Raw genomic sequence first — 56,308 nt, forward strand, 5'->3', positions numbered from 1 at the left:
GCCGTCGAGGGCTTGAACCCTCAGCGACACAGGTCTTACTTTAGCGGACTTCACGGGGTTCCCGTGACGACCTTGGAGGTGGAGACGGGATTTGAACCCGTGTACGCGGCTTTGCAGGCCGCTGCCTCGCCTCTCGGCCACTCCACCGAGCGGAAGACGGGAGTCGAACCCGCGACCCTCACCTTGGCAAGGTGATGCTCTACCACTGAGCCACTTCCGCGTGCGCCCGGGACGTACCCGGCCACGAAGAAACCTTAGCGCGTTCTGGGCGCGCTCGTGCGCACCAGGCGCGGCGGCGCACGTTCCGATAAGCAGCCCTACGTCGTACGCAGGCAGTCGCCGACGGAGTAACGCGTCACCCGGCGCGTCGGCCGTACGGCCAGCAGTGCTCCGAGGACGAGGACGCTGGGCACGGTCACGAGGGCGATTCCCAGGGCGATCGGCGGGGCGTACCAGAGAGGGGTGATGTCGGAGACGACGCGCCAGAGGGTACGGCCGAGGGCCAGGCCGAGCGGGACCCCGAAGAGGAGGCCGATGGCCGCGAAGGTGAGGCCCTGGGTGAGGATCGCCTGGCGGCACTGGCGCGGGGTGAGGCCGAGGGCCCGCATGACGGCGATGTCGTGGCGGCGGCGGTGTACGCCGGTGGCCAGGGTGTGGGCGTTGACGCCCAGCGCGAGGAGGGCCAGGAAGACGCCGAGGGCCAGCGGGAGGACAAGGATGTTGTCGATCTGGGCGACCTGGGCGGGGACCATCGCAGGATGGAGTTCGAGGCCGAGCCGCGCTGAGACGGCGGCCCTGTCGGTCCCTTCGCGCAGGGTCAGCAGGACCATGTGGAACTTGAAGAAGTCGTCGGGAAACAGCCGCCGGTATCCGTCGCCGGTGATCCAGCCGCCTTCGGCGTAGCGGTTGTGGGGGCCTTCGGGGACGAAGACGATCCCGGTCACGGTGAGCTTGCCGGCCGCTCTGGCTTTCAGTGGGAGGACGCTTCCGACCGAGGCGCCGGCCTTCCTGGCGGAGCCGGGGGCCAGGGCGATCTCGTCGGGGGCGGTGGGCATCCGGCCCGCCAGGGCGACGACGGGGAAGGGCCGGCTGACCGGCTCGTACGTGTAGAGGGTGACCGAGGTGGCGCCGGCGGACGCCACCCCCACCCGGGTGTCGACGGCGGCCAGCACGCCGGGATCCCGGGCTATGGCGTCCGCCGGGACGGGCGCGAGTTCCTCGCCGTCCCAGCCAGTCATGCTCATCAGCTGGAAGGTCTGCCCGAATCTAGCCGGTTCGGCGACCGCGTCCACGGCCCCGGCCCGGAAGGTCAGCGCGGCCACCACGCCGAGCACGCCGACGACGGCCCCGGCCAGCGCCGGCCGGGTGGGGACCGCGGCCAGTCCCCGGTTGCCCGGTTCGAGCGCGAATCGCACCCCGAGCCCGATCGGTACGGGCAGTCCGGCCCGCTCCACCAGCTTCACCAGCGCCGAACGCGGCGTACTGCGCCGGTCCGGGTACGGCCGGCCCACCCCGGCGACCAGGCTGGGCCGTACGGCGATGGCGGCGACGGCCGCGACCAGCAGGAGGACGGCCACGGCCACCGCGGCGAAGACCGCCAGGTCCGCGCTCACCCCGGGGTCCGGTTCGACCGTCCGCGCGCCGCCGATCGGGAACAGCGGGGAGACGGCCAGCGCGGCGGCGACGCCGACCGCTAACCCGCCCGTGGCGGCGATCCCCGGCCCGGCGGCGGCCGTCAGTACGGCCTGCCGAGGCGTCAGGCCGAGGACGCGCAGGACCGCCAGATCGTCCACCGAGTCGGAGGCGTACCTGGCGACCGCCTGGCCGATCAGCGCCAGCGCGCAGACCAGCGCGGCCAGGGCCATGCCCGCCAGGATGCCGGCCTCGAACGTGTTGGCCCGCGCCCGGTTCTCCGCCACCTCGGCCAGATCCTGGATCTCGATGTCGTCGCGGCCGGTCAGCTCCGCGAACGCCGTACGGAACTGCGGCAGGGCCGCCGGGCCGCCGGTCAGGCGGACGATGGCGTTGGCGATGCCGCCGGAGCTCTCCATCAGGGCGGTCCGGTAGCGCTGGGCGAAGGCCGTGGTCGTGACGAGTTCCGGGTAGGTGAGCAGGGCGGGCGTGCGGATGACGCCGACCACGCGCAGGGGCTGCCGCAGGCCCGCCGCGGCCCGGCCCTCCCCGAATCCGGCGACGACCGTGTCGCCGAGTTTGACGCCGTTGGCTTCCAGGAACATCTCGGTGGCCACGGCCTCGTCGGCGCGTGTGTTGTCGGGGAGGCGGCCCGCCACGACGGCCGGGCGCTCCATCGTGGTCATGAACGTGGGGTCCAGGGACGGGTAGCTCAGTGCCGCTCCCGGCAGCCCTTCCAGGGTGAGGTCGCTGAGCAGGAACGTTCCGACCGCCGCCACCCCGGGCAGGCGGCGTACCGCGTCCCAGTCGAAGCCGGGCCGGTTCGGCTGCACCATCGCGTGCGCGGGCAGCGTCGCCGCCAGCAGCCGGTCCATGGCCGAGTCGGCGCGCCGGGCCCCGGCGGCGGCCGACATGACCGTCCCGGAGCCCACCGCCACCAGGAGCCCCAGCAGCACCAGGGCCCGTATCCGGCGGCGCAGATCCAGCCGCAGCCACGCCCACAACGGAGCCAGCGTCGAGGTCACACCGCCATTCAGCCGGACGCCGGCGCCGCCGCCTAGAGGGCTATCCCTCACGTTCGAAGCGCCCTCAGGTTCGAAGCGCGTGGTGGGCTCCCGCGAGGATGGCGCCGTACTGGAGGGCCACCAGGTGCTTGATCGGGATCGTCTGGTCGGACGTCTGCGACTCCGCGTCCGCGCACCACTTCTCGTACGTCTCGCCGAGCGTGCGCGCGTGCCTGCGGATCGCCGGGGTCGCGTTGCCGATGGCGATCTCGCCGTCCAGCGCGCGCAGCAGGATGCCGCCGAACCGGAGCCGGTAGCTGTGCACGAGGTCGCGGCAGGACGAGCGCTCCGCGGCGGTGGCCGGGCGGTCGGACGCCGGGTCGGCGGCGCGCTGCTCGTCCGTGGTGGCGACGCCCGCGAGCATCGGGATGAAGAAGCGGCTGGCCCGGAAGAACGGCGACCTGGTGGCCAGGTCGGCGGAGACGCCGTCCAGGGCCTCGCTGAGCACGGTGACCGTGTCGCGGAGGTCGGCGGCCTGGGCGCGGATCAGGTCGCTGTAGACGACGTCGGTCCGCGAGGTGTCGCCCGCGGCCGGGTCCATCCAGTACGGCAGTTCGGCGGTGAGGCAGAGCGTGCCGTACCGGGAGGCGTAGGTGTCGCTGGCCGAGCCGGTGATCAGTTCGGTGGGGTCCTGGCCGAGGGCCTCGGCGTAGTCGTACGCGGTCTCCATCTGGGGGGTGAGGAAGATCGCGGGGGCGAGCTGGGTGATGGCGGGGTGCTCGGGTTCGCCGACGTGGAGGGGCAGGCCGTACCGGGCGGGGAGTTCGGTGAGGATGTCCTGCAACTCGGGCTCGGCCCGGGAGAGGTAGTAGAAGACGCCGCCGAGTTCGCCGTTGTGCAGGGTGGTCATGAACGCGGGACGGGTGGCGTCGATCAGCCGCATCAGCGCCAGGGTCTCCGGCATGACCCGGTCGAAGTAGGAGCGTTTGTAGGCGAACGGGAAGGTCCATTCGACCTGTTCGTCCCCGGCCGGGCGGTAGAAGTGGCGGCCGTAGTGCGCCTTCGTGAAGGGCCCCGCGAACCAGCCCTCGTTGAGCCGGGTGCCGTCGGGGTCCAGGCAGCCGACGATGTGCCAGGTGGCGGAGGCGCGCAGGGAGGCGTCGGCGCAGAGGCGGGCGGCCAGGTGGACGACGGTGAGGCCGCCGATCGGCTCGTTCGGGTGCGGGCCCGCGGCGACGACCACGTCGCGGGGGCCGTCGCCGACGGTCAGGCAGAGCATGGGGTCCCCGAGCCGCGATGTCCCGACCCGCCGGATCACGGCACTGTCGGGGTGGGCGGCGGCGAGGCGGCTGAGGCCCTCGTGGACCTCGTCCACGGTGGCGAAACGGTCATAGTCGGGGACGGAGTCGAGTTCGCGGGATAACACGGGATCGAGCACCACCCTAGTCTGCCGATCTGGCCCGTTCTGTCACATCGTGGGGGGATCCAAGCCGGGACCCGCAGACTTGTCGTGATGCGTTAATGGATGCCCCTTAATCCGGATAAATCCTATTAAATGGTGACAGGGTGGAGTCGGGTGGTGACCCATTCGGTACGGCCTGGGGCGGTCTGGCCGTACGCCGAAGGGTCCGACAGGACGGGCTCCGACCGGTCAACTGACCCCTACTGACGCCCATCGGTATAGTTTCGGAGTGATCCTGCCCGATTTCGGGCAGGATTCTTGGAAAACGACGGCCGCTCTCCGTAAGGTCCTGTCCTGTGCCGCATGATGACCTGATCGCGCACCTCACCCGGACCACCATGCTCGGGCCGGGCGAAGCCGCGCGGGTGGTCGCCGACGTGCTGGCGTACTTCGGCGAACCCGTCGAGGCGTACGTCCGCCGCCGGCACGCCGAGCTCAAGGCGCGCGGCCTGGCGAACGACGAGATCTTTCGCCGGATCGCCGCCGAGCTGCCGGCCCGGCGGGTCACGGCACCGGAGCTGTCCACGAGGCAGCTCCGCCGGATCATCTACGGAGGGTGAAATGTGCGGAATCGTGGCCTACGTCGGGCCGAAGGACGCTGCGCCGATCTTGCTCGAAGGGCTGCAGCGGCTTGAATACCGGGGGTACGACTCCGCCGGCGTCGCAGTCGTCGCGGCCAAAGCGCTCAAGATACGCAAGGTCAAAGGCCGGGTCGCCGACCTCGCCGCCGCCGTCCCGGCCAGGTTCAAGGGCACCCTCGGCATCGGCCACACCCGCTGGGCCACCCACGGCGTGCCCAGCGACACCAACGCGCACCCGCACCCGTCCTCCGACGAGCGCATCGCCATCGTGCACAACGGCATCATCGAGAACGCCGACGCGATCCGGCAGCGCCTGGAGGCCGAAGGCGTCACGTTCCTCAGCGAGACCGACTCCGAGGTGCTGTCCCACCTCATCGCCCGTACGGCCAAGGAGACCGAGACCCTGGAGGAGGCGGTCCGCCGCGCGCTGAAACTCGTCGTCGGCACGTACGGCATCGCGGTGATCGACGCCGAGCGGCCCGGCGAGGTCGTGGTGGCCCGCAACGGCAGCCCCATCGTGCTCGGCATCGGCGAGAAGGAGATGTTCGCGGCCTCCGACGTGGCCGCCCTGGTCCGCTACACCCGCCAGGTCGTGCACCTGGAGGACGGCGAGCTCGCGGTCCTGCGCGCCGACGGCTTCTCCACGTTCACCAGCGACGCCAGGGAGACCGCGAAGGAGCCGTTCACGGTGGACTGGGACACCGGCCACTACGACACCGGCGGCTACGAGCACTACCTGCTCAAGGAGATCTCCGAGCAGCCGGACACGGTCGGCCGCACCCTCCGCGGCCGGATCGACGACCGCTTCCACATCGCGCACCTGGGCGGCCTCAACATGGACGCCCGCGAGTCCCGCTCGTTCCGCCGGGTGAAGATCATCGGCTGCGGCTCGGCGTACTACTCCGGGCAGATCGGCGCGCAGCTCATCGAGGAGCTGGCCCGCATCCCCGCCGACGCGGAACCCGCCTCCGAGTTCCGCTACCGCAGCCCCGTCGTCGAGGCGGACACGCTCTACATCGCGATCAGCCAGTCGGGCGAGACGTATGACACGCTCGCCGCCGTACAGGAGCTGAAGCGCAAGGGCGGGCGCGTGCTCGGCATCGTCAACACGGTCGGCAGCGCGATCGCCCGCGAGTGCGACGGCGGCGTCTACCTGCACGCGGGCCCGGAGGTCTCGGTCGCCTCCACGAAGGCGTTCACCTCCACCTCGGCCGCGTTCGCCCTGCTCGCCCTCCACCTGGGCCGCGTCCGCGACCTGTCGCCCGCCGACGGCCGCCGCATCTGCGACGGCCTGCGCCGCCTCCCCGACCAGATCAAGGAGATGCTCACCCAGGAGGAGCACATCCGCGAACTGGCCATGCGCTACGCCAAGGACGCCGCCGGAATGATGTTCGTCGGCCGGGTCCGCGGTTACCCCGTCGCCCGCGAAGGCGCCCAGAAGCTCAAAGAGATCTCGTACGTGCACGCCGAGGCGTACCCCGCCAGCGAGCTCAAGCACGGCCCGCTCGCCCTCATCGGCCCCGAGATGCCCACCGTCGCGATCGTCCCCGACGACGAACTCCTCGACAAGAACCTCACCACCCTGGGCGAGATCCGCGCCCGCAGCGGCCGCATCCTCATGGTCGGCCACCGCACCACCGACCAGGCCGACGACTGCATCGTCGTCCCCAAGAACGAAACCGAACTGGACCCCATCCTCCTCACCATCCCCCTCCAGCTCTTCGCCTACCACGCCGCCGTGGCCCTCGGCCGCGACGTCGACAAACCCCGCAACCTCGCCAAGAGCGTAACCGTCGAATAACCACCCTTCCCAAGTCCGGTACGGCCTTGCCCGCCGTACCGGACAATTTCGTAACTGCATGACGGCACTCGATAACCTGTAATTAAGCCCAGGTCACGCCTTGGCCGTATTTCTGTCGGCCTTGCGGGTGTTCCGGAGGTGCCGCAGTAGGCCCTGTTCCTGGGGTGTGGTTCTGACATCGTCCGCGAAGTCCTGAAGCACCCGGAGCATGTGCGGAATGGAGACGATCTCTCGTTCCCGCAGTACGAAGGGCTCTATCGCATCCCAGACCCTGACGAATCTGGTGCTCATCGTGACGATGATCTGGTCGTCCAGGATGCCCAGGCGGAACAGGGCGGCCAGGTTCTGGTGGAAATATGCGACGTCGTAGAGGGTGTCCCGCACGTTATCCGGTAAGCCGGATATGCCGTTGCGCGGGTCATGGTCGACGTTCAGCCGGTTGCAGATGAAGTGATATCGCTGGTGGAACGCGTCCGTACGGAACTCTTCGAGGAATGCGAGATAGGCGGGCAGATGATTGGATCGCTTCATCAAGCCCGCTTGACGGAAAGCCAGGGCGGTCGAGCTGGCGAGGGCCAGAGTGGAAAGCACAAGAGCGATCATGTTGTAGATCACGGCGGCTCCTGCCCGCGATACAGATATCCAGTCGTTGAACGTTTGCTGTATCGCGCCGGTTCCGGGTTGTACGCGCCCTTCCCCGGACATCGCCCCACGCTGTCAACCCCGGCGATGCGCGACCTCGCACTGCTTCACCTGGTTGTAACTTTCAGTCGGGTTTGCGGTGTTCTAGCAGGTGGGTGGGCTGTGGGGGGCGGGGTTCGTAGGCGAGTGGCGCGGGCCGATCTAGCGTCTGCTGGGAGCGCTCCCAACGCCCCCCAGGAGGACCAGTGAAACGTCTGAAAAGCATAGGGATGGCTGTCGTCCTACTTCTCGGCACGGTCATCGCGCTGGCCGCGCCGGCGTACGCGGCCCCGGTGATCTGCGAAACGTTCGGTTCCACGAGCATCCAGTCGGGCCGGTTCATCGTCATGAACAACGTCTGGGGGGCGAGCACCCCTCAGTGCATCGACGTGAACCAGGCGGGTGGGTTCACCATCCAGTCGGCCGGCCACAACAACGCCACGAACGGCGCTCCGGCCGCGTACCCGGCGATCTACGCGGGGTGCCACTACGGTAACTGCTCGACCGGCAGCAGCCTGCCCATGCAGGCCAGCAACCCGGCGTTCAACAACATCCGCAGCAGCGTGAGCTACAGCTACCCGTCCAGCGGGACCTACAACGCCGCCTATGACCTGTGGTTCGACCCGACTCCGCGGACCAACGGGCAGAACACCGGCATCGAGGTCATGATCTGGCTGAACCGGCAGGGTTCGATCCAGCCGATCGGGTCGCAGGTGGGCACGGTCACGCTCGCGGGGACGACCTGGCAGGTCTGGTTCGGCAACCCCGGCTGGAACGTGGTCTCGTACGTGCGGACCAGCACCGGCACCAGCCTGGACTTCAACATCAACACGTTCTACACCGACGCCGTGAACCGCGGGTACGCGCAGCGCAGCTGGTACCTGACCAGCGTGCAGGCCGGTTTCGAGCCGTGGATCGGCGGCGCCGGCCTGACCGTGAACAACTTCACCTACACCACCACCGGCGGCGGCGACACCAGCCCGCCCACCACCCCCGGCAACCTGACCGCGTCGGGCACCACCGCGAACAGCACCAGCCTGTCCTGGTCGGCCTCCTCCGACAACGTGGGCGTCACCGGCTACGACATCTTCCGCAGGCAGGGCACGACCGGCACGTTCACCAACGTCGGCACCTCGACCGGCACCACGTTCGCGGCCACCGGTCTGACGGCATCGACGCAGTACCAGTTCTACGTGGTCGCCCGGGACGCGGCCGGCAACCAGTCGGCGCAGTCCAGCACGGTCTCGGTCACCACGAGCGGAGGCGGCGGCGACACCAGCCCGCCCACCGCGCCCGGCAACCTGACGGCGTCGGGCACCACCGCGAGCGGCACGAACCTGTCCTGGTCGGCCTCCTCCGACAACGTCGGCGTGACCGGCTACACGATCTTCCGCAGGCAGGGCACGACCGGCACGTTCACCAACGTCGGCACCTCGACCGGGACGACGTTCGCGGCCACCGGTCTGACGGCGTCCACGCAGTACCAGTTCTACGTGGTCGCCCGGGACGCGGCCGGCAACCAGTCGGCGCAGTCGAGCACGGTCTCGGTCACCACGAGCGGTGGCGGCACCACCGGCACCTGCACGGTCCGCTTCGACGCGTGGAACAACGGCTACGTGGCGCAGATGACCGTCAACGGCCCGCGCTCCGGCTGGACGTTCACGTTCGCGCTGCCGTCCGGGCACACGCTGACCGGTAGCTGGAACGCCCAGTGGACCACCAGCGGCTCGAACGTCACCGCCACCAACCAGTCACACAACGGGAACCTGTCCGCCGGGCAGTCCACCGGCATCGGGTTCCAGGCCACCCGGCCGAACGGCAACACCCAGCTCCCGACCATCCCCGGCTGCACGGTCGTCTGACCGTCCGGCCCCTCGGGTCCGCGCCTCGACCTCCAGGCGCGGGCCCGCAGGTTTTTCAGGGGGCCGACAGCGCGGATTCGAGCAGGGAGCGCATGTCGTCGTCGCCCAGGCCGGCCGCTCTGGCCGCCGCCACCCATGCGCCCAGGGCGGCCGTCAGCTCCGGGTCCTCCGGCGCGACCAGCGAACGCCGGACGAACGTGCCCAGGCCGGGCATCGCCTCCACCAGGCCGCGCGCCTCCAGTTCGCGGTAGGCGCGCAGCACGGTGTTCGGGTTGATGGACAGCCGCCCGACGACCTGCCTGGCGGTGGGCAACTGGTCGCCCGGCATCAGCCGGCCGAGCCGGAGCGCCCGCTCCACCTGCTGGACCAGCTGGGCGTACGTGGCCGTGCCCGACTTCCGGTCGAGCGTGAAATCGATCAAGCTGCTCACCTCCCCTAAATACCTAACTGATTCATGATTTATCGGCGCACCAACCCCACTTATGTCACGTTCTGTCCAGAGTTGTACGCTTAGCGTTATAACGGGGGAAGGGGTGTGGCTTGCGACGACGCCGGTTTCTCGCGTGGGGGGCTGGGATGGCCGTCATCGCCGTCGGCTGCGGGCCCGGGCAGGGCGGCATGCTGGCGGGGCACATGCTGCTGCTGGTCCCGGCCCCCGCGGGCGACCCCTTCCCGCGCACCTTCAAGAACGTCGCCGAGGCCCGCGGCCTGCTCTCCGAGATCACCGTCACCCCGTACGGGGCGGGCGCGCGGGCGATCGCCGAGTTCGCCCGGCTCCGGCGGCCCGACCGGCTGCTGGTGGCCGGTCCCGCGCTGGTCGCGGCGGCGGCGACCGGCGACGCGGACTCGCTGATCGCCAGCACCACGCCGCTGGCCAGGCTGGCGGGGGAGTGGCTGCTGTTCGTGGCCTCCCCGCGCTCCGGCTTCCACGACTTCGACGCCCTGGCCAGGCAGCTGCTCCGCGACCCGGCCTCGGTCGAGATGGCCGGCCGCGCCGCCGGCAGCCCCGACCACATCCTGTACGGCCTGACCGCCCGCGGCCTCGGCGCCGACGCCAGACTCCTGCGCTACGCGGCCTTCGCCGACACCGCCCAGGTCGTCGGAGCCCTGCTGGACGGCAGGATCGCGGTCGGCATCGGCGGCTACCGCGATCTCGCCCCCCGCCTCAGATCCGGTACGCTCCGAGCGCTCGCCGTGTCCGCCCCCGACCGCCTCCCCGGCGTGGACGCGCCGACCCTGATGGAGTCCGGCGCGCGTCACACGTACGCGAACTGGCGGGGGCTGCTCGCGCCCGGCGCGCTGCCCGACGGGACCCGGGCCCGGCTGCTGGAGGTCTGCCAGGAGCTGGGCGGCTCGGCGGCCTGGCGGCAGGCGTGCCTGCGGGCCGGGTGGACGCCGATGTACCTCGCGGACGACGACTTCCGGGAGTGGCTGCGGACCGAGGCGCGCCGGGCCCGGGACGTACTGGCCGATCTTGGGGTGCTCTGAGACACGACCCGGTGCGATCACACCGGGCGGATCGTGCTGCCGATCTGGTTGAAGAGGGCTTCCTTGCCGGTGAGGTCGGTGCTGAGGGTGACGACGCAGGTGCGGCCCTTGTCGGAGGGGGCGTAGAACTGGGTGCCGTGGATGACGGTGCCGGCCATGGGGAGGGTGTAGCGGATTCGGACGGCGGTGCCGTTGCCGAGGGGGACGGAGGTGGCTTCGGAGACGGTGGCCTTGATGGAGGCGAGTTGCTGTTTGGCCAGGTCGATGAGGGCGTCGGCGGAGGCGCCGACGCTGGGCTGGCAGAAGCCGTTCAGGTTGGTGACGAACTTGCCGGGGGACTCCGCCTGGGAGGCGGGGTCCATGGCGTAGAGGGCCTTGTTCTTCTGGAGGGCGCGCAGGCTCGTCTTGGCCTGTTCCAGGGCGGTGCCGGAGAGGCCGCTGGCGGCCAGTTCGGCCTCGAAGTCGGTCTTGGAGAGATCCACCGAGCGCCAGGCCGACGGGATGGCCATGACCAGGCCGTTGGAGAGGCCGCCGACGCGGGTGAAGCCGTCCGGGATGGGCAGGGAGGACGGGCGGCTCACCGGGGGCGCGTCGCCGCCGCAGCCGGTGAGGAGAAGCGCGAGGGCTAAGCAGGTGGCGGAGGCGAGTACGCGCGGCACCCCGCGAGCGTAGCCGACCCGGGCCCGGCGGGCGGGAGGATGCGCGAGCGAGAACATCGGTCCTCCTGGTCAGCGGAAGGTCCTGAGCGCCCAAGGTAAACGGCGAGGCTTGCAAGTCACTAGATTTCCAGTCCAGCTTCCTTTGACGCTCTAAACAGGCATAAACCGGATTCTGGGTGGTACTCACCAGATGAGGTGTGAGATGGTCCAGAATCCTGTTTCGCGCGGTCCCGTCGTCCGATTCACCCGCTGGCTGGGACTCGACCGTAACCCGCTGCGCCGCCGCAGCGACCGGGTCGAGGGCCTCATCCGGCTGCTGTCCGTGTTCGGTCTGCTGGCCTCGGTCGTGCTCGGGGCGCTGTTCGGCGTACGGACCTATCGGGAGGGTCTCCGCCTGGAGGCCGAACAGCAGCGGAGCAGGCACCCCGTGGACGCCACCCTGCTGGAGACGGCCGGCCCCAAGCTCACCGTCGCGTCCCCGGCGGCGGGTCCGGTCATGGCCGCCTGGAAGGGCCCGAACGGCATCCCGCACCAGGGGATCATCGACGCGCCCGCGCTCTGGCACAAGGGCCAGACCGTGCACGTCTGGGTGGACGACCGCGGCGAGATCGTCCCCCGCCCGCGCGACCGCGAGACCACCTTCATCTCCGGCATGACCGTGGGCGTCGCCATCCCGGTCTTCACGCTGGCCGCGGTCAGCCTGCTCCTGCTCACCACCCGCCTCCTGGCCGTACGGCGGGCGCGGAACCAGTGGGCCGCCGAGTGGACGGCCGTGGAGCCGACCTGGCGCATCAGCGGCTGACGCGCGCCCGACCGGTCAGGCCAGGTCAGGTCAGCGGTCCAGGATCTCGTTCTTGCCGATGACGACGATGCCGCCCCGGGTGACGGCGAACCGTTTGCGGTCCTCCTCCAGGTCGAAGCCGATGCGGGCGCCGTCCGGGATGATCACGTTCTTGTCGATGATGGCGCGGCGGACGATCGCGCCCCGGCCGACCTTGACGCAGCCCATCAGGACCGAGTCCTCGACCTGGGCGTGCGAGTGCAGGATCACGCCGGGGGACAGGACCGAGCGCAGGGCCGTACCGCCGGAGACGATGACGCCGGCGGAGACCAGGGAGTCGATGGCGTGGCCGACGCGGTCGCCGTCGTTGTGGACGAACTTGGCCGGCGGCAGCGGGTCGTGGCCGGTGTAGATGGGCCAGCGGTCGTTGTAGAGGTTGAAGACCGGGTGGGCGGAGATCAGGTCCATGTGGGCCTCGTAGTAGGCGTCCAGGGTTCCGACGTCCCGCCAGTAGCCGCGGTCCCGCTCCGTGGAGCCGGGGACCACGTTGTCGGCGAAGTCGTACACCTCGGCGCCGCCCGCCTTGACCATCATCGGGATGATGTTGCCGCCCAGGTCGTGCTTGCTGGCCGGGTCCATGGCGTCCTCGCGGAGCGCCTCGATCATGGACTGGGTCTTGAAGACGTAGTTGCCCATCGACGCGTACACCTGGTCGGGGGCGTCGGGCAGGCCCACCGCGTCCTTCGGCTTCTCGCGGAAGGCGACCATGCGGCGGCCGGTCGGGTCGGTCTCGATCACGCCGAACTGGTCGGCCATGCTGAGCGGCTGGCGGATCGCGGCCACGGTCACGTCCGCGCCCGAGTCGATGTGCTGCTCGACCATCTGCCGGGGGTCCATCCGGTAGATGTGGTCGGCGCCGAACACGATCACGTGGTCGGGCAGCTCGTCGTAGATCAGGTTGAGGTTCTGGAAGAGCGCGTCGGCGGATCCGGCGAACCAGCGCGGGCCGAGCCGCTGCTGCGCCGGCACCGGCGTCACGTAGTTGCCCAGCATCGCCGACAGCCGCCAGGTCCGCGAGATGTGCCGGTCCAGGCTGTGGTTCTTGTACTGGGTCAGCACCACGATCTTCAGATAGTGCCCGTTGGCCAGGTTGGACAGCACGAAGTCGATCAGGCGATAGATTCCGCCGAACGGCACGGCGGGCTTGGCCCGGTCCGCTGTGAGCGGCATCAAACGTTTGCCTTCGCCACCGGCGAGCACGACTGCGAGCACCCTCATGGCCATGACCTTAACCCGTCAAAAGGGTCGCAAACACTAGGCTAAGCCTATGCGTGTCGATCTGCTCAGCCGCGAGTACCCGCCCGAGGTATACGGGGGCGCCGGAGTGCACGTCGAGTATCTGGCGCGCGAACTGCGCCGCCTGGTGGACGTGCGGGTCCGCTGTTTCGGCGCGCCCCGCGAGGACGCCGACGCCTACCGCGTCCCGGACGGCCTGGCCGCGGCCAACCCCGCCCTGCAGGTGCTCGGCGTGGACCTGGAGATGGCCGCGGGCTGCGCGGGCGCCGACCTCGTGCACAGCCACACCTGGTACGCCAACTTCGCCGGCCACGTCGCCAAGATGCTGTACGGCCTGCCCCACGTCGTCACCACCCACAGCCTGGAACCCCTGCGCCCCTGGAAGGCCGAGCAGCTGGGCGGCGGCTACACCCTCTCCTCCTGGGCCGAGCGGACCGCCCTGGCCTCGGCCGACGCGATCATCGCGGTCTCCGAGGGCATGCGCGCCGACGTCCTCACCGCATATCCCGAAATTTCGCCCGAAAGGGTGACGGTGATTCACAACGGGATCGACACCGCGGAGTACGCCCCCGCCCCCGGCGCCGCCGCCCTCCTGAAGCACGGCATCGACCCCGCCCGGCCGTACGTGGTCTTCGTCGGGCGGATCACCCGGCAGAAGGGCCTGGCCCACCTGCTCCGCGCGGCCCGCGCCTTCGACCCGGCCGCCCAGCTCGTGCTCTGCGCCGGCGCCCCGGACACCCCGGAGATCGCCGCCGAGGTGACCGCGCTGGTGGAGGAGCTCTCCGCCGGCCGCAAGGGCGTCGTCTGGATCTCCGAGATGCTGCCCCGCCCCGAGGTCATCGAGATCCTCACCCACGCGACCGTCTTCGTCTGCCCGTCCGTGTACGAGCCGATGGGCATCGTCAACCTGGAGGCCATGGCCTGCGAGACGGCCGTCGTGGCCACCGCCACCGGCGGCATCCCCGAGGTCGTCGCCGACCAGGAGTGCGGCCTGCTGGTCCCCATCGACCAGGGCCCCGACGGCGAGCCGTACGACCGGGAGGAGTTCGCGGTGGCCATCGCGTCCCGGGTCAACGCGCTCCTGTCCGACCCCGGCCTGGCCGAGGACATGGGCCGCGCGGGCCGCCGCCGCGCGATCGAGCACTTCTCCTGGGAGCGGATCGCCGAACGGACCCGGGAGCTCTACGCCTCGCTGTGAAGCCAGGGGTCGATCATCGTGACCCCCGGCCCGGACCCGCCCGTGAGGGCGGGCACCGCCGCGTCCAGGGAGATCGTCCTGGTGATCAGCGCCTCGGGCGCGAGCGCGCCCGAGGCGATCAGCTCCAGCATCCGCGGGTAGGCGTGCGCGGGCATGCCGTGACTGCCCAGCAGATCCAGCTCGTACGCGATGACCCGGCCCATCGGCAGTTCGGCGCCCTGGGGGAGCAGGCCGATCTGCACGTGCCTGCCGCGCCGCCGCAGGCACAGGATGGACGCGGCGCAGACCCCGGGATCGCCCAGCGCGTCCATGGACACGTGCGCGCCGCCCGAGGTCAGGTCGCGGATCCGGCCGGTGAGGCCGGAGCCGTCGGCGAGCAGGGTCTCCGCCGCGCCGAAGCGGCGGGCCAGCGCGAGCGCCTCCGGCGCGGTGTCGATGGCGACGACGCGGGCCCCGGCGGCGGCCGCGATCATGACCGCCGACAGGCCGACGCCGCCGCAGCCCCAGACGGCGACCCATTCGCCGGGCCGTACCGACGCGCGGTCGGCGACGGCACGGAAGGCGGTGGCGAAGCGGCAGCCGAGGCCGGCCGCCGTGGCGAAGGACATCTGCTCGGGCAGCCGGATCAGGTTGACGTCGGCGTGGTCGATCGCGACATGACCGGCGAAGGATCCCCAGTGGGTGAAGCCCGGCTGGGTCTGGTTGGCGCAGACCTGGTGGTCGCCGCGGGCGCAGTCCGGGCAGGTCCCGCAGGCGCACACGAACGGTGTCATGACCCGGTCGCCGGGGGTCCAGTTCCGCACCCCGGCCCCGGTCTCGGCGACGATCCCCGAGAACTCATGACCCGGAACATGCGGAAATTTCTGGATGTCGGCGTCGTGGCCCTGCCAGCCGTGCCAGTCGCTCCGGCACAATCCGGTCGCCTCCACCCGGATCACCACACCCCCGGGCGGCGCCACGGGCTCCGCCACCTCCCGGACCTCCGGCGCCAACCCGAACCCGTCATAGACCACCGCGCGCATCCGCCCAGCCTAAATGACCGTTTGCGGGGCAAACCGGCCGAGGGTTCACTCCGATCTCGCCCGGCGGTCGCGTGATGGGTGACCACGTCGTGGAGCTCACGGGCGATGCGGGCCCGTTCGGCCGTGGCGGCCACGTGCGCGCTGAGCCGCCGCCGCTCGGCCTCCTCCGACCGCCACCGGCGCACTCCGGCGCCGGCCGTCCCACAGGAACGCGGCCCCGAGCAGCACCCCGCCTCGATGGCGATCGCCAGCGAACTCCCGACGGTGGCCCCCGGGTCGGCCAGGTGCGCTCACCACCGAGTGGACGATTCCGGTAGCTCTCCCGGAGGATGCGTATCCGGGAGCCGGTCGTCAGAGGGCGCGTTGCAGCAGCACCGTGTCGAGCCAGCGGCCGTGCTTGAACCCCACGTGCCGCAGCCGCCCGGCCTCCGTGAACCCCTCCGCCGCGTGCAGCGCCAGCGACGCCGCCGACTCGCTCCCGTTGTCCGCGATGACGGCGATCATCTGCTTCGCCCCCGCCTCCGCCGCGAGCCCGAGCAGCTCCTTGAGCAGCGCCCGCCCGATCCCCTGCCCCGTACGCCCCGGCGCCAGGTAGACGGTGTCCTCCACCGTGTGCCGATAGGCCGGTTTCGGCCGGTACGCCGCCGCGTACGCGTACCCCGCCACCACCCCGTCGATCTCGGCCACCAGGAAGGGCAGCCCGCGGATCTCGATGTCCTCGGCCTTCTCCCGCCAGGCCTCCTGGCTCGGCGGCACCTCGTCGAAGGTGGCGACGCTGTCGGTGACGTAGTGCGCGTAGATCGCCGTGACCGCCGGCAGGTCCTCCGCCCGCAACGCTCTGATCATGCCTCCACGGTAGCTACGGCAGTCGCGCCGCGGTCTCCCGGGTGAGGTCCATCAGCACCTGCCTGAGCTCGGGGCGCTCGGCCATGACGTCCTGCAGCCGGACCCGCCACATGCCCGACTCGGCGTTGGTGGCGTCCTCGGTCAGCAGGTGCATGCGGGTCTCGGCGAGTTTCAGCCGGTACATGACGCCCAGGTAGTTCCCGATCATCTCGCTGAGCCACCAGTACGCGTCGGCGGTGGAGGCCGCCACGAACACGCGCGCGGAATCCCACGCGACCCGTTGGGGATGGATGACATCCATGGCCGGATGGTACGCCGGAAAAGGCATGTTTCCGAGAGAAGGGTGGCGCGGAACGGTGGAGTGCTGGATTCTGGGCGAAAACGTGTGAAAGGAACGTGCCAATGCGCGTATTCGCTGGGCTGGTCGCAGCCCTGTGCCTCCTCTTACCCGCCGCTCCCGCCCTCGCCGCCCCCGCTCCCGTCGCCTCCAAGACGGGCGAGGCCCCTCTCTACCAGGCCCGCAAGAACTGGGACCGCTACGCCCCCGGCAAGCGCGCGTACGCCAAGGGCTCCCTGCTGGCCACGAACCTCGTCAAGGACAGCATCCCCCCGTACGCCACCGTCAAGGTCACCGGCAAGGCCTACGACCTGACCAAGGGCGGCACCTGCGGGTACGCGGTCTTCCGCATCACGTACCTGAAGGCCGACGGCTCGTCGCCGTTCAAGCACCGGACCGTGCGCGACTGCACGTACAAGTCGGCCAAGTCCTTCACCTTCACCGACAAGCGCGTCGCCCTGGTCGAGCTCAAGGTCTGCAGCGAGGCCAAGCACAGCAAGCCCTCCCTCAACTGCCTGTACGCGCAGGCGTGGAAGGTCCTGTACTCCACCCTGTAATCCCGTCGGAACGTACATAAGGAAAGATCTACGTAGTTTGTAGGTCTTTCCACCCGGGGGATGGTCGATGGGCGAGCTCGAACACCGGTACCAGGGCGAACACCCGGTGCGCACCCTCGCCTATCTCTACCGGGACCACCGGCGGCGGCTGCTGGGGGCGGTGCTGGCGTTCCTCGTCAAGCACAGCCCCACCTGGCTGCTCCCGCTGGTCACCGCCAACATCGTCAACGTGCTGGTGGAGCGCCGCCCGATCGGCGAGCTCTGGGTCAACGCCGGGGTGCTCTGCCTGCTGCTGATCCTCAACTACCCCTTCCACCTGCTCTACGTGCGCGCCCTCAGCGGCGCCATCCGCCGGGTCGGCACCGGCCTGCGTTCGGCGCTCTGCCGCCGCATGCAGGAACTGTCCATCGGCTACCACTCCCGGGTCAGCGCGGCCGTGCTCCAGACCAAGGTCATCCGGGACGTGGAGGCGGTCGAGCAGATGACCCAGCAGGCGGGCGACATGGGGCTGGCGGCGCTGGTCACCCTGGCCGGCGGCGTCACCGTGATCGCCGTCCGGGTGCCGGCCGCGCTGCCGGTCTTCCTGGTGGTGGTGCCCGCCGCGGCCGTCCTGGTCATGAAGATGCGGGACCGGCTCCGCTCCAACAACGAGAGCTTCCGCCAGGAGGTGGAGCAGCTCTCCTCGCGGGTGACCGAGATGACACACCTCATCCCGATCACCCGCGCCCACGGCCTGGAGAAGGACGCGCTGCACCGCGTCGACGGCACCCTCACCAAGGTGCTCCGCACCGGCCTGCGGCTGGACCTGGTCAACGGCAGGTTCGGCGCGCTGGCCTGGATCCTGCTGAACGTGCTCGGCGTGGCCTGCCTGGCCGGAGCCGCGCTCGTGTCCTACTACGAGGTGTTCGCGCTCACCCCCGGCGACGTGGTCATGCTCAGCACGTTCTTCACCACGCTGACCGCCTCGGTGACCACGCTGATGAGCCTGTCCCCGATCATCGCCAAGGGCCTGGAGTCGGTCCGCTCCATCGGGGAGGTCCTCCAGGAACCCGACCTGGAGCAGAACGCCGGCAAGGACGAGGTGGCGTCCGTGGCCGGCCGCCTGGACTTCGAGGGCGTCTCGTTCGCGTACGACACCGGCCGCCCCGCCGTGACCGACCTGAACCTGAGCGTACGGCCCGGCGAGACGGTCGCGCTGGTCGGCGCGTCCGGCGCGGGCAAGTCCACCGTGCTCAACCTGGTCATCGGCTTCCTGCGGCCGACCGGCGGCCGCATCCTGCTGGACGGGCGCGACATGGAGTCCCTGGACCTGCGCAGCTACCGCAGGTTCGTGTCGGTGGTCCCGCAGGAGTCGATCCTGTTCGAGGGCAGCGTCCGGGAGAACGTCACGTACGGCATGTCCGGCGTGCCCGACGAGGTGGTGCGCCAGGCGCTGCGGGACGCCAACGCCGCCGAGTTCGTGGACCGCCTGCCCGACGGGCTCGGCACCGTGGTGGGGGAGCGCGGCGCGCGCCTGTCCGGCGGGCAGCGGCAGCGGCTGGCCATCGCCCGCGCCCTGATCAGGGATCCCCGGGTGCTCATCCTGGACGAGGCCACCTCCGCGCTCGACACGCGTTCCGAGGCGCTCATCCAGCAGGCGATGGGGCGGCTGGTGGCCGGCCGTACCGTGCTGGTGGTGGCGCACCGGCTGTCCACGATCCGTACGGCCGACCGGATCGTGGTCCTGGACGGGGGCCGGATCGCCGAGATCGGCTCGCACGACGAGCTGCTCCGCTCCGGCGGGGTCTACTCCGACCTGCAGAGCGCCTGACTCTGCAAGCGGCGGTCAAGAGTTGTGCAGGCGGCCGGGTCCATAACTGAGGGGCCGCAGAAGAGCCTCGGGAGCCCCCTCATGAACCGCACTGTGCTCGGCCTGGCAGCGCTCACCGCCGCCTGCCTCGGCCTCGCGCTCGCCGCCGTCCCGGCCGCCGCCGCCCCCGGCCCGGAGACCTGCCGCCAGGGCTTCGTCTGGCGTCAGGCCAAGCCGTCCGACCTGGTCTGCGTGATCCCCGGCAACCGCGACCAGACCGCCCTGGACAACAGCGTCAGGCAGACCCGCTGGACCTCCGGCGCGTACGGCGCGCACACCTGCCTGAGCGGCTACGTCTGGCGCAACGCCTTCGACGGCGACGACGTGTGCGTGCACCCGAAGGTCCGCGACCAGGCGGCGGCCGACAACGCCGCCAGCCCGGCCCGCAAACTGGCCGCCAAACTCTGGGTCTCCCGGTACACCACCCCGGCCAGGATGGGCGACAAGAGCGGCACCGCCGACATCCCCAAACTGAAGATCAACGGCAGCCACTTCAACTACGGCCGCGTCGAGGTGTACGTGCGGTACGGCGGCACCCGCCGGGTCGCGTACAAGGTCGTGCTGAACGCGTCCGCCCACCCGGGGTTCGCGGGGGGCAGCTTCGGGCGCAAGACCGGCCTGTTCGACTGCTCCGGGCCGGGCAAGCCCGCCAACGCGTACGCGCAGGCGCGTGACCTGGTCTCCGGCCGCTGGTCGGCGAAGGTGCCGATCAGAATCGGCTGCGCCGTTCTCTGACATTTCTGCGCGAGGGTCGTTCTCACGGGTTTCACCGGGTAGGCGCATAGAGTGTGCCAAAGGTGAACGAGAGGTGAACGATGTCCGAGCGTGTGAGGATGACGGTCATCGGCCTGCTCTGCGTCCCGTTCCTGGTGCTGGCGGTCCTGGTCGAGACCGTGTTCCCGCCGTTGCGCGACTTCGACCAGCGCGTGGCCGAGAATCTCCACGCGTACGCGGTGAACAACCCGGGATTCGCCGGATTCATGAACTTCTGGACGGAACTGTTCGGCCCGCTCGCCTGGCGCGTGGTGATCGCCCTCACCGCCGTCTGGCTGTACGTGCGCGGCCGGCGCAGACTGGCGGCCTGGGCGGTCGCCACGGTCGTGGCCGGCGGCATGCTCGTCGTGGCCGTCAAGGAACTCGTCGGCAGGGCCAGGCCCGTGCTGCCCGAGCCGGTGGCGTCGGCGACGGGGAACGCGTTCCCGTCAGGTCACGCCCTCAACGCCACCCTGGGCGCGGGCATCCTGCTCGTGCTGTTCCTGCCCGCGCTGAAGGGCGCGGCCAGGACCCTCGCCTGGCTGGCGGCCGGCTTCCTCGCCGTCAGCGTCGGCTTCACCCGGGCCGCCCTCGGCGTGCACTGGGTGAGCGACGTGGTCGCCGGCCTCATCCTCGGGGTGGCCGTGCTCGCGGCCACCTCCGCCGCGTTCGCTATCGACCGACCGGGTGGATCTCCCGCTCGGCCGTCCCCGGAGTCCCGGCGGTCTCGGCCGGCCGGTTCCGCAGAACCGCCGCGCAGTCCTCGATCGCCCCGGTCAGCAGCTCCCTGAGCAGCCGGTCCGGTTCGGTCACGCACGCCTGGGCGATCCCGCGGACCGCCAGCTGGACCGTGTTCGGGGCCGCGTACCTGCGGAAGCCCCGGCGTGAGATGTGCACGCCGCCGCGGAACCCGCGGGCCCAGCGGGCCGCCTCGGGTACCAGGTCGAGCGCCTCGCGGCTGGCGGGCTCCAGGCCCGGCGGCCGGCCCTCCAGCTCGCCGAGCACGTGCTCGGCGGCCAGCACCGACACCGCGAGCGCGAGCTGCCGTTCGGCGGCCACCACGGGCAGGGCGGTCGTCGCGCAGCGCAGCGCGACGGCCACCTCGATCCGCGGGTCGTCGCCGGTGAGCCCGATCACCGACGGGATGAGCGGCGCGAGCAGCTGCCGGTTCTCGTCGGTGGTGTGGTCGTTGACCAGCCGGGCCAGACCGGCCAGCAGCGGATGGGTGCAGGACGGGTGGTCGCTCCACTTCTCCCCGGCCAGGTAGGACGCGAACTCCATGAAGCACGCACCCTTACGCGGATTGCGGTGCTTTCCCTTCGACAACAGCGGAACTGTCGTCGGTGATTGGCCTGATGTGAGTCGTTCGGTGCGATTTCCCATGTGATTTCCCATGCGATTTCGTCCGTGATGTCACTTTCCAGTGTGCGCCTGGATCACGCCGAGCGGAAGGGGCCCTCCAGCGCCGCCCACTGCAGCAGCATGATCGTCTTGGCGTCGGCGATCTCACCGCTCCTGATCATGGCGAGCGCCTCGGCGAAGGGCAGTTCCACGACCTCGATGTCCTCGCCCTCCTCGGCCACCCCCGCCCGGGCCGCCCGGTGCGAATCCGCCCGGTACGGCGCGGCGTAGAAGTGCACCCGCTCCGTCACCGAGCCCGGGCTCATGAACACGTCGAACACGTGCTCCACGGCCCCGATGGTGTAGCCCGTCTCCTCCTCGACCTCGCGGCGGACCGCCGTCTCCGCGTCCTCCGCGTCGAGCAGGCCGCCCGGGGTCTCCAGGAGCATCCCGTCCGGGTGGCCGTTCACGTAGACCGGGTAGCGGAACTGGCGGGTCAGCAGGACCGTGCGCCGCTCCCGGTCGTACAGCAGCATGGTGGCGCCGTTGCCCCGGTCGTAGGCCTCCCGCTCCTCGACCGACCAGTGGCCGTCGGCGTGCCGGTAGTCGAAGGTGGTCTTGGTCAGCACGTACCAGCTGCAGGAGAGCAGCCGCACGTCGCGGACCCGCACCCGCGGGTTGCCCGTCAGATCACGGCCGGCCTGGTCGAGGCCGGTCCGGCCGCGACCGTCCGGAACGTCGATCCCCGGGATTCCGGTGACCTCGGTGGTCATCAGCCGCCGCTCTTGCGGCGGAACGAGCGCTTGCCGCCCGCCGCCCCATGGGTGCCGTGGATCTTCGAGGACCCCTTGCCGCCGCCCTTGGCGTTCCGGTCGGCCTGCGTCTGGCGCTTGCGCTCCAGCGCCTCCCGGAACTTGCGCTTCAGCTCGTCCTCGTCGCCCTCGTCGCCCTCGGCGGCCGCAGCGCTCTCGGCGTCGTCGGCCGGGTCGTCGGCGATGACGGCGCCGTCGGCCGCGTCCGCATCCGGCTCCCGGGTGGGCTCGGTCGTGGTCTCAGACATCGGAACCTCCTGATCACCTAGCCTACCGTGCCGGGTCCAACGAGATTTCAGGTGACCGGCTCGCGCCACTGCGGGATCAGGTGCAGCGGCAGCTGCGGCTCGCGGGCCGGGCGGGTCTCCACGTCGGTGACCGGGGGCACGATCCGGGGGCTGAAGATCTCCTCGACGTACAGCAGGGGCGTGTCGCCGAGCATGATGATGTAACTGCGGCTCGCGCTGGTACGGCTGTCCGCCGCCCACCCGTTGAACCAGCGGGTGCCCGTACGCAGGAGCAGCCGGTGGTGGCCCGGCACGTGCTCGTCCAGGAGCCGCCCGAGCGGCACGTCGCCGCCGTCCACGATGCGGTCGATGACGGGGTGCCGGTCCGGCATCATCACGACGCGGTTCACCGACACCGCGGTGCCGTTGGCCCTGACCAGCTCGGAGTAGCGGACGATGACGGTCTGGTCGGCGGCGATGCGCAGGGGCGCGCGGACCTCGGCGGCCAGCGCCAGGCCGGCCTGGATGTGCTCCTGACGGCCGATCCTGACCCGCAGCTGCTCGCCCAGGAAGGCGGAGAGGATGCGGGTGGTGGAGCCGTCGTGGCCGAGGATCATGCGCGTCAGCGCTTCCGGCGCGATGTTCATATGGGTTGTCCCTTCAGGAGGTGTGAGCGCGGTGGCGCGAAGGGGGGTTTTGCGGAGATTTGTGCTGCGCCTGCTCGTTTATGGCGTGCTGCGAGAGCACGGTGTCGGCCGCCTCGGCCACCCGCCCCGCCGCCTCGTAGAGCGCGATGAGCGACTTGACGGGAACCTGGGGCTGGCTGGGGGGAGTGGGAGGGGAAGGAGGTTCGGGGGCGGGCCGGCGGGGCGGCGTCTCCCGGCGGACGAGCACCGGGACCACCCGCTCGGCGGGTTCCGCGGGCTCGGGCTCCCGGCGGGGCTTCGGCTCCGGCTGTGGGGCCTTCTTGACCCGCGACGGGGCCAGGAACAGTCCGAGCACGCCCGCCACGGCGGCCATCGCCAGGCAGGTCAGCACGCTGGAGCTGTAGCCCGGCATCGGGCCCGACACGATCGGGTTGTCCATCAGCACGGCCGCGCAGGCCACGCCCAGCGCGGCCCCGACCTGCCGGGCCGACTGGCTGGCGCCGCCCGCCGCCGCGTACCGCTCGGGGCCGCCGGACAGCGCGGCCGCCGCCGAGATGGCCGTGCTGAGCGCGCCCAGGCCGAGGCCGAAGACGGCGCTGGAGGGCAGCCAGACCTCCAGCAGCCGGGGCGGCCCGTCCTGCATGCCCTGGGTGATCAGCCACACGCAGGCGACGGTGACCAGCAGTGCCCCCGTGTAGATCACCGGCCGGGGCCCGTGCTTCTTGGTCAGCTGCCCGGAGATCAGGCCGGAGACCAGGACCCCCAGCGAGATCGGGGCCAGCCCGGCGCCCAGCAGCGCCGGATCGTCCGGCCACATGTCCCGCAGGTACATCGGCGCCATCACCAGCATCGGGAAGGCGATCAGGCCGTACAGCACGGAGAGGAGGCCGGCCAGGGCGAACATCGGCGTACGCCACAGGGCCAGCTCGATGGCCGGGACCGGGTGGTGCGCCGACCGCCAGACGGCCGCCAGCAGCAGGACCAGGCCGGCCCCCAGCGCCGCCGCCAGCTGGGCGCTCCAGCCCCAGTTCGGGCTCTGCACGATCGCCCACACGATCACCGACAGCGAGCCCATCAGCAGCACCGTGCCGAACGGGTCGGGCAGCCGGCCGGCCAGCCGCTTGGTGTGCGGCAGCGCCAGCGCGCAGCAGAGCAGGAGCGATCCCACGATCGCGCTCGGCATGAAGTAGGAGCGCCAGCCGAGGCCCTCGCCGAGCCAGCCGCCCGCCGCGTGCATCAGCGCGCCGCTCAGGCCGGGCGCGGCGCTCCACGCGCCGATCGCGGCGGCCCTGCGCTCGTCGGGGAAGGTGGACAGCAGCAGCGCCAGCGAGGACGGCACCATCGCCGCCGTGCCCACGCCCTGCAGCGCCCGCGCCACCAGCAGCAGCGGGAACGCCGTCACCGTGATCGCCAGTACGGCGCCTGCGGTGAACACGCCGAGTCCCAGCACCAGCAGCCGCCGGTGCCCGACCAGGTCGGCGACCCGCCCCGCGGTCGGCAGCAGCGCCGCGTACGGCACCGCGAACGCGGTGATCACCCACTGCAGCTCGGTGCGTTCCAGGCCGATCGCGATGGCCGTGTTGCTCATGACCGGGACGGCGAACGTCGCCCCGATCGAGTCGGTCATGGACAGCGCTATCGCGCCGAGGCACACCAGGAGGGTCAGCGCGGTGCGGCCGCGCTGCGCGGGGAGACCGGTCATGGGGTTCTCCTGTCCGAGCCGCGGGCGCCGGGGAGAGACGCCCGCGTGTCGTGTCTCAAGCGCCGACCGGGACCCGGGCGGCGTGCCCGGTCAGCGTCAACGGGGAGATCGCGGGGATTCGGTTGACCAGCGGGGCGAAGGCGGACACGGTGTCGGCCAGCTCGCGGAGGTCGTCGTGGACCAGCGCCTGGGCGCCGTCGCAGAGCGCCTGCGACGGGCGGGGGTGCACGTCCACGATGATCCCGTCCGCGCCGACCGCGATGGCCGCCCGGGACAGCGGCAGCACCAGGTCGCGGTGGCCGCCGGAGTGCGACGGGTCCACCACCACCGGCAGGTGGGACAGCCGCTGCGCGACCGGCACCGCCGAGATGTCCAGCGTGTTCCTGGTGGCGGTCTCGAAGGTCCTGATGCCGCGCTCGCACAGCACCACCCGCAGGTTGCCCTGCTGGGCGATGTACTCGGCGGCCAGCAGCCAGTCCTCGATCGTGCCGCTCATGCCCCGCTTGAGCAGGACCGGGCGGCCCGACCGGCCGGCCGCGCGCAGCAGCGTGAAGTTCTGCGCGTTGCGGGCGCCGATCTGCAGCATGTCCGCGTACGAGGCGACCAGCTCGACGTCGCGGGCGTCCACCACCTCGGTGACCACCGGCATGCCGGTCTCCGCCCCGACCTCGGCCAGGATCTTCAGCCCGGGTTCGCCGAGCCCCTGGAACGCGTACGGCGAGGTGCGCGGCTTGAACGCGCCGCCGCGCAGGATCACCGCGCCGGCCGCCCTGGCCATCTGGGCGGCCTCCAGGGTCTGCTGCGGCGACTCCACCGCGCACGGCCCGGCGATCATGGTCACCGTGCCGGGCCCGATCGGCACCGGGCCGACCCAGACGGTGGACCGCTCCGCGTGCCCCTCCCGGCTCACCAGCTTGTACGGCGCGGACACCCGCCGCACCTCCGCGACCCCGCGCAGGTCCAGCGAGCCGACCTGGTCGACCGCCCCCGACAGGGCGATGATGGTCCGGCTGACACCCTGGCTGACGAAGGCCTCGCAGCCGCGGGCGGTGACGGCGTCCACGACGGACGCGATGTCCTCGGTGGTGGCCCCTGGGCTCATTGAGATGATCATCGCTGCGCCCGTCGTGCCGGTCCCGGCCACAGGACGCCGCCCTGGTTCTCGATGGCCGCCTCCAGGGCGGACATCAGCTGCATGGTCTGCTGCCTGAGCTCGCGGACCGCCGCCACCATGTCGGGCGAGAGCGTCTCCCCCGGCCGGTCCTGCAGTCCGGCCGCGGCCGTCCGCAGCCGCAGGTGCATCTCGTACGCGATGTCGGCGTCGGCCACCGGGGCCGACAGGGGCGCGGGCCGGGGCGGCGGGATGGGCCGGCCGACGGGGAGCACGGTGCCGGCCTCCTCGGAGGGCAGCCACCCTTGCCATGGCTGTACTCCCACGGGCATCGGGCGGGCGTGCCGGCCCTGGACCGGCCGCTGCCCGGTGACCGCCTCCGGCGGGTCGTCCGCGTACGGGTCGATGGGCGGGGCCTGCCGGGGGACTGCGGCGGTGGGTGCGGTGACCGGGGGCATCGGGTAGGGCGGGGTGGTCACCAGGTGGTCGGGGAAGGCCGGAGGCCGGGGGCGGTCGGGTCCGGTGCCGGGAAACGGGTTGCGGCGCATGCCGCTCCTTCGGGTCAGCGGGCGCGCGGGCCCGCGTTGAACTGGGGTTCGGGGCGGTGCTCGGGTCAGGAACTCGGGGGGAGAGGCTCGGGGGAGAGGCTCCTGGGGCAGGACCGCTGATCCTCACGGATCAATGTTCATGACCTGCTATTTCTTCTCGACGGCGTTCTTGACAAGATTCAATTCTTTGAGTCGGGAGCATAGACAGGCGAACTCCATTCACGCTAGTGCTTCGATGAAAGTTCACATAAATGGCACACGGAGGGCACTGTTCCTGACTCTGGTCAGCTTACTGACAAACCAATTCTGTCAGGGGCCGAGGAGGTATCAGAAATGTTCTTAAGCGACCCTTGACAACCCCGTGTCAAGGGCCTGACCATCACATTGATTGCCTGGCGTGCTCGGGGAGACGGTCACCGCAGGGTGAGTGAGAAGGGCGCCAGGCAGTCGGAAAACTAAATCAGGAACTTATCTAGAGAGCTTTGCGAGTCTTATCTAGAGACGTTACTTCATATTCCCGATGCAATTCCCGCCGAGTAGAACGGTGGCCGCTGTGAACCCTGCCTATCCGTATTCAGAAGCCGACGATCAGGAGCCCGTGCCGACTCCGGTGCGACGCCCTTGGCCGCACCGCAGGACCGTACGGCCGGTGCCCGAGGCCGGTCCGCTGGTGGCGATGATCGGCGGCGGCCAGGCCGACAGGACCGGCCGCGAGCACCTCTTCCGCCGGCTGCACGAGGCCGGGATCCGGGTGCTGGCCGTCGACAGGTCCGCCCCCGCCGCCTGGCAGCGGCCGTACCTGGCCGGGCACAAGTGGGTGCCCGGGATGACCGCGGCCACCCTGTCCCAGGTCGTCGCCGCCCACCCGGAACCCGTCAACGGGGTGATCTGCTGGGAGGACCGGCACTTCGCCGCCGCCGCTGCCGTCGCCGACCGGCTCCGGCTGCCCGGCTTCGGGCGTACGGCCGCCACGGCCAGCCGGGACCGGGCGGTCACCCGTACCCTGCTGGAGTCCTCCGGCTGCACGGTGCCGCGCTCGGCGCTCGCCGTCGACCTGGCCGAGGCCGAGGAGGCGGCGCGGACGCTCGGCTACCCGGTCGTGCTCAAGCCCCGGCTCAAGACCACCGGCTTCCCGGCCCGGCTGGCCGAGGACCACGGCCGGCTGATCACCGGGTTCGCCGCCACCGCCGGCGCCGCCTCGGCCACCCTGGGCGGCCGCCGCGGCGTGCTGGTGGAGCAGCGCCTGGACGGGCAGGAGATCGTCGCCATCTGCCTGACCACCGGCGGGGTCACCCAGCTCGTCAGCATCGTCCGCACCATGGTGGAGTTCACCCCCAGCGCGGCCGACCTCGGCCACCTGGTGGACGCCGCCGACCCGCTCCTCGACGACCAGACCATCCGGCACGCCGCCAACGTGAGCCTGCGGGCCCTCGGCGTACAGGACGGCGCCAGTCAGGTGAGCATGCGGCTCACCCCGGCCGGGCCGTGCGTGATGGCCGTAAACGCCGGGCTGCACGACCTGGTCACCCGGCTGGTCTACCTGGCCACCGGGGCCGACCTGGCCACCGCGGAGACCATGATCGCCTGCGGCGCGCCGCTGACCGTCACGCCGCAGCGCCACCACCGCGTGGCGGCCGTCACGTACCTCAGCGCGCCCGCCCCGGGCAAGGTGTCCCGCCTTGAGCTGGGCGCCCAGCTGAGCGACCACGTCGGCCGCGCCGCCTGGCTCGAACGACTCGTGCTGGACGTCGCGCCCGGCAGCGCGGTGGACCCGTCCCCCGACGGGCACACCGCGCGCATCGGCCTGGCCGTCGTCACCGGCCGCAACCGCAGGGAATGCCACGAACGGCTGGACCGGCTGCGCAGGGCGCTGAAGGTCACCGTCGTCGCGGTCGACGGCTCCACGCCGCCGGCCATGTCGGTATCGGGCTCCCGATAACGACCACGTTCGACCTCTTCCGGGAGAAAAAGGGAATGGTTAGCCGAGCACCGCAGGACCCGACGGAAGCCGCTCCGCCGAAGGCCCCCACCATGCGGTTACCCGCGGCTGAAGACCTCATCTCCGACCACGGGCGGAGCCTCTACGACTACTGTTCCCTCTGGCTCGGCGACAAGCTCGCCACCATCAACGCGGTGCGCAACACCTTCGCGCTGGCGGTGGTGCATCAGGACCTCTACCCCGGGCACGAGCACCTGCGCTCCTGGCTGTACGCCATCGCCAGGGTGCACTGCCTCGCCCAGCCCCACTACGGCGGCTTCACCACCGCCCCCTTCCCCCGCATCGGCGCGCAGAGCGGGCACGACACCGAGCTGACCGCCAACGCGATGGGGGCGCTCGGGCGGCGCGAGCGGGAGGTCCTGGAGCTCATCCACCGGCACGGGCTCTCCATCCCCGCCGTCGGCCTGGTGCTCGGCGTCCCCACCGACGAGGCCGCCCGCCTCGCCCTGGGCGCCCAGGACCTGGTCGAGTCCTTCGTGACCTGCGTACGGCTGGCGCAGACCGGCCGCTCGGTCTGCCAGGCCGGCGAGCCGATCGCGCTGGACTGGCTGGAGTCGCCCCGCCGGGAACTGCGCAGCCGCCTCAAGACGCACGTGGCCACCTGCGCGACGTGCGCCAAGGCGGCCAGCATGACCGTGTCGGTGCCCGCGCTGCTGGCCCGGCTGCCGATCGCCGAACTGGACGACCTCGCCAGGTCCAGGATCGAGCAGCCGGTCCGGCCGGAGAGCGTCGAGATCCGCTGGAGCCAGCACGACTACCCGCTCCAGCCGGACGCGTACGACGTGTTCGACACCCTGTCCGGCTCCTCCGGATCCGCCGGGTCCGGGCTGGACGACGAGCCGGTGCGGCGCCGGGGGCCGTGGGAGCCCGGCGCCCACCCGAACGGCCCCTCCAACGGGCAGTCCAACGGCCAGTCCAATGGCCACTCCAACGGCCACAGCGGCCAGAACGGTCACGCGGATCGGCATGCCAGGAGCTACTCCGACGGGCAGCCGAACGGCCGCTCCAACGGTCACGTGGGCAGGCACGCCACCGGCCACCCGAACGGCCACCCGAACGGTCACGCCGACGCCCGCGGGGACGGCTATCACCACGAGTCCGAGCCGATGTTCCGGGACTCGCGGGGACGGCCGCGCTCGATGCCGCTGAGCGCGCCGGTCTACGAGGACTACTACGCCGACGCCGAAGAGGCCCACCGACCCTCCGGTCCTTCCGCCCCACACCCAACGGAAGACGCCTGGGAGGAGCGTCGCCCTCCCGCCCCCCGCCTGCCGGACGAGGTGCGGGAGGGCCGCGCATCGCAGGAGTGGGACGAGGCCCGTGAAGCCCGCGCATCCCGCGAATGGGACGAAGCCCGGGGAAACCGTGCGCCCGGCGAATGGAACGAAGCCCGGGACGGCCGCGCACCCCGCGAATGGGACGAGGTGCGGGATACCCGCGTACCGCGCTACTGGGACGAAGCGCAGGAAGTTCGCGAACCGCACGAGTGGGACGAGGTGCGGGAGCATCGCGTCCTGCGCGACTGGGACGGGGTACGGGAAGGCGCGTCGCGCGACTGGGACGAGACGCGGGACGGCCGCGCGCCGCGTGGCTGGGACGAGGCGCGCGACGGCCGCGCGCCGCACAGATGGGACGACGGGCGGGAGAGCCGCCTGCCGCGTCCTTGGGACGACGGACGGAACGACGGACGGAACGACGGACGGGACGGCGGACGGGACGGCGGACGGGACGGCGGACGGGACGGCGGACGGGACGGCGGACGGGACGGCGGACGGGACGGCGGGCTTGACGAGCGGGAAGGCCGTGCGCGTCCGTGGGATGACCGGGTCTGGGAGAACCGCCCGGCGCCCCGGCTGCCCGAACGCGCCTGGGACGACGCGACCCCGCTGCGCACCCGCCGCCCGCGCCCGAACGTGCACGGCATCCCGGCCCCGCGCCGTCCCCTCGACGACGCGCTCCCGCCCGGGGAGGAGATCTGGGACCGCCGGATCACCGCCCGGGTGCCGATGCCCCGGGAACGCTCCGACGTCTCCGTGGCGTCGGTGTCATCCGTGGGCTCAGCGGCCAGGGTGACCGTCCGGGCGACCGGAGCCGAGGTGTGGGACGAGGACGCCTCCACCCGGAGCAAACTGGCCAGGCGCGGCTTCCGGGCGCGGGCCAGGCTGCGCCGGGAGGCCAGGGCCGCCAAGGCGGCCAAGACCGGCCGGGAGCGGCCGCGCCGCCTCCGGGCGGTCGCGCTCGGAGCGGCCGCGCTGCTGATCGTGTCGCTGGCGTGGCGCGGGCTGTCGGCCCGGGAGTACTCCGCCTCCGGGGCGACCGCGATCCAGACGAGCGCGGCCGCGCTGCCGGCGGCCGTACCGCAGCTGGCCAAGCCGGTGCCTCCGGTGCCGTCGGCGTCGCCGAGCGCCGAGAAGCGCGGCGCGGCCCCCTCGGCGAAGCCGAAGCCGTCACCGACGCAGCGCCGTACCCAGCCGGTCAGCAAGCCCGTGGTGCGGCCGGCCGTGAAGCCGACTGTGAAGCCCAGTGTGAAGCCCAGTATCAAGAAGGCACCCGTGGTCCGCCCGGTGCTGTCCGTCCGGCCGGAGGCCCTGGAGCTGGCGGACGGCACCGGGTTCGTCACCTTCTCCGTCAACGCGGGGAAGGTCAAGTGGCGGGCCGAGAGCGAGCAGGGGCTGGTGGAGATCAGCCCGCGCTCCGGCACCGTCAAAGCCGGCAAGAAGATCCGCCTGGAGGTCGGCCTCACCGACGAGGGTCTGCTCAACGCGTCCTGCCTGTTCGACTTCGACGACGAACTGGACGTGGAGACCAGCGTGATGGACGTCATCACCATCAGGTGGACCGGCGAGAACAAGGGCGTCAGCACCGGCGGCAGGATCACCCTGACCGTCGCCAGCTGCACGTCCGGCTGAGGCTCGGGCTCCGGGGGCGGGCGGGCGCGCGGCAAGACCGCCCCCGGAGCCCGGAAACACCGGCGACGGGATCACCGGAGCATTTCGGGCCGTGGATCGCGGAGGTTATCTGCGGACGTCGGGCGGATTGATCCCGTGGTCGCGCAGAGCCTTGTACACGGTGGCCTGGGACAGGCCGGTCCTGCGTTCGATCAGCGACAGGTTCTGGGTGCCCGCCCGCCAGCATTCGGCGATCAGCTGGTCCCGCTTGCCGCGCGCGGCCATCTCGGCGTCGGCGGTGTGCGTCAGGATCTCGCTCAACCGGCCGATGCCCTGGAGCAGCCGCAGGTTGACGCCCTGCCGCAGCTGGGTCAGCTCGGCGATCTCCGCCACCGACCGCTCCAGCGCCTCCACCAGCGGCGACGGCGGCGCGTGCCGCCCCCGCCCGGGGTGCCGCTGGTAGCCGTTGCGGCGCGCGGCCAGGATGATGCGCTCCACCTCGGCCTTGGGCAGCCCGCTGGCCCGGCGCAGCGCGGCCGCGTTGGTGGCGCCGCTCTCCCAGCAGGCCACGATCAGCTCGGCCCGCTCCCGATCGGCTCTCGCGATGGCCGCGCCCGCGGCGGTGAGATCAGTCAGCAAGGGCCGCCACTCGGCCAGCCTTCCCGGTTCCGCCGCCCGCCCGGGTCGCCCCAGGCGTTCCGGCTCCGTGGGCTGCCCCACGGGTTCCGGCTCGGACGCCCGCCGGGCGATGATCTGCCGCAGCGTGCCCTGCCGGAGTCCGGAGGCCGCCGCCAGCCGGGCGCTGGCGTTCTCCCCGGCGATCAGGGCGAAGGTCCGTACCAGATCGTTGCGGTCGCGGCGGCAGGCGGCCACCTCGGCGGAGACCTCACGCCACCGGCGGGCCGCCTCGGCGGCCTCGGCCAGCGCCATCACGGCCTCCGGGGACGGCGTCCTGGCGGCCCGCTCGCGCAGCCGCTCACGGCGCAGCTGGGCGGCGTGCCGGGGGCAGCGGCCGAGATCCCTGGCCCGCTCCTGGCAGCCCTCCACGGCGCACGGGCGGCGCTCCCAGCGGGGCGGCACCCGGGTGGGGTCGCCGTAGGCGCGGCGGCGCTGGTAGTGCATGCCGCACAGCTCGCGGCTCCACACCGCCCGCCCGCAGCCCTCGACCGAGCACAGGTGCTGCGCCTCCGGCTGGGTCCGGTCCCGCTGCCGGGTACGGCGCGGCCGCGCGTCCCCCGGGTCGCCCGTCTTGGCCAGCCGCGCGTAGTGCATCCCGCACAGCTTGCGCGCCACGACCGGCTTCTCGCAGCCGTCGATCGAGCAGGGCAGCCCGTGCGCCAGGTAGTGCCCGCGGCACAGCCCCCGTGTGAAGATCTTGAGCTCGCAGCCGTCCTCGCCGCACACCCCGTCGGTGGAGCGCAGCCGCGACGTGGCCTCGCCCGCCCTGCCGGACTTGCGCACGCGCTGCACGTGCAGGCCGCACATGCCGCTGTCGGCGGACGGGCGCTCGCAGCCCTCGATCGAGCAGGGCGCCGCCACGGCGAGCCGCCAGAGGCGGTAATGCGACGTGCAGAGACCACGCCGATGGACCTGGCGGTCGCACTCCGCGGAGCACGTCGAGCGTTTCTCCGGGGCGCCGTAATAATGCTGGGCGCATACGCCGAGGGCCAGGACGGTCCGGCCGCATTCCCGGACGGAACATCCCTTATTCGTCATGAGCGCTGGAGTGGTCATCGGCACTCGTCAATGCGACCTGTCAATTTTTCCCCCGGAGTCCGGCGCGTTCCATGAGCCTGACCTCGTTGACGAGTTGACGGGGTTCGTGCCCGAGATCCCGCAACAGGCAGCAGATATACGCGTGCACCTCGGAATCGAGCGGGCGCGCCTCGTACGCGCGTGAGACGAGGTAATGCACATAAGCCACCGACAGGACGTACGTCCGCCCGGACAGCTCCTCAAGCGAATTCACCTCAGATCCGGGAAGGAACTCCGGCGACCAGTTCCCGCGGACGAACTCGACCAGCTCGGGCCCCATCCCCGGCAGCGGATCGCACAGCCGCGCGTGCGCGTGCGACGAGTACGGGCAGGACGGGATCTCCAGCTGGAAGTCGCCGTCCACCGATTCCGCCCCTTCCAGCCGGTACGGCGACGTGCGGCCGTTGGCCGTGATCGCGTCGGGATCGTTCAGCGGGAAGGCGTCGTCCACGATCTGCGCCACCGTCACCGCCACCGGATGGCCGAGGGTGAGGCCGCGGACCGCGCCGCCGGCCTCCTCCAGCCGGCCGTGCTCGGCCACGTAGGTGGCCAGCGACAGGGCGCGGTGGTACTCCAGGGACTCGATCTCGCGCTCCGCGATCGACTTGGGCAGCACCTCGCGGTAACCGTCGATGATGGCGTCGATCGGGAACAGCCGTCCGTACGTCTCGTCCCGGGAGGCGGTCACCAGCAGCAGGTCGCCGCCGGCCTCGGCCACCGGGTCGAGCGGCGCTCCCCGGGTGATGTTGGCGATCACGCCGGACCGCCCGGCGGCGGCGCACCAGCGCAGCGCGTCGGACTCCGGCAGGGTCAGCCGGGCGAAGGGCAGCAGTCCGTCCAGGAGCGCCCGCGCCTTCCACAGGTCGATCCAGTTGGCTCTGCCGCTCGGCTCGGGACCGGCCCACTGGAGGCTCCGTCCCGCCTGGTCGGCCCGCGCCCTGACCAGCCAGCCGGAGGCGGCGTAGTCGTCGGCGTAGACGAGGTTCCAGATGCTCAGCAGCGGGGACGTGTCCACGGTGAAGCGTGCGGCTTCCTCGCCCTGCCACAGCCGGTGGCCGTTCCAGGTGACGAGGAGATCGCGGAACGCGGCCTTGGTGGGCCGCCGGTACACCCCGTGCATGGGGTGACCGTCCACGACGAAACGGCCCGGCGGGGGCTCGGCGTCAGGCAGTGCCGGGCAGCGAGGATCTGGCGAGACCTCCCAGTCGCCCACGTCAGTGCCTCCTCTTCAGCATTAAGGCAACCTTAAGGCTTGACCGAAATTCAATATTCTGACTAACTCTTTTTCGTCTCCGGCACTTCCCTCGCCAGTTAGAAGCGGCCGGTGCGAGTTGCGGGTGGGTTCAGATGCGCGCCCTGGTGACATGAGGGAAACTCCTGCCTGTCCGGGGAGTTGAACGCTATCCAGAGGCGGTAATCGGAAGGTTGCAACCCAGTCAGCGTTTAGTCATGGCCTGGAGACAGAAAGGCAGTAGTATCTCCACTGCGCTCTTTTCAACGGATTCCCGGTCAATGTCATGTTGATCGGTGCCCACCTCCGAGCGGATTGGGGGCTTGGCGTTGCACTTCCGGATCTTGACCCGGTTGGAAGTGATCCCCGACGAGGGCGGCCCGCTGGCCATTTCGCCGATCAAGAGAAGGGCTCTGTGCGCGCTTCTGCTGGCCGGTGAGCAGGGCCTGTCACCGGGCGAGCTGATGGAGGCCGTCTGGGGCGACGGGTACGCCCGCGACGGATCGCTGAAGACCTGCCTGTCCCAGTTGCGCCGGGTGCTGCCCGGGCGCATCCCCGCGGGTGGCTCGGGCGGATACCGGATCGAGTTCGGCCCCGCCGACACCCTGGACGCCCACCGGTTCCGCGCCCTGGTCGCCGAGAGCGCCGAGGCGGTCCGGCTGGGCGAGCACGAGAGCGCCGTGCGCACGCTGCAGGAGGCCCTGAACCTGTGGGGGCAGGGGGAGCCGCCGCTGGCCGACCTGCCCGATCACACCGCCCGGCTCCGCCTCCTCCGCGACGAGCTGGTCTTCGAGCGCAGGGCCGCCCAGATCGCCCTCTTCCGCGAGCGCATCCACCTCGGCGAGCACCGCGACGTGCTGGGCGACCTGCGCCGGGGCATCGCCGAGGACCCCTTCTCCGAGCAGCTGCACGCCCTGCTCATGACGGCTTTGTACCGTTCCGGATACCGGGCGGAGGCGCTCCGGCACTTCGACGCGGTCAGCACCCTCCTGCTCCGCGAGGCCGGCAGCGGCCCCGGCCAGGCGCTGCGCCAGCTCAGGGACGCCATCGACGTGGACGACGAGGCCGCCGAGGCCGCCCAGGCCCTGGTCCTGGACGCCAGGACGCCCGCCCCCGCCGCCCCGCCCGCGCCGGCGGCCCCGCCGCCCCCGCCGCTCGCCCAGCTCCCGCCGGACGTGATCGACTTCACCGGCCGGGAGGACGAGGTGGCCCGGGTGGCCGCGTTCCTGACCCCCGGCCCCGACGTGACCGGCGTGCCCATCGCGTCCCTGATCGGCCCGCCGGGCGTGGGCAAGTCCGCCCTGGCCATCCACATCGCGCACCGGCTGCGGGCCGCCTTCCCCGACGGCCAGATCTACATCCACCTGGCCGGCATGTCCGCGCACCCGCGCGAGGCCGCCGAGGTCCTCGGCGAGCTGCTGGCCTTCATGGGCGCCTCGGCCGAGAGCCTGCCCGCCAGCACGGGGGAGCGGGCCGCGCTGTTCCGTTCCATGCTGGCCGGCCGCCGGGTGCTGGTCGTGATCGACGACGCCGCGGGCGCCGAGCACGTCCAGCCCTTCCTCCCCGGTACGGCGGGCTGCGCCGTGATCGTCACGTCCCGGGCGTACCTCACGGGCGGGGCCGGTATCCGTCCCTTTCGGCTGGACCCGCTGCAGCGCGAGGAGGCCCTGCGCCTGCTCGAGGAGATCATCGGCCGGGACAGGGTCGCCGCGGAGCCGGAGGCCGCCGACGAGGTGATGGCCGCCTGCGGCGGCTTCCCGCTGGCCGTACGGATCGCGGGGGCGCGGCTGTCGGCCCAGCCCAACTGGCCGATCGCGTACTTCGCGGGGCGGCTCAGCGACCGGCTGCGCGCGCTGCGGGCCAACGAGATGACCGTCAGCGCCAGCATCGCCGACAGCTACGACGCCCTGCCGGGGCCCGCCAGGCAGGCCTTCCGGGTGCTGGCGCTGGCCGGGCCCGGCGACTTCCCGGTCTGGCTGATCGCCATGCTGCTGGGCACCCTGGAGGCCGAGGAACTGCTGGAGACGCTGTCGGACCGCAGCCTGCTGGTGACCGTCAGCGCCGGCACCGCGGGGCCGCCCCGCTACCGGCAGCACGACCTGCTCAGGGACTACGCCGAGGCCCAGCTGCTGGACCACGTGAGCGAGCGCGACCTGGCCGTGGAGCGGCTGCTGCTCGGCTGGCTGGAGCTGATCGACCGGGCCGACGCCCGTCTCCCGGGGGAGCCGCACTTTCCCCGCCCGGCCCGCCTGAACGTGGAGCTGTTCGCCCCCGACGAGGCGCGGCACCTGATCGACGCCAACCCGGGCGGCTGGTTCATCGCCGAGTGCGCGAACATCCTGGCCGCGATCCGGCTGGCCTGCGACGAACGCCGCTACCGCCTGGCGTACGGCCTGGCCCTGCGGCTGTCGTCGTTCCTGTGCCACCAGAGCCGGCACCGCGAGGCCGAGGACATGTGGGAGCGGGTCATGACCGCCGCCGCGGCCGAGGAGGACACCCGGCTGGCCGCCGAGGCCCGGCTGCGGCTGGCCGCCGTGGTCGCCAGGCAGCCCGGCGACGAACTGCGCTCGATCCGCATGCTGGGCTCCTGCCTGGACGCCTTCGAGCAGGTCAAGAACGCCGAAGGGGTGGCCAGGTCGCTCGCCTGGCGGGCCCTGGTGGGCCACCGGCAGGGCGCCCTCGACGCGGCCGTGGGCGACGCCGAGCGCGGCCTCAAGCTGGCCCGCGAGGTCGAGGACGGCCCCGCCGAGGTGGCCTGCCTGCGGGTGCTCGGCCTGGTCGCCTCCGCCGAGGGCCGCCACGACGAGGCCGTACGGCTCTGCGAACCGGCCCTGGCCAGGGCCGAGAAGATCGCCAGGGAGACCGGCGAGCGCGTCTACGAGTGCCTCGCCCTGGACACCCTGATCACCCTGCGGCTCGCCGCGGGCCACCGCGAGCAGGCCCTCCAGCTGTGCGACCACGGCCGGGCGCTGGGCCAGGAGACCGGCGACCTCCCGGCCGAGGCGGCCTTCGAGGAGCTCGCCGGGGACGCTCTGGCGGCGCTGGACCGGCCGGAGGAGGCGATCGCCCGCTACACCCGCGCGGCGGGCCTGTTCGAGATCGCGGCCGACGACCGGCGGGCGCCCCTCTGCCGGGTCAGGATCGCCGCCGTGCACGCGGCTCAGGGCGCCGTGGAGGAGGCCAGGAAGCTGGCCGAGCAGTCCGCCGTGGACCTGGAGAACCTGGGGTTCCAGGTAGACGCGGAGGCGGCGCGCCGGGCCGCCCAGGGCTGGTAATCACGTACATCCGGAATTGCGGATTCGGCCCATCCGTAAGCGGAAAAATTCTTCCCTCGGAATTATCGGCTATGTCGGGCATGTAGTCATATACTCGCGACGGTCAAGGCACGTTCATGTCGTTCGCGGGGAAACTCCGGATGACATGGCTACATGATCCACACCTGACGTGAATAGCGCGGGTTGCTATGGTTGATCGGTGAAAGTGATCAAACGCTAGCTAATGGGCACCGGCGAGGGTGACTACATGAAGCGGCAGAACGTCTTCGACCATGACTGTCCGAACGCCTCCAGGATCTATGATCATCTACTCGGTGGGAGCGACAACCATGCTCCTGATCGGGTCGCGGCCGAGGAGCTCCTCAAGGTCGCGCCCGACGCCGCCGACGTCGCGGTGGGGAACCGGGCGTTCCTCAAGCGCGCCGTGAACTACCTCGCCGAGCGTGGGATCCGGCAGTTCCTCGACATCGGCAGTGGCCTCCCGACCAGGGAGAACACCCATCAGATGGCCCAGGCGGCGGCGCCGGGGGCCCGGGTCGTGTACGTCGACAACGACCCCATCGTCTTCGCCCACATCCAGGCGATCCTGTCCGACGGCAACACGGTGGCCACCAGTGGCGACATGCGCGCGACCGAAAAGATCCTGGCCGACCCCCGCCTGAACGAAATGATCAGTTTCGACGGGCCGGTCGGCGTGATCCTCACTTCTGTCCTGCACTATGTCTCCGACGCTGACGATCCGCATGACATCGTCGGGCGCATTATGCGCGCGATGCCGCCGGGAAGTTATTTGGTCCTATCTCACAGCAAACACGGGGATGCGGCCAGCCAAGAAGACGAAGAGCGAATTCTCGAAATATATAACCGCACCAATAAACCGCTTTATCCGCGAGACCGGGCTGAGATTGTTCAGTTTTTCGACGGGCTCGACATTCTTTCCCCCGGGGTGGTCCCGGTGCAGGACTGGCACCCCAACGGGGACGCTCGCGACGCGTCGGCGCCCGATTACGTCCCCGGCCACATCCTGGGTGGAGTCGCGGTCAAGCCTCACTGACGGGGCACCGCGCTCTCGCCTACGCGACGGATGTAGGTGATCATCAGCAGCGCCCCCGACTGGCGGTACTCGACCTTGTCACCAGGGCGGAACCCGGCCAGGGGGCGCTTGAGCGGGCGCAGCAGCCGGCGGCTGGACGCGTTCCGGGTCTCGACCGAGTACTGCACGGGGATGCCCGCCTTGCCGTAGAGCAGGTACTCCGCCGTACAGCCCAGCTCGGCGGCCAGCGCGGCCGTCACCTCGGGTGAGGGGACACGCCTTCCCGTCTCGATGAGAGAGATGTAACTGTCGTTCACATGCGCGCGCCGCGCCAGTCGATCCTGGGTCAGGCCCGCCTCCTTGCGCAGTTGGCGGAGGCGGTCACCCAGGGCCTCGGACACTGTCACTTGACAAGCCTTTCGACCCGGAGTCAATTGACGACATGTTTACATGCGGGCCCCCTGAATGGGTAGACCCATTTTTCCGCATAGGGTCAAGTTCTATAGAGAACTTGAATGCCCGGGATATTGAGCGGGAATTGCATTTCAGTTTGCCGCGTCCGGTAGTTAGCCCGGGAAATATAACTGGGCGGGCGATGACCTGCGGAATCGGCGGGCGCCGATAGGGGCGGGCCGTTTCCTCCCGGTCCCGGGCCGTCACGGCCCGCCACGCCGCGGTCGCGCCGTGGGAACGTTCCGAAGCCGCTCCCGGTTACGCGGAGCTATGCCCATTCGGTAGGTTTCTGGCGGCCGCGATCAGGAACTGGAGGCTCTCGGCGGGGGGCAGGGCCGCCGCCCGGATGCGCGTGTAAAGGGTCTCGTAGCGGGTCGCGGCGTCAGGTTCGGTCAGGACGAGATCGTCCGTGACGGTGTCCACGGCCACCACGGTGGGGTCCCCCGGGTCGGCGAAGGTGTAGATCGAGAAGGCCGAGCGCGGCAGGCTGTAGCCGTCGATGACGGCGTCGATCGGGAGCACCCGCAATGTGATTTTCGGGTCCCCGTTGACGGTAGCCGCAAGGTGATAAAGCTGTTGCTGAACGACTTCCAGCGGCGCCGCGCGGCGGCGTACGGCGACCTCGTCGACGATCACTTCGTAGGTCGGGCCCCCCGGGCGGCGCAGCATTCGCTGGCGGCCCAGGCGTGCCTCGGCGGCCTTGTCGGGCTTGTAACCCTCCGCGCCGTCGCGGCGGTCGGTGTCGGCGCGGGCCCGGGTGAACTCGGCGGTCTGCAGCAGGCCGGGCAGGAAGGTCATCTGGAACTCGCGGATCGTCTCCGCGCCCGCCTCCAGGTCGGCGAAGAGGGCCTGCCGCTCGCCCATCGCCTTGTTCGACTCCCACCAGCCGCGCTCCCCGGCCTCCCGGGCGATGGTGATGATCTGGGTCCACCGGTCGCCGGTCACGCCCAGCTCCTCCAGGATGGCCATGATGTCGGCGAGGTCGACGACGTGGCCGTTCTCCAGGCGGGAGATCTGGGCGCGCGGCAGGCCGATGCGCTTGGCGAGCTGCTCGTGGGTGAGCTGGGCGCTGACCCGCAGGTGCCGCAGCTCGGTGGCCAGTCGCAGCCGCCGTACGTAGGGACTGATCATCGGGACCTCCGTCTACGGCACCCTGGCCACTCCGCTGTGGCCGGTGATCGCGCCGGGGGGCGCGTCGTCCTGGTCGGGCCGCCACTGGTGCCACTGGGTCAGCCCCGGCTCGACCAGCTCCAGGCCGTCGAAGAACCGTTCGACTTCCTCCCGGGAGCGTAGCCGCTGCCCGGTGGCCACGTGCTGGTTGTAGCGCTTGGACGCCTCGCCCTGGGTGGCCGGGAGCAGGTCGCTGGCCGGATGCGAGATCACCAGATAGCTGCCGGGGGCCGCGGCCGCCACCAGCCGGCCCACGATCCCGTACGGGTCGTCCTCGTCCATGATGTGGTGCATGACGCCGAAGAGCAGGAGCGCCACCGGCTCGGCGAAGTCGATCGTGCGGCCCGCCTCGCGGAGCAGCTTCTCCGTGTCGCGCAGGTCCCCGTTGATGTAGTCGGTGGCGCCCTCGGGGGTGGTCTTCAGCAGCTCGTGCGCGTGCGCCAGCACGATGGGGTCGTTGTCCACGTAGACCACCCGGGCGCCGGGGGCGACCGCCTGGGCGACCTCGTGGGTGTTGTTCTCGTTCGGGATGCCCGTGCCGATGTCCAGGAACTGCCGTACGCCCATGTCGGCGGCCAGCCATCGGACGACCCGGACCAGGAACGCCCGGTTGGCCCGCACGCTGTAGCGCAGGCCCGGGCGGGCGGCGAGCACGGCGTCGCCGGCGGCCCGGTCGGCGGCGAAGTTGGTGGTGCCACCCAGCCAGTAGTCGTACACCCGGGCCGAGTGGGCCGTCGTGGTGTCGATCCGGATGGGCTCTGACTCGTGGCTGTCAGACACCTGTTCGGCCCCTGTCTGTCCGTCCGGGTGGATATCTCCGGATTCGATACGGTCCGAGGTTCTTGATCGTGCCGAGTATCCATCCGTATCGCGTGCCGGGGCAAGGCCGATGGGACGTCCGGTTCAGGCGTGCACGGCCGCATTCTGAACATGCGACACTTTTGTACAGTCCAGAATTGGCCGTTGTCCGGAAGACGGTTCATGAACCAGAACAGCAAGTTCACCAACTGGCGCAAGTCCAGCCTCTCCAGTGGCGGGGACAACTGTGTCGAGGTCGCCAGCACCGGCGGCCCCGGCGGCGTTGTCGGCGTGCGCGACTCCAAGCAGCAAGGGCGTGGCCCGGTCCTGTCGTTCACCCCGTCCGAATGGCGGGCGTTCATCGACGCCGTGAAGGCCGGGGAATTCGACCTGAGCTGAGCGCTCCTCCAGCGGTTTTTCCAATTTTGTCTGTTTTCCACGAAGAGCCGGAACCCCCGGCTCTTCGTCGGTTTCTGGGCCGTGGTCATCTTGCGTCGGTGCTGGAAACCGATAGATACTTAGGACGTTCCGCACATTTGGATTGTCCAGCCGCGCGTATGCCCGGGAGATCGACGTGTGAGAGGGACCGTGTGAGAGGGACGGAGTCCGCGCTCGCCTCGCCGCTCATGAGCCTCGCGGAGACCGGCATGGACCGGGCCGCATCGATCGCCACGTGGCCGCTGGCCGAGGGAGCGCGCGCCGTGGTGCGCAGCCGCGACCTGATCCGCGGCGTCCTGACCGGCCTCGGGCTGGGCCATGAAGCCGTCGACGACGGCGTGGTGATGGTCTCGGAACTGGTCACCAACGCGCTCAGGCACGCTTTCGGGCCGTTCGAGCTGCGTCTGTACCGCAGTCCGCCCGTGGTGGTGTGCGAGGTGGTGGACGGATCGGAGACGCTGCCGGCGATTCCGGGGCCGGGGGCCGTGCATCTGACGCTGGAGCAGATCGACGCCATCCCCGACGCGCTGCTGCTGGAGTCGGGACGGGGTCTCGACGTGGTGCACCGGCTTTCCCGGGGGTGGTGCGGGGCGTACCCGACCAAGATCTCCACCAGGAACCGGGTCACCGGCGGCAAGGCCGTCGCGTTCGCCCTGCCGCTTCCCGCCGGGGAGCCGGACCGGCGCTAGCCGATCCGGGCTCTCGGACCCTCGAACCCGCAGACCTCAGATGAGGGGCGGGGGCTCCCAGTCCTCCGGGTCCAGGTCCGGGTCGTCCAGCGAGTCGTCGTTCATGGCGATCGTGTACAGACCGGCCAGGCGGCCGATCACATGGTCCGCCGAGTAGCCCTCGTCGATCAGGTCCCAGGCGTCGCCCGTGGACGGCGCGGACGTGCTCTCTTCGCCCTGCCTGCTCTGGGCCGCGATCGTCTCTTGCTCGATTTCCGGCATTTTGGTCACCCGATCGGATCGGTGCGGGTCACCTCGGAGGTGACGGATCTGGTCAGTCCGGAATCAGCGGCTGTCCCGGTGATCGTCACGGCGGTAGCCGTACGCACCGGGAGCGTTCCCGCCGTCGCGCGCCCGCTCCTGGCCATATCGGAATAGTGCCCAGAAATCGCCTCGGCGATGCGGCTGGGGACCGGGATCCGCGGGGGAAACGGGAACGCTCCTGTGGCGTGCCTTCGGAACCGGACCATCGGCGTCACATCCTTCTGATCACATTCGCGGGGGCCGTCCATCAGTAGGGCGGGACATTCCGTTCCATCCTGTGTCACCAACCGGCCGCGCACGCGTTACCGGTGTGTCAGGGTATGAAGATGTCCGATTTTGTCAGGCTGCCCCGGTCTGTCCAGGAGGCGATCGACGCCGAGCGCGCCGGGACCCGACTGCGTTATCTGTGCTTCTGGGGGCATCGGCCCGCCCGGGACGGCGGCGTCGGCGCGGGCTGCCTGAGCCAGTGGTGGCCGGCCCGCTTCACCGAGTGCGGCCACCTCTTCCGTACGGCCGAGCACTACATGATGTCCCACAAGGCCTGGCTCTTCGGTGACGAGGCCACCGCGGCCCAGGTGCTGGACGCGGCCACGCCGGGGGAGGCCAAGGCGCTCGGGCGTCAGGTCCGCGGTTTCGACGACGAGGTCTGGACCGCCCACCGCTACCCGATCGTCGTACGGGCGAGCGTCGCCAAGTTCGGGCAGAACCCCGACCTGAAGGAGTACCTGCTGGCCTCCCGCGACCGTGTCCTGGTCGAGGCCAGCCCGCTGGACCGCGTCTGGGGCATCGGCCTGGCCGCCGACGACCCCGCCGCCGCCTCACCCGCCACCTGGCGGGGACTCAACCTGCTCGGCTTCGCCCTGATGGACGCCCGCGACGCCCTTCAGTGAACCCCGGCCAGTTGCTCGGCCAGCTCGCGGGAGAGCGGATCCAGCGCGCGCGTGACCTCGGGGTGCCCGGCCAGCGCCGCGGCCACCACCCGGTCGTTCTCCAGCAGGTACGCCAGGTGCCGCAGCGCGTGCGCGACCACGTTGTCCAGGTGGATGTGCTCGGGGGCGGGCGTCTCGGGGGCGGCGCCCGTGGCCAGCCGCAGGGATTCCAGTTCGGTGGCGGGAAGAAGTGGCCACGGGTCCGGGCACACGACGTAGGTCAGGATGATCTGCCCTTGCGGCCGGTAGCGCCAGCTGGTGGAGTGGACCACCGTGAAGGCGTCGCCGGCGGGCACACCGGCGCTGCGCCGTGCCGCCTGGTCAGGGGATTCACCGCCGAGGCGGGCGGTCAGGCGGCGGTAGCGCCAGACTCCGGCGGCATCGACACGCACTGGCAGCACCTCGACGCTGACCTGATCGTTCACGTCCGCCCCCGACTAAGTGGTGGTTATTGCGAACAGTATGCAACAACAATCATGTCGCGTGTTGATGTTGATGGGCTCGGGCGAGACCAGCCCGACCATGGTCGAGACCCATCGCTCCGCGATCAGGCCCCTGGGCGCGCGCCCCCGGGCCGTCCTGCTCGACACCCCGTACGCGTTCCAGGAGAACGCCGCCGACATCTCCGCCCGCGCTCGCGCGTACTTCGCCCGGAGCGTCGGCCTGGACGTCGAGGTCGGGGGCGAGGTCGCCACCGCGGACTGGGTGTTCTCCGGTCCCGGCAGCCCGACGTACGCGCTGGACCGCTGGCTCGACTCCGGGACCGCCGCCGAACTGCGCACCCGCGTGCGGAACCGCCACGGCGTGACCGTCCTCGCCTCCGCCGCCGCCTGTACGGCAGGCGTGGCGACCGTGCCCGTCTACGAGATCTACAAGGTCGGCGCCGAGCCGCACTGGCGGGAGGGCCTGGACCTGCTCAGCCCGCTCGGCCTCCAGGTCGTCGTCATCCCGCACTACGACAACGCCGAGGGCGGCACCCACGACACCCGCTTCTGCTACCTCGGTGAACGCCGCCTGTCGCGGATGGAACCCGAACTCCCCGACGGCACCGCCGTGCTCGGCATCGACGAGCACACCGCCGCCGTCATCGACCTCACCACCGACCAGGTCCGCGTCGCCGGCCGGGGCGCCGTCACCATCCGCCGCCACGGCGCCGACCTGCGCCTCCCCGCCGGCCTCACCCTCCCCCTCACCGAACTCCGCCACCTCACCAGCGGCGAAACCACCCTCCCCCAGGCGCCACCCGCTCCAGCCGAGCCGCCCACCCCCCAAACCACCCTGGCCGAACTCATCCAAACCCACGAAACCCGCTTCACCACCGCCCTGACCGCCAACGACCCCGCCTCCGCCTGCCGCGCCGTCCTCGACCTCGAATCCGACCTGGTCGCCTGGTCCGCCGACACCGAGGAGGACGAGGGCGGCGTCGCCCAGGCCCGCCAGACCCTCCGCCACCTCATCACCCGCCTCGCCGACCACGCCCAGGCCGCCCGCACCCTCACCACCCTCACCGACGCCCTCCTCCACCTCCGCACCGACCTCCGCCGCTCCGGCGACTACCCCCTCGCCGACGCCCTCCGCACCGCCCTCCACACCGCCGGCATCCACATCGACGACACCCCCACCGGCCCCCGCTGGTCCATCCCCAGAACCTGAGTCACCAGGTGCCGCCGAGGGGGTTGAGGGTGAAGATGCCGCCGGCGCGGTGGTGGAGGGGGTGGGTGAGGTCGGGGTCGCCTTCTTGGGATAGGAGGGTGGGGGCGTGGGTTTCTGAGTCGTCCTGGGGGGTGTAGCCGATGGCCAGGGCCTCGTCGAGGGACCACCAGCGGCGTTTGTTGGCGGAGACGCCCCAGACGATGTGGAAGCCGGGGGCGACGAGGGCGGCTTCGACGAGGCGGGCGCAGTCGGCGGGGGAGATCCAGGTGGCCAGGGAGCGGGTGTCGGCGGGGGCTTCCATGCAGGTGCCGAGGCGGATGACGGTGACGTTGAGGCCGTAGCGGTCGTGGTAGAGGCTGCCGAGGGCCTCCATGACGACTTTGCTGACGCCGTAGAAGGTGTCGGGGCGGGGGTAGGCGTAGTCCGGCAGGTCGGCGCCGTCCGGGGGGCGGGTGTGGTAGCCGGCGGCGTGGTGGCTGCCGGCCAGGACCACGTGCCGTACGCCGGCGAGGCGGGCGGTCTCCAGCAGGGTGTGGGTGCCGTCCATGTTGGCGCGCACGATGTCGGCCCACGGGCGTTCCCGGCTCTGGCCGCCGAGGTGGAGCACCGCGTCCACCCCGCGCATGGCCGCCGCCATCGCGTCCGGATCGTTGAGGTCGGCGACCACCGCGTCGGGTGAGTCGATGGGGACCCGGTCGGCCAGGCGGAGCTCACGGCCCTCGCGGGCGAGCAGGGGACGCAGCAGGGTCCCCACTTTTCCGGCGGCCCCGGTCATCAGGATGCGCATGTACCCATGTTGTACACGTCCCTGACAAAAATCCACATACATGAATCCATTCCAACCCATTGACGGAAATTTCCAGACTAGTTACGTTCACATGAACTCGCGTCACGCTCCCGAAACATGTCCATGTATGTGAACACGAGGTGGTCTGATGTCACGCCATCTGCTCGGAGCCGTGGTCGCCATGGCACTCGCGGCAGCGGTCACCGGATGCGGCTCCGACGAGCCCGCCGCCGCCGGCCCGCTGGAGATCTGGATCCGGCAGGCCCCGGACTCCGACGCCGCCAAAACCGCTACGAAGCTCGCCGGCGCGTTCACCACCGCCAGCGGCGTGCAAACCAAGGTCGTCGCCCTGCTGGACGACTTCGAGACCAAGCTGCAGCAGCAGGCGGCGCAGCGGAACCTGCCGGACATCGTCATCAACGACACCGCCCAGCTCGGCAACATGCGTACCCAGGGCTGGCTGCGCGAGGTCGACAAGGCCGCGCTGAAGGGCGGTGACCAGCTCGCCGACCGCGCCTGGCAGGCGGCCCAGGGCAGCGACGGCAAGTACTACGCGGCCCCGTTCTCGGCCCAGTCGTTCGCGCTGATCGTCCGGAAGGACTGGCGCGAGAAGCTCGGCCTGCAACCCCCGCAGAGCTGGGACGACCTGGCCGCGATGGCCAAGGCGTTCACCGAGGACGACCCGGACGGCAACGGCGCGGCCGACACCTACGGCTTCGTCGCCCCCGCGGGCACCAAACGCGGCTACGCCTCCTGGTACGCCTCCTCCATGATCTACGCCAACGGCGCCACCTTCCTCACCCCCAACGGCGCAGGCAAGTTCGCCCCCGCCGTGGCCGACCCCAAGTTCGTCGAGGCGGTCAAGTTCATGCAGGACCAGTTCTGTGTGGCCAAGACGGTCAACCCGGGCGCGGTCAGCAACGACACCACCGTCACCCACGAGGTGTTCGAGAAGGGCCAGGGCGGCATCTACCTGGTCGGTCCGTACGTGCTGGCCAGGTTCGAGCAGTCCATCGGGGCGGACAAGCTGGAGGTGCTCAAGGTGCCGAAGGGCCCGTCCGGCGGCCCCGGCACGCTCGGCGAGGGCGAGAACGTCTACCTGATGGCGGGCTCGGCCGACGAGGCGGGCCAGCAGAAGTTCGCCGAGTTCGCGGTCTCCGCGGAGGGCCAGCGCATCGGCATGAACAAGGACGCGCCCGGCGCGATCGTCCGGCTCCCGGTCAACACGACCGTGGACATGGGCGCGGAACGCCAGGCGCCCGGCTGGAAGGTCTTCCAGGAGGCGTACGCGGAGGCCGTCTACAGTTCGGCGGTGCCCAACTGGGCGCCCATCCGGCAGACCACCGCCGACGCCATCAACGCCGTCTGGGCCGACTGCTCGGCCGACGTCAAGACGGGCATGGACGCCCTGGCGACCAAGCTGACGGCGGAACTGCAGGCGCAGAAGGCGTCGTGACGCACTCCCGCAGAGGTACGGCAGTGGCGTGGCTGCTCCTGGCTCCCGCGCTGCTGCTGTTCCTGTACTTCAAGTTCATCCCGATGGCGCTGGGCCTGTGGAAGAGCTTCTTCAAGGTCCAGCCGTTCCTCGGGGACGAATGGGTGGGCCTGGACAACTACCGCACGATCATGACCGACGACGCGTTCGCGGCGGCGGTCGGGCACAGTCTGCTCCTCGCGGTGGGGACCACCGGCGGGTCGCTCGTCCTCGGGCTCGGCCTCGCGCTGCTGATCGAGGGGCCGGCGCGATACCTCTGGTTCGTCCGGGCGGCGGTCTTCCTGCCGGTGGTCACCACGATGGCGGCGGTCGCCGAGGTCTGGCGGATCATGTACCACCCGGCGGACACCGGCCTGCTCAACACGATCCTGGGCTGGATCGCCATCGACCCCCAGCCGTTCCTGGCCAGCGAGCACTCCTCCCTCTGGTCGATCATGGGCATGAACATCTGGCGCGGCGCGCCGTACGACATGATGATCTTCCTGGCCGGTCTGGTGGGCATCGACCGCACGCTGTACGAGGCCGCGGCCGTCGACGGCGCGAGCACCAGGCGCCGGCTGCTGCACATCACCCTGCCCGCCCTGCGCCCGGTCTTCTGGATCCTGTTCACGCTCGCGGCGATCCGCGGGCTGCGGGTGTTCGTCGAGGTGTACGTGCTGACCAACGGCGGCCCGAACGGCTCCTCGGAGGTCATCATGACCCTCGTCTACAAGCTGGGATTCCAGCGCAACGAGCTGGGCGTCGCGTCGGCGGGCGGCGTCGTGCTGTTCGCGGCCACGCTCGCCCTCACCCTGGTGGTCCAGCTGATGCGCCGCAGGCAGGCGAAGTGAAATCGGACACCGTGAGATTCGACACCGCGCTCGGCCTGGACGCCAAGAAGGGCCCGCTCGCCGCCGTAGCCAGGTTCGTCCTGTACGCGGCGATGATCCTGGTCTTCACCGGACCGCTCTTCGGCCTCCTGGTCAGCGCCTTCAGCACCACGCTCGACCCGACCGCCTTCACCCTCTGGCCGGACGAGCTCACCCTGGAGAACTTCGCGCAGGCGGGCGAGAAGAACGTCTACCTCTACCTGCTCAACTCGTTCGTGGTGGTCGGCTTCGGCCTGCTGCTGCAGATGGTGGTGAGCGTCTTCGCCGCGTACGCGCTGGCCCGCAAGAGGTTCCGGGGCATGACGTTCGTGCTGCTCATCATGCTGGCCACGATGATGCTGCCGGAGGAGATCATCGCCATCCCGCTCTCGCTGGTGCTGGCGGACCTGCCGCTCATCCACGCCAACCTGATCGACACGTACCTGGGGATGATCCTGCCGGTCGGCGCGTGGGGGTTCTCGATCCTGGTCATGACCGAGTTCATGAAGGAGGTCCCGGTCGAGCTGGAGGAGGCGGCCAGGATCGACGGGGCGGGGGAGCTGCGCACGTTCTTCACGATCATCCTGCCGCTCTGCCGGCCCGCGCTGGGCGTGATCGGCGTCTTCGGCTTCACCATGATCTGGGACCAGTACCTGCTGCCGCTCATCGTGGCCAACGAGCCCGGCCACTGGACGCTGCCCATCGCGCTGCGTTCGCTCCGGTCCGACGAGGAGGTCGGCATCGGGGTGCTGCTGGCGGCCTCGCTGCTGGCGCTGCTGCCCTCGGTGATCGCCTTCCTGGCCTTCCAGCGCCAGTTCATGCGCGGTCTGACCAGCGGCGCGATCAAAGGATAGGTGTCAATGCCTCTACGCCACCATGTGTCCATGTATATGGACGGCATCCGGTATTCTGGCCGTCAAATTGCACAACGACGGAAATGGGACAGCGATGGAGCCCCAGCTGGTCAAGTCCGCCGAACGTACGGTACGGATTCTCGAAGCCCTCGCCGCCTCCCCGCAGCGACTCACCCTCTCCGAACTCCAGCAGCTCACCGGCTTCCCGCGGAGCAGCCTGCACGCGCTGATGCGCACCCTCGCCGAGCTCAAATGGATCGAGGCCAGCGGCTCCGCGTACGGCATCGGCCCGCACGCGCTGCTGACCGGGACCGCCTACCTGGACAAGGACCTCGCCCTCCCGCTGGCCCACGAGACCCTGGAGGACCTGCGCGAGGAGATCGGCCACACCGTGCACTTCGCCCGGCGGGACGACGCGCACGTGCTCTACCTGGCCACCCGCGAGTCCCGGGAACTCCACCGGCTGATCCCCCGGGTCGGCCGCCGGCTGCCCGCCCACGTCACCGCCCTCGGCCAGGTCCTGCTCGCCCAGCTGACCGACGACGAGGTGCGCGCCCTGCTGCCCGCCCCGCTGGGCCGGCTCACCGGGCACACCATCACCGACCTGGGCCGCCTCACCGCCGAACTCGACCAGGTGCGCGCCCGCGGCTACGCGTACGAGCGGGAGCAGGGCACCCCGGGCGTGGCCTGCGTCGCGGTCGCGGTGGACTACCGCATCCCGGCGACCGACGCCATCAGCTGCTCGATGCCCGCCGGGCTGCCTCCCGGCGAGGTGGAGGAGATCGCCGCCGCGGTCCTCAAGCACACCCGCAACCTGGCCACCGCCCTGCGCCGGGAGGGCATCCGCTAGCGCCACATCGAATTGGGGGAAACCATGCGTCTTGACGGTGTTCTGTTCTTCCCGGTCACGCCGTTCGGGGCGGACGGCGGCCTCAACCGCCCGGTGCTCGGCGAGCACGTGGCGGCCGGGGTCGCGGCCGGGGCCGGAGGCGTGTTCGCCGCCTGCGGGACGGGCGAGTTCAACGCGCTGAGCCTGAGCGAGTACGCGGACGTGGTGACCACCACCGTCCGCGTCGTGGACGGGCGGGTGCCGGTGATCTCGGGGGCGGGCGGGTCGCTGCCGTTCGCGCGGGCCTGCGCGCTGGCGGCCGCGGAGGCCGGCGCCGACGGGCTGCTCCTCATGCCGCCCTACCTGGTCACCGCGCCCGCCGCCGGGCTGGTCCACTACGTCCGCCAGATCGCCGAGGTCACCGAGCTGCCGATCATCGTCTACCAGCGCGGCAGCGCCCGGTTCACCCCGGAGGCGGCCGTCGAGCTGACCACGATCCCGAACGTGGCGGGCTTCAAGGACGGCCTCGGCGACATCGACCTGCTCCAGCGCATCATCCTGCGCGTCCGGCAGTCGGCCGGCCGCGAGTTCACCTTCTTCAACGGCCTCCCCACCGCGGAGCTCACCGTCCCCGCCTACCGCGGCCTCGGCGTCCCCCTCTACTCCAGCGCCGTGTACGCCTTCGCCCCCGAGATCGCCCTGGCCTTCTACAAGGCCGTCACCAGCGGCGACGAGAACCTCACCCAGGATCTGCTGACCAACTTCTACCTGCCGCTCGTGGACCTGCGCGACCGGGTGCCCGGATACGCGGTCTCCCTGGTCAAGGCGGGGGCCCGGCTGCGCGGCCTGGACGTCGGCGGCGTCCGGGCGCCGCTCGTGGACGCCGCGCCCGAGCACGTCGCGGCACTCGGCAGGCTGCTCGAAGCGGGCCTGGACATCGCCTCATGACTGACGGGAGCCACGGTATGAAGATCCGAGAGATCACGGTCACCCCGGTCGCGTTCCGGGACCCGCCGCTGCTCAACGCGGCGGGCGTGCACGAACCCTGGGCCCTGCGCACGATCGTCGAGGTCGTCACCGACGAGGGGCTGACCGGGCTGGGGGAGACCTACGGCGACCTCGCCCATCTGGAGAAGGTCCGCGAGGCGGCCGACGCGCTGATCGGGTTCGACGTCTACGCGCAGAACCGGTTGCACGCCCGCGTCTCCGCCGTGGTGGGCGACGCCGTCAGCGACCTGCACGGATTGACCGGGGTCGCGACCAAGGAGAAGAGCATCGATCGGGTCTACTCCCCGTTCGAGGTCGCCTGCCTGGACATCCAGGGCAAAGCCATCGGCCGGCCGGTTTCCGACCTGCTCGGCGGAGCCGTCCGGGACGCCGTCCCGTACAGCGCGTACCTCTTCTACAAATGGTCCGGCCACCCGGGCGCTCCGGACGACCGCTTCGGGCCCGCGCTCGACCCCGAGGGCATCGTCGCCCAGGCCCGCCTCCTCATCGCCGAGTACGGCTTCCGCTCGATCAAACTCAAAGGCGGCGTGCTCCCGCCGGACGAGGAGGCCGACGCCATCTTCGCGCTCCGCGACGCGTTCCCCGATCTCCCGCTGCGCCTGGACCCCAACGCGGTCTGGTCGGTGGAGACCTCGATCCGGATCGCCCGCGCCCTGGACGGCACCCTCGAATACCTGGAGGACCCCACCGCCGGCATTCCCGGTATGGCGGCCGTCGCCGCCGAGGCGCCCATGCCGCTGGCCACGAACATGTGCGTGGTCACGTACGACCATCTGCCGCCCGCCATCGCGCAGGGGGCGATCGGGGTGCTGCTCTCCGACCACCACTACTGGGGTGGCCTGGCCCGGTCGGTGCAGCTGGCCCGCCTCTGCGAGACGTTCGGCATCGCGCTCTCGATGCACTCCAACTCCCACCTCGGCATCAGCCTGGCGGCCATGACCCATCTGGCCGCCGCCGTTCCCAACGTGGCCGCCGCCTGCGACACCCACACCCCCTGGCAGGACGGGCAGGACGTGATCGCCCCCGGCGCGCTCAGGTTCTCCGGCGGCGCCGTGGCCGTGCCGACCGCGCCCGGACTGGGGATCGAGCTCGACCGGGACGCGCTCGCCGTCATGCACGAGCAGTACCTGAAGTGCGGCCTGACCGCCCGCGACGACACCGGCTACATCCGCCGTTTCGACCCGTCGTTCCCCACCACGAGGCCGCGCTGGTGAACTTCGGCTACGTCTTCCCCTGGGACATCGTCGGCGACCCCGCCGCGCCCGAACGCCTGGCGGCGACCGGCGTGGACGCCATCGCCCTCGCCGTCTCCTACCACTCCACCCGCGCCGCCACCCCCTTCCACCCCGCCCACCGCGTCCTGGAGGTCTCCCACTCCGCCTTCTACCTGCCCGTACGGCGTTCCGCCTTCGGCGCCCTCGTCCCGCGGAACCTGTCGTGGACCGCACCCGACGCCTTCATCCAAGCCCGGGACGCGCTCCGGGCCGCCGGCCTTCCCGTGCACGCCTGGACGGTCCTCACGCACAACAGCCTGCTCGGCGACGCCCACCCCGGGCTGACCGTGCGCAACGCCTTCGGCGACATGTACCCGCACGCGCTCTGCCCGGCGCACGAGGACGTCGTGGAGTACTGCGCCCGCCTGGTCGCCGAGGTCGCCGAACTGGGCGAGCCCGACGGCATCATCCTGGAGGCGTGCGGTCCCATGGGCGTCACCCACCAGAGCGTCCACGACAAAACCCCCGCCGCCGACTGGGACCCCACCCAGGCCGCCCTCCTCTCGCTCTGCTTCTGCACCGCCTGCGTCCGGAAATATCCAGACACGCTCCGCGCCCGCGTCCGGGCTGCCGTCGACGCGCCCGCCCCCGATTCCTCGCTGGAAGGCGTGCTCGGGGAGCTGGCTGGTCCTGTCCGCGAAGCACGACTGAACCTGACCGCCACCCTGCTGCACAGCGTGACCGCCGCCACCAACCTGTCGATTCGGCTGCATGCCTCTGCGGACCCGTGGGCCACCGGTTCGTTTTCCCCGCTTACCGATTCAACGTCCGGCAGAGGGCTGGGCGGGGTCGTCGCCTTGTGCTGGGGGAGTGATGAGGAAGCCACGGCGAACGTGGCTCAGTTGGTGGAGCCGGGGCGGAGGCTCGGAGCGTACACGACGATTCTGCCGCCGAAGGCGGTTTGCCCGGAGTCGTTGGGGCGCACGTTCAGAGCGCTGGGGGAGGCCGGGGCGGACGAGCTGCACGTTTATCATCTTGGGCTGGCTTCGCCCGGGCGGCTGGCCGCGCTGGCCGGTGCGTTGAAGGGCTGATCAACCGGGGGGAGCGGCGGTTGAGCGGCGGGGGACCAGGGTGGGGGTGACGGAGAAGCGGACGGAGGCGGTGCGGCCTTCGACGCGTTCGAGGAGGAGGCGTCCGGCGGTGCGGCCCATGACGACGCCGTCCTGGTCCACGCTGGTCAGCGCGATGTGGTCGAGGGCCGCCATCCGGGTGTTGTCGTAACCGGCGACCGAGATGTCGCCGGGCACGGAGAGGCCGGCCTCGTGCACGGCGGCCAGCGCGCCGAACGCCGCCTGGTCGGCCCCGGCGAAGATCGCGGTCAGCCGGGGGGAGCGAGCCAGCAGCTCGCGTGTCCCGATATATCCGCCTTCCTCGGTCCAGGACGTCGTGGCGACGGCGATCTCGTCGCCCAGCCCGTGCTCGCGCATCACCCGCGTGTACGTCTCCTCCCGGATGGAGTACGGCAACGCCGCCCGCCGCCCGCGGCTCGCGTCCTTCTGCGAGATGTGCCCGATCCGCCGGTGCCCCAGCCCGATCAGATGCTCCACGACGAGCGACGCGCCGTACTCGTCGTCGTCGTCCACCGCGTCGTACGCCGTGGACTTCTCGTGCCGGCCGAGCACCACCGCCGGCATCGTCTCCGCCACCTTGTCCAGATCCGCCCGGGAGGTCAGCGGCGCGATCATCAGGATGCCGTCCACCTGGCGGTCCACCAGGGCCTCGATGGCGCGCACCTCCTCCTTCAGCCCGGCGCCGCCGGCCACGATGATGACCTGGTAGTCCGTCTCCGCGACCTGCGCGCTCAGCCCGTCCAGGATGTCGGCGAAGAACGGGTTGCGGATGTGCGGCAGCAGCACCCCGATCGTGAAGGTACGCCCGCGCATCGCCCTGGCCGCCGCGTGCGGCCGGTAGCCGAGTTCGTCGATGGCCGCCCTGACCCGGTCCCGCATCGCCGGACTCGCCCCGTACGCGTTGCGCAGGACCTTCGACACGGCGGTCGTGGACACCTGCGCGTGGCGCGCGACATCGGCGATCGTGACCCGGCGCCGCGTGACCATGCCCACCTCCGTGAACCGTCGAGATCCCCGAGTACCAGGTCGAGTGTAGGAGCCGCCCCTCCGGCCTGCGACAGCGATGGGTAACGTTACCCATTTCTTGCGGACCTGTTCCTCAGGCACAGCACCATACACGTGAATCACGGTTGGGAATCGTTACCCATTTTCAGTCTTGACGACCGCGCGAGGTTACGCCTACGTTAACTCGCGACGGGGGGCCTTAAAACGATTCAAACGACCCCGGAGGGCGTCATGAAGACCTTCCACGGCAGGCTCGGCGCGGCCCTGGCCGCACTCGCTCTCGCCACCACGGCCGCGTGCGGCGGCGACCCGGCCCCGGCCGCCGGCGAGCCGGTCACCCTGACCTTCCTCGTAGACAACAGCGAAACCACCCTGGCCACGGCCAAAGCCGTGGTGGACGCCTTCCAGCCCGCCAACCCCGACATCAAGATCGAGATCGAGACCCGCCCGCAGGGCACCGAGGGAGACAACGTCGTCAAGACCCGCCTCTCCACGGGCGACATGACCGACATGTTCTGGTACAACTCCGGCTCGCTCCTGCAAGCCCTCAACCCGGCCCAGTCCATGGCCGACCTCACCGGCGACCCCGCCCTGGCCAACGTCCAGGACTCCTACCTCTCCGTCGTCACCCAGGGCGGCAAGGCGTACGGCGTGCCCATCAGCACCGCGGGCGGCGGCGGCATCCTCTACAACCGCAAGGTCTACGCCGACCTCGGCCTCCAGCCGCCCAAGACCTGGGCCGAGTTCACCGCCAACAACGAGAAGGTGAAGGCCGCCGGGCTGACCCCCGTCATCTCCACCTTCAAGGACACCTGGACCTCCCAGCTGTTCGTCCTCGGCGACTTCTACAACGTGCACACCGCGCTCCCGAACTTCGCCGCCGACTACACCGCCAACAAGGCCAAGTACGCCGCCACCCCGGCCGCCATGACCGGCTTCCAGCGCCTGGCCGACGTGCACCAGAAGGGCTTCCTCAACAAGGGCTTCGGCTCGGCCACCCTGGACGAGGGCCTGCGCATGCTCGTCGAGGGCAAGGGCGCGCACTACCCGATGCTGTCCTTCCTGCTCCCGCCGCTGCTCAAGGACTACCCGCAGGTCGCCACCGACATCGGCTTCTTCGGCATCCCGGGCGACGACCCGGCCAGGAACGGCGCCACGATCTGGGAGCCCGCCGCCGTGTACGTCGCCAGGAGCACCGAGCACCTGGCCGCGGTCAAGAAGTTCCTCGCGTTCGTGGCGTCCCCGGCCGGCACCGACGCGCAGACGAAGGCGGTCGCGCCGGCCGGGCCGTACCGGGTGAAGGGGTCGAAGTTGCCCGAGGACGCCATCCAGGTCGCCAAGGACCTCCAGGCCTACATCGACCGGGACGCCACCGCGCCCGCGCTGGAGTTCCTGTCCCCGGTGAAGGGCCCGGCGCTGGAGCAGATCACGGTGGCCGTCGGCTCCGGGCTGACCCCGGCGGCCGAGGGCGCCGCGCAGTACGACCAGGACGTGGCGAAGCAGGCCAAGCAGCTGGGGCTCGCGGGGTGGTGACGAAGCAGGACACCCGGCCCCGCCCGAAGGCGGGGCCGGCCGAGCCCGACCGGCCCCAGCGGCGCAAAGCGGCGGCGGCCTACCCGTACGCGTTCTACCTGCCGGCCGGGATCGTCTATGTGGTGATCTTCCTCATTCCGACGGTCATGGCGTTCTACTTCTCGCTGACCCGGTGGACCCTCTTCGACAGCACCTTCGTCGGGCTGGAGAACTTCGCCGACTTCTTCGCCGAGCAGAACCTCAGCATCGGGTTCCGGAACACCCTCGTCTACGCCGTCCTGACCAGCGGCCTCAAGGTCGTGCTCGGCATGCTGCTGGGGGTGCTGCTCACGTCCAGGCTGCGGCTGCGCGGATTCCTCAGGTCCGTCGTCTTCTTCCCGGTCCTGGTGAGCACGGTCGCCGTCGGCATCACCTTCAGCGTGCTCCTCAAACCGGACACCGGGCTGGTGGACCGGGCGCTGGCGCTGGTCGGCGTCTCCGGCCACGACTGGCTCGGCGACGCCACCACCGCGCTGCTGTCGGTCGCGCTGGTGGACGTGTGGAAGGGCGTCGGCCTGGCCACCGTCATCTACATCGCCGGCATCCTGTCCATCCCGCCGGACTACTACCAGGCCGTCGAGGTGGACGGCGGCACCGCCTGGCACCGCTTCCGCCACGTCACCCTGCCGCTGAGCCGGCCCGCCACCTACTCGGTGATCATCCTGTCCTTCATCGGCGGCCTGCGCTCCTTCGACCTCATCTGGACGATGACCCGCGGCGGCCCCGGCTTCACCAGCGACGTCATCGCGTCGATC

53 protein-coding genes and 2 tRNA genes (1 of these 55 cut by a window edge) are annotated in these 56,308 nt (G+C 70.9%); 27 read left to right on the forward strand and 28 right to left on the reverse strand.

Annotation, left to right across the window (positions count from 1 at the left end; translation table 11 throughout):
* Positions 1–73 precede the first annotated feature (73 nt).
* The 4 genes from Aph01nite_RS23695 to Aph01nite_RS23710 all read right to left on the reverse strand — a co-directional run bounded on the left by Aph01nite_RS23695 (position 74) and on the right by Aph01nite_RS23710 (position 4,074).
* Positions 74–147 (reverse strand) — tRNA-Cys (locus tag Aph01nite_RS23695).
* A gap of 1 nt (position 148) precedes the next feature.
* Positions 149–220 (reverse strand) — tRNA-Gly (locus Aph01nite_RS23700).
* A 97-nt stretch (positions 221–317) separates the two neighbouring features.
* Positions 318–2,657 (reverse strand): ABC transporter permease, encoded by a 2,340-nt coding sequence (locus Aph01nite_RS23705; RefSeq protein WP_204043167.1) that lies wholly within the window; start codon positions 2,655–2,657, stop codon positions 318–320.
* Positions 2,658–2,721: 64 nt separating this feature from the next.
* Positions 2,722–4,074, reverse strand: a complete 1,353-nt coding sequence (locus tag Aph01nite_RS23710) for a M14 family zinc carboxypeptidase (protein ID WP_204043168.1) — start codon at positions 4,072–4,074, stop codon at positions 2,722–2,724.
* A 320-nt stretch (positions 4,075–4,394) separates the two neighbouring features.
* Between Aph01nite_RS23710 and Aph01nite_RS23715 the strand changes: the two genes are divergently transcribed.
* Both Aph01nite_RS23715 and glmS read left to right on the forward strand, forming a co-directional pair.
* Positions 4,395–4,658: a hypothetical protein gene (locus Aph01nite_RS23715; protein ID WP_239161915.1), complete on the forward strand. Its 264-nt coding sequence runs from the start codon at positions 4,395–4,397 to the stop codon at positions 4,656–4,658.
* Between the two features lies 1 nt (position 4,659).
* The gene (gene glmS / locus Aph01nite_RS23720; protein ID WP_204043169.1) at positions 4,660–6,480 is read left to right on the forward strand and encodes a glutamine--fructose-6-phosphate transaminase (isomerizing); all 1,821 of its coding nucleotides are present in this window, start codon (positions 4,660–4,662) and stop codon (positions 6,478–6,480) included.
* 93 nt (positions 6,481–6,573) lie between these two features.
* Here glmS and Aph01nite_RS23725 read toward each other — a convergent pair whose 3' ends face one another.
* Positions 6,574–7,095 carry a DUF4760 domain-containing protein gene (locus Aph01nite_RS23725; protein WP_204043170.1) on the reverse strand — a complete coding sequence of 174 codons (522 nt, stop codon included), beginning with the start codon at positions 7,093–7,095 and terminating at the stop codon, positions 6,574–6,576.
* Between the two features lie 296 nt (positions 7,096–7,391).
* Between Aph01nite_RS23725 and Aph01nite_RS23730 the strand changes: the two genes are divergently transcribed.
* Positions 7,392–9,023: a glycoside hydrolase family 12 protein gene (locus Aph01nite_RS23730; RefSeq protein ID WP_204043171.1), complete on the forward strand. Its 1,632-nt coding sequence runs from the start codon at positions 7,392–7,394 to the stop codon at positions 9,021–9,023.
* A gap of 55 nt (positions 9,024–9,078) precedes the next feature.
* Here Aph01nite_RS23730 and Aph01nite_RS23735 read toward each other — a convergent pair whose 3' ends face one another.
* A complete protein-coding gene (locus Aph01nite_RS23735; protein ID WP_307836795.1) occupies positions 9,079–9,453 on the reverse strand; it encodes a GntR family transcriptional regulator in 375 nt (124 codons plus the stop codon).
* A gap of 146 nt (positions 9,454–9,599) precedes the next feature.
* On the opposite strand from Aph01nite_RS23735, the gene Aph01nite_RS23740 reads away from it, so the two are divergent.
* On the forward strand, positions 9,600–10,511 hold the full coding sequence (locus tag Aph01nite_RS23740; protein WP_204043173.1) for a Bug family tripartite tricarboxylate transporter substrate binding protein: 912 nt from the start codon (positions 9,600–9,602) through the stop codon (positions 10,509–10,511).
* A gap of 17 nt (positions 10,512–10,528) precedes the next feature.
* Here Aph01nite_RS23740 and Aph01nite_RS23745 read toward each other — a convergent pair whose 3' ends face one another.
* Positions 10,529–11,227 (reverse strand): hypothetical protein, encoded by a 699-nt coding sequence (locus tag Aph01nite_RS23745; RefSeq protein ID WP_204043174.1) that lies wholly within the window; start codon positions 11,225–11,227, stop codon positions 10,529–10,531.
* A gap of 145 nt (positions 11,228–11,372) precedes the next feature.
* On the opposite strand from Aph01nite_RS23745, the gene Aph01nite_RS23750 reads away from it, so the two are divergent.
* Positions 11,373–11,972, forward strand: coding sequence for an Rv1733c family protein (locus tag Aph01nite_RS23750; RefSeq protein ID WP_204043175.1), 600 nt, complete (start codon positions 11,373–11,375; stop codon positions 11,970–11,972).
* Positions 11,973–12,002: 30 nt separating this feature from the next.
* Here the strand turns inward: Aph01nite_RS23750 and glgC are convergent, their stop codons facing one another.
* Entirely contained in the window at positions 12,003–13,229 is a 1,227-nt protein-coding gene (gene glgC, locus Aph01nite_RS23755) for a glucose-1-phosphate adenylyltransferase (RefSeq protein WP_204043176.1), read from the reverse strand.
* Between the two features lie 49 nt (positions 13,230–13,278).
* Here glgC and glgA point away from each other — a divergent pair, with 49 nt between their 5' ends.
* Positions 13,279–14,445, forward strand: a complete 1,167-nt coding sequence (glgA, locus tag Aph01nite_RS23760; RefSeq protein WP_204043177.1) for a glycogen synthase — start codon at positions 13,279–13,281, stop codon at positions 14,443–14,445.
* On the opposite strand, the gene Aph01nite_RS23765 is transcribed toward glgA, so the two are convergent.
* From Aph01nite_RS23765 to Aph01nite_RS23780, 4 genes are all read right to left on the reverse strand, one after another.
* A complete protein-coding gene (locus Aph01nite_RS23765; RefSeq protein WP_204043178.1) occupies positions 14,430–15,467 on the reverse strand; it encodes a zinc-dependent alcohol dehydrogenase family protein in 1,038 nt (345 codons plus the stop codon). The genes glgA and Aph01nite_RS23765 overlap by 16 nt on opposite strands.
* The gene (locus tag Aph01nite_RS42685; protein ID WP_373872316.1) at positions 15,380–15,652 is read right to left on the reverse strand and encodes a histidine kinase; all 273 of its coding nucleotides are present in this window, start codon (positions 15,650–15,652) and stop codon (positions 15,380–15,382) included. Before Aph01nite_RS42685 ends, Aph01nite_RS23765 begins: the two co-directional genes overlap by 88 nt.
* A 166-nt stretch (positions 15,653–15,818) precedes the next feature.
* Positions 15,819–16,313: a GNAT family N-acetyltransferase gene (locus Aph01nite_RS23775; RefSeq protein WP_204043179.1), complete on the reverse strand. Its 495-nt coding sequence runs from the start codon at positions 16,311–16,313 to the stop codon at positions 15,819–15,821.
* 13 nt (positions 16,314–16,326) lie between these two features.
* Positions 16,327–16,614 carry a hypothetical protein gene (locus Aph01nite_RS23780; protein ID WP_204043180.1) on the reverse strand — a complete coding sequence of 96 codons (288 nt, stop codon included), beginning with the start codon at positions 16,612–16,614 and terminating at the stop codon, positions 16,327–16,329.
* Between the two features lie 101 nt (positions 16,615–16,715).
* On the opposite strand from Aph01nite_RS23780, the gene Aph01nite_RS23785 reads away from it, so the two are divergent.
* The 4 genes from Aph01nite_RS23785 to Aph01nite_RS23800 all read left to right on the forward strand — a co-directional run bounded on the left by Aph01nite_RS23785 (position 16,716) and on the right by Aph01nite_RS23800 (position 20,600).
* The gene (locus Aph01nite_RS23785) at positions 16,716–17,207 is read left to right on the forward strand and encodes a hypothetical protein (protein ID WP_204043181.1); all 492 of its coding nucleotides are present in this window, start codon (positions 16,716–16,718) and stop codon (positions 17,205–17,207) included.
* A 67-nt stretch (positions 17,208–17,274) separates the two neighbouring features.
* Positions 17,275–19,017, forward strand: a complete 1,743-nt coding sequence (locus Aph01nite_RS23790; RefSeq protein WP_204043182.1) for an ABC transporter ATP-binding protein — start codon at positions 17,275–17,277, stop codon at positions 19,015–19,017.
* 81 nt (positions 19,018–19,098) lie between these two features.
* Complete coding sequence (locus Aph01nite_RS23795) at positions 19,099–19,791, forward strand: hypothetical protein (protein WP_204043183.1); 693 nt, start codon at positions 19,099–19,101, stop codon at positions 19,789–19,791.
* Positions 19,792–19,871: 80 nt separating this feature from the next.
* Entirely contained in the window at positions 19,872–20,600 is a 729-nt protein-coding gene (locus Aph01nite_RS23800; RefSeq protein ID WP_204043184.1) for a phosphatase PAP2 family protein, read from the forward strand.
* Here the strand turns inward: Aph01nite_RS23800 and Aph01nite_RS23805 are convergent.
* The 7 genes from Aph01nite_RS23805 to Aph01nite_RS23835 all read right to left on the reverse strand — a co-directional run bounded on the left by Aph01nite_RS23805 (position 20,482) and on the right by Aph01nite_RS23835 (position 26,197).
* The gene (locus Aph01nite_RS23805) at positions 20,482–21,090 is read right to left on the reverse strand and encodes a hypothetical protein (protein ID WP_204043185.1); all 609 of its coding nucleotides are present in this window, start codon (positions 21,088–21,090) and stop codon (positions 20,482–20,484) included. The two genes, Aph01nite_RS23800 and Aph01nite_RS23805, sit on opposite strands and share 119 nt — an antisense overlap.
* A 155-nt stretch (positions 21,091–21,245) precedes the next feature.
* Complete coding sequence (locus tag Aph01nite_RS23810; RefSeq protein ID WP_204043186.1) at positions 21,246–21,923, reverse strand: NUDIX domain-containing protein; 678 nt, start codon at positions 21,921–21,923, stop codon at positions 21,246–21,248.
* Complete coding sequence (locus tag Aph01nite_RS23815) at positions 21,923–22,210, reverse strand: DUF5302 domain-containing protein (RefSeq protein WP_204043187.1); 288 nt, start codon at positions 22,208–22,210, stop codon at positions 21,923–21,925. The genes Aph01nite_RS23810 and Aph01nite_RS23815 overlap by 1 nt, the downstream gene beginning before the upstream one ends.
* A 47-nt stretch (positions 22,211–22,257) precedes the next feature.
* Positions 22,258–22,836, reverse strand: a complete 579-nt coding sequence (locus Aph01nite_RS23820; RefSeq protein ID WP_204043188.1) for a chorismate--pyruvate lyase family protein — start codon at positions 22,834–22,836, stop codon at positions 22,258–22,260.
* Positions 22,837–22,849: 13 nt separating this feature from the next.
* The gene (locus Aph01nite_RS23825) at positions 22,850–24,538 is read right to left on the reverse strand and encodes an MFS transporter (RefSeq protein ID WP_204043189.1); all 1,689 of its coding nucleotides are present in this window, start codon (positions 24,536–24,538) and stop codon (positions 22,850–22,852) included.
* 55 nt (positions 24,539–24,593) lie between these two features.
* Positions 24,594–25,652 (reverse strand): 3-deoxy-7-phosphoheptulonate synthase, encoded by a 1,059-nt coding sequence (aroF, locus tag Aph01nite_RS23830; protein ID WP_204043190.1) that lies wholly within the window; start codon positions 25,650–25,652, stop codon positions 24,594–24,596.
* Complete coding sequence (locus Aph01nite_RS23835; RefSeq protein ID WP_204043191.1) at positions 25,649–26,197, reverse strand: hypothetical protein; 549 nt, start codon at positions 26,195–26,197, stop codon at positions 25,649–25,651. The genes aroF and Aph01nite_RS23835 overlap by 4 nt, the downstream gene beginning before the upstream one ends.
* Before the next feature lie 598 nt (positions 26,198–26,795).
* Here Aph01nite_RS23835 and Aph01nite_RS23840 point away from each other — a divergent pair.
* Positions 26,796–28,136, forward strand: coding sequence for an ATP-binding protein (locus tag Aph01nite_RS23840; RefSeq protein WP_204043192.1), 1,341 nt, complete (start codon positions 26,796–26,798; stop codon positions 28,134–28,136).
* 35 nt (positions 28,137–28,171) lie between these two features.
* Complete coding sequence (locus tag Aph01nite_RS23845; RefSeq protein ID WP_204043193.1) at positions 28,172–31,105, forward strand: hypothetical protein; 2,934 nt, start codon at positions 28,172–28,174, stop codon at positions 31,103–31,105.
* 105 nt (positions 31,106–31,210) lie between these two features.
* Here Aph01nite_RS23845 and Aph01nite_RS23850 read toward each other — a convergent pair whose 3' ends face one another.
* Together Aph01nite_RS23850 and Aph01nite_RS23855 are read right to left on the reverse strand one after the other, a co-directional pair.
* Positions 31,211–32,818: a hypothetical protein gene (locus tag Aph01nite_RS23850; RefSeq protein WP_204043194.1), complete on the reverse strand. Its 1,608-nt coding sequence runs from the start codon at positions 32,816–32,818 to the stop codon at positions 31,211–31,213.
* A gap of 22 nt (positions 32,819–32,840) precedes the next feature.
* Positions 32,841–34,052, reverse strand: coding sequence for a hypothetical protein (locus Aph01nite_RS23855; RefSeq protein WP_204043195.1), 1,212 nt, complete (start codon positions 34,050–34,052; stop codon positions 32,841–32,843).
* 362 nt (positions 34,053–34,414) lie between these two features.
* Between Aph01nite_RS23855 and Aph01nite_RS23860 the strand changes: the two genes are divergently transcribed.
* Entirely contained in the window at positions 34,415–37,345 is a 2,931-nt protein-coding gene (locus Aph01nite_RS23860; RefSeq protein ID WP_204043196.1) for an AfsR/SARP family transcriptional regulator, read from the forward strand.
* Between the two features lie 247 nt (positions 37,346–37,592).
* Entirely contained in the window at positions 37,593–38,399 is an 807-nt protein-coding gene (locus tag Aph01nite_RS23865) for an SAM-dependent methyltransferase (RefSeq protein WP_204043197.1), read from the forward strand.
* On the opposite strand, the gene Aph01nite_RS23870 is transcribed toward Aph01nite_RS23865, so the two are convergent.
* The 3 genes from Aph01nite_RS23870 to Aph01nite_RS23880 form a co-directional block, all read right to left on the reverse strand.
* The gene (locus Aph01nite_RS23870; RefSeq protein WP_204043198.1) at positions 38,393–38,785 is read right to left on the reverse strand and encodes a helix-turn-helix domain-containing protein; all 393 of its coding nucleotides are present in this window, start codon (positions 38,783–38,785) and stop codon (positions 38,393–38,395) included. The two genes, Aph01nite_RS23865 and Aph01nite_RS23870, sit on opposite strands and share 7 nt — an antisense overlap.
* A 304-nt stretch (positions 38,786–39,089) precedes the next feature.
* On the reverse strand, positions 39,090–39,962 hold the full coding sequence (locus Aph01nite_RS23875) for a helix-turn-helix domain-containing protein (protein WP_204043199.1): 873 nt from the start codon (positions 39,960–39,962) through the stop codon (positions 39,090–39,092).
* A gap of 12 nt (positions 39,963–39,974) precedes the next feature.
* Positions 39,975–40,781: an SAM-dependent methyltransferase gene (locus Aph01nite_RS23880; protein ID WP_204043200.1), complete on the reverse strand. Its 807-nt coding sequence runs from the start codon at positions 40,779–40,781 to the stop codon at positions 39,975–39,977.
* Positions 40,782–40,964: 183 nt separating this feature from the next.
* Between Aph01nite_RS23880 and Aph01nite_RS23885 the strand changes: the two genes are divergently transcribed.
* Together Aph01nite_RS23885 and Aph01nite_RS23890 are read left to right on the forward strand one after the other, a co-directional pair.
* Positions 40,965–41,198: a DUF397 domain-containing protein gene (locus Aph01nite_RS23885; RefSeq protein WP_307836796.1), complete on the forward strand. Its 234-nt coding sequence runs from the start codon at positions 40,965–40,967 to the stop codon at positions 41,196–41,198.
* 191 nt (positions 41,199–41,389) lie between these two features.
* Positions 41,390–41,926, forward strand: coding sequence for an ATP-binding protein (locus tag Aph01nite_RS23890; protein ID WP_204043201.1), 537 nt, complete (start codon positions 41,390–41,392; stop codon positions 41,924–41,926).
* A gap of 36 nt (positions 41,927–41,962) precedes the next feature.
* Here Aph01nite_RS23890 and Aph01nite_RS23895 read toward each other — a convergent pair whose 3' ends face one another.
* A complete protein-coding gene (locus Aph01nite_RS23895; protein ID WP_204043202.1) occupies positions 41,963–42,187 on the reverse strand; it encodes a hypothetical protein in 225 nt (74 codons plus the stop codon).
* Between the two features lie 368 nt (positions 42,188–42,555).
* On the opposite strand from Aph01nite_RS23895, the gene ybiA reads away from it, so the two are divergent.
* Positions 42,556–43,119 carry a riboflavin biosynthesis intermediates N-glycosidase gene (gene ybiA / locus Aph01nite_RS23900; RefSeq protein ID WP_204043203.1) on the forward strand — a complete coding sequence of 188 codons (564 nt, stop codon included), beginning with the start codon at positions 42,556–42,558 and terminating at the stop codon, positions 43,117–43,119.
* On the opposite strand, the gene Aph01nite_RS23905 is transcribed toward ybiA, so the two are convergent.
* The gene (locus Aph01nite_RS23905) at positions 43,113–43,550 is read right to left on the reverse strand and encodes a hypothetical protein (RefSeq protein ID WP_204043204.1); all 438 of its coding nucleotides are present in this window, start codon (positions 43,548–43,550) and stop codon (positions 43,113–43,115) included. The genes ybiA and Aph01nite_RS23905 overlap by 7 nt on opposite strands.
* 91 nt (positions 43,551–43,641) lie before the next feature.
* Here Aph01nite_RS23905 and Aph01nite_RS23910 point away from each other — a divergent pair, with 91 nt between their 5' ends.
* Positions 43,642–44,811, forward strand: coding sequence for a type 1 glutamine amidotransferase family protein (locus tag Aph01nite_RS23910; RefSeq protein ID WP_204043205.1), 1,170 nt, complete (start codon positions 43,642–43,644; stop codon positions 44,809–44,811).
* 1 nt (position 44,812) lies between these two features.
* On the opposite strand, the gene Aph01nite_RS23915 is transcribed toward Aph01nite_RS23910, so the two are convergent.
* On the reverse strand, positions 44,813–45,598 hold the full coding sequence (locus Aph01nite_RS23915) for an NAD-dependent epimerase/dehydratase family protein (protein WP_239161916.1): 786 nt from the start codon (positions 45,596–45,598) through the stop codon (positions 44,813–44,815).
* A gap of 148 nt (positions 45,599–45,746) precedes the next feature.
* Here Aph01nite_RS23915 and Aph01nite_RS23920 point away from each other — a divergent pair, with 148 nt between their 5' ends.
* From Aph01nite_RS23920 to Aph01nite_RS23950, 7 genes are all read left to right on the forward strand, one after another.
* On the forward strand, positions 45,747–47,054 hold the full coding sequence (locus tag Aph01nite_RS23920; RefSeq protein ID WP_204043206.1) for a sugar ABC transporter substrate-binding protein: 1,308 nt from the start codon (positions 45,747–45,749) through the stop codon (positions 47,052–47,054).
* 23 nt (positions 47,055–47,077) lie between these two features.
* The gene (locus tag Aph01nite_RS23925) at positions 47,078–47,923 is read left to right on the forward strand and encodes a carbohydrate ABC transporter permease (protein ID WP_239161917.1); all 846 of its coding nucleotides are present in this window, start codon (positions 47,078–47,080) and stop codon (positions 47,921–47,923) included.
* Positions 47,924–47,934: 11 nt separating this feature from the next.
* Complete coding sequence (locus Aph01nite_RS23930; RefSeq protein WP_204043207.1) at positions 47,935–48,795, forward strand: carbohydrate ABC transporter permease; 861 nt, start codon at positions 47,935–47,937, stop codon at positions 48,793–48,795.
* A 94-nt stretch (positions 48,796–48,889) separates the two neighbouring features.
* Positions 48,890–49,645 carry an IclR family transcriptional regulator gene (locus Aph01nite_RS23935; protein WP_204043208.1) on the forward strand — a complete coding sequence of 252 codons (756 nt, stop codon included), beginning with the start codon at positions 48,890–48,892 and terminating at the stop codon, positions 49,643–49,645.
* Positions 49,646–49,669: 24 nt separating this feature from the next.
* Positions 49,670–50,572 (forward strand): 5-dehydro-4-deoxyglucarate dehydratase, encoded by a 903-nt coding sequence (locus tag Aph01nite_RS23940; protein ID WP_204043209.1) that lies wholly within the window; start codon positions 49,670–49,672, stop codon positions 50,570–50,572.
* 17 nt (positions 50,573–50,589) lie between these two features.
* On the forward strand, positions 50,590–51,846 hold the full coding sequence (locus Aph01nite_RS23945) for a glucarate dehydratase family protein (RefSeq protein WP_204043210.1): 1,257 nt from the start codon (positions 50,590–50,592) through the stop codon (positions 51,844–51,846).
* Entirely contained in the window at positions 51,843–52,937 is a 1,095-nt protein-coding gene (locus tag Aph01nite_RS23950) for a hypothetical protein (protein WP_204043211.1), read from the forward strand. Before Aph01nite_RS23945 ends, Aph01nite_RS23950 begins: the two co-directional genes overlap by 4 nt.
* Here Aph01nite_RS23950 and Aph01nite_RS23955 read toward each other — a convergent pair whose 3' ends face one another.
* Positions 52,938–53,963 (reverse strand): LacI family DNA-binding transcriptional regulator, encoded by a 1,026-nt coding sequence (locus tag Aph01nite_RS23955; RefSeq protein WP_204043212.1) that lies wholly within the window; start codon positions 53,961–53,963, stop codon positions 52,938–52,940.
* Positions 53,964–54,212: 249 nt separating this feature from the next.
* On the opposite strand from Aph01nite_RS23955, the gene Aph01nite_RS23960 reads away from it, so the two are divergent.
* Entirely contained in the window at positions 54,213–55,514 is a 1,302-nt protein-coding gene (locus tag Aph01nite_RS23960) for an ABC transporter substrate-binding protein (RefSeq protein ID WP_204043213.1), read from the forward strand.
* Positions 55,511–56,308, forward strand: partial view of a carbohydrate ABC transporter permease gene (locus Aph01nite_RS23965; RefSeq protein WP_204043214.1) — the 5' portion only. It continues 126 nt past the right edge of the window; only the first 798 of its 924 coding nucleotides appear in the window; its start codon is at positions 55,511–55,513; its stop codon lies beyond the right edge, outside the window. The genes Aph01nite_RS23960 and Aph01nite_RS23965 overlap by 4 nt, the downstream gene beginning before the upstream one ends.

Source organism: Acrocarpospora phusangensis, from assembly GCF_016862995.1.
Lineage (GTDB): Bacteria > Actinomycetota > Actinomycetes > Streptosporangiales > Streptosporangiaceae > Acrocarpospora > Acrocarpospora phusangensis.

Bases quoted from the DNA above. Each gene is read 5' to 3' on its own strand.
- glmS (WP_204043169.1), top strand. From the start codon at position 4,660: ATGTGCGGAATCGTGGCCTACGTCGGGCCGAAGGACGCTGCGCCGATC.
- Aph01nite_RS23730 (WP_204043171.1), top strand. From the start codon at position 7,392: ATGGCTGTCGTCCTACTTCTCGGCACGGTCATCGCGCTGGCCGCGCCG.
- Aph01nite_RS23740 (WP_204043173.1), top strand. From the start codon at position 9,600: ATGGCCGTCATCGCCGTCGGCTGCGGGCCCGGGCAGGGCGGCATGCTG.
- Aph01nite_RS23745 (WP_204043174.1), bottom strand. From the start codon at position 11,227: ATGTTCTCGCTCGCGCATCCTCCCGCCCGCCGGGCCCGGGTCGGCTAC.
- Aph01nite_RS23750 (WP_204043175.1), top strand. From the start codon at position 11,373: ATGGTCCAGAATCCTGTTTCGCGCGGTCCCGTCGTCCGATTCACCCGC.
- glgC (WP_204043176.1), bottom strand. From the start codon at position 13,229: ATGAGGGTGCTCGCAGTCGTGCTCGCCGGTGGCGAAGGCAAACGTTTG.
- glgA (WP_204043177.1), top strand. From the start codon at position 13,279: ATGCGTGTCGATCTGCTCAGCCGCGAGTACCCGCCCGAGGTATACGGG.
- Aph01nite_RS23765 (WP_204043178.1), bottom strand. From the start codon at position 15,467: ATGCGCGCGGTGGTCTATGACGGGTTCGGGTTGGCGCCGGAGGTCCGG.
- Aph01nite_RS23775 (WP_204043179.1), bottom strand. From the start codon at position 16,313: ATGATCAGAGCGTTGCGGGCGGAGGACCTGCCGGCGGTCACGGCGATC.
- Aph01nite_RS23780 (WP_204043180.1), bottom strand. From the start codon at position 16,614: ATGGATGTCATCCATCCCCAACGGGTCGCGTGGGATTCCGCGCGCGTG.
- Aph01nite_RS23785 (WP_204043181.1), top strand. From the start codon at position 16,716: ATGCGCGTATTCGCTGGGCTGGTCGCAGCCCTGTGCCTCCTCTTACCC.
- Aph01nite_RS23790 (WP_204043182.1), top strand. From the start codon at position 17,275: ATGGGCGAGCTCGAACACCGGTACCAGGGCGAACACCCGGTGCGCACC.
- Aph01nite_RS23795 (WP_204043183.1), top strand. From the start codon at position 19,099: ATGAACCGCACTGTGCTCGGCCTGGCAGCGCTCACCGCCGCCTGCCTC.
- Aph01nite_RS23800 (WP_204043184.1), top strand. From the start codon at position 19,872: ATGTCCGAGCGTGTGAGGATGACGGTCATCGGCCTGCTCTGCGTCCCG.
- Aph01nite_RS23805 (WP_204043185.1), bottom strand. From the start codon at position 21,090: ATGGAGTTCGCGTCCTACCTGGCCGGGGAGAAGTGGAGCGACCACCCG.
- Aph01nite_RS23810 (WP_204043186.1), bottom strand. From the start codon at position 21,923: ATGACCACCGAGGTCACCGGAATCCCGGGGATCGACGTTCCGGACGGT.
- Aph01nite_RS23815 (WP_204043187.1), bottom strand. From the start codon at position 22,210: ATGTCTGAGACCACGACCGAGCCCACCCGGGAGCCGGATGCGGACGCG.
- Aph01nite_RS23820 (WP_204043188.1), bottom strand. From the start codon at position 22,836: ATGAACATCGCGCCGGAAGCGCTGACGCGCATGATCCTCGGCCACGAC.
- Aph01nite_RS23825 (WP_204043189.1), bottom strand. From the start codon at position 24,538: ATGACCGGTCTCCCCGCGCAGCGCGGCCGCACCGCGCTGACCCTCCTG.
- aroF (WP_204043190.1), bottom strand. From the start codon at position 25,652: ATGATCATCTCAATGAGCCCAGGGGCCACCACCGAGGACATCGCGTCC.
- Aph01nite_RS23835 (WP_204043191.1), bottom strand. From the start codon at position 26,197: ATGCGCCGCAACCCGTTTCCCGGCACCGGACCCGACCGCCCCCGGCCT.
- Aph01nite_RS23845 (WP_204043193.1), top strand. From the start codon at position 28,172: ATGGTTAGCCGAGCACCGCAGGACCCGACGGAAGCCGCTCCGCCGAAG.
- Aph01nite_RS23850 (WP_204043194.1), bottom strand. From the start codon at position 32,818: ATGACCACTCCAGCGCTCATGACGAATAAGGGATGTTCCGTCCGGGAA.
- Aph01nite_RS23865 (WP_204043197.1), top strand. From the start codon at position 37,593: ATGAAGCGGCAGAACGTCTTCGACCATGACTGTCCGAACGCCTCCAGG.
- Aph01nite_RS23875 (WP_204043199.1), bottom strand. From the start codon at position 39,962: ATGATCAGTCCCTACGTACGGCGGCTGCGACTGGCCACCGAGCTGCGG.
- Aph01nite_RS23895 (WP_204043202.1), bottom strand. From the start codon at position 42,187: ATGCCGGAAATCGAGCAAGAGACGATCGCGGCCCAGAGCAGGCAGGGC.
- ybiA (WP_204043203.1), top strand. From the start codon at position 42,556: ATGTCCGATTTTGTCAGGCTGCCCCGGTCTGTCCAGGAGGCGATCGAC.
- Aph01nite_RS23915 (WP_239161916.1), bottom strand. From the start codon at position 45,598: ATGCGCATCCTGATGACCGGGGCCGCCGGAAAAGTGGGGACCCTGCTG.
- Aph01nite_RS23920 (WP_204043206.1), top strand. From the start codon at position 45,747: ATGTCACGCCATCTGCTCGGAGCCGTGGTCGCCATGGCACTCGCGGCA.
- Aph01nite_RS23935 (WP_204043208.1), top strand. From the start codon at position 48,890: ATGGAGCCCCAGCTGGTCAAGTCCGCCGAACGTACGGTACGGATTCTC.
- Aph01nite_RS23940 (WP_204043209.1), top strand. From the start codon at position 49,670: ATGCGTCTTGACGGTGTTCTGTTCTTCCCGGTCACGCCGTTCGGGGCG.
- Aph01nite_RS23945 (WP_204043210.1), top strand. From the start codon at position 50,590: ATGAAGATCCGAGAGATCACGGTCACCCCGGTCGCGTTCCGGGACCCG.
- Aph01nite_RS23955 (WP_204043212.1), bottom strand. From the start codon at position 53,963: ATGGTCACGCGGCGCCGGGTCACGATCGCCGATGTCGCGCGCCACGCG.
- Aph01nite_RS23960 (WP_204043213.1), top strand. From the start codon at position 54,213: ATGAAGACCTTCCACGGCAGGCTCGGCGCGGCCCTGGCCGCACTCGCT.